Annotated in this window: 49 protein-coding genes and 9 pseudogenes (1 of these 58 cut by a window edge); 38 read left to right on the top strand and 20 right to left on the bottom strand. The window is 61.9% G+C overall.

The window, feature by feature from the left end; genetic code table 11:
• The 6 genes from K787_RS0111825 to gapS4b all read left to right on the top strand — a co-directional run.
• Positions 1-485: the end of a DUF6094 domain-containing protein gene (locus K787_RS0111825; RefSeq protein WP_022963017.1), read on the top strand. The gene continues 625 nt to the left of window position 1, outside the view; the window shows 485 of its 1,110 coding nt (coding positions 626-1,110); its start codon lies beyond the left edge, outside the window; the stop codon is at positions 483-485.
• A 220-nt stretch (positions 486-705) separates the two neighbouring features.
• The gene (locus K787_RS0111820; protein ID WP_022963016.1) at positions 706-996 is read left to right on the top strand and encodes a hypothetical protein; all 291 of its coding nucleotides are present in this window, start codon (positions 706-708) and stop codon (positions 994-996) included.
• Between the two features lie 86 nt (positions 997-1,082).
• A complete protein-coding gene (locus K787_RS0111815) occupies positions 1,083-3,356 on the top strand; it encodes a helicase-related protein (protein WP_022963015.1) in 2,274 nt (757 codons plus the stop codon).
• Positions 3,357-3,753: 397 nt separating this feature from the next.
• Positions 3,754-4,449: a hypothetical protein gene (locus K787_RS0111810; RefSeq protein ID WP_022963014.1), complete on the top strand. Its 696-nt coding sequence runs from the start codon at positions 3,754-3,756 to the stop codon at positions 4,447-4,449.
• 285 nt (positions 4,450-4,734) lie between these two features.
• Complete coding sequence (gapS4a, locus tag K787_RS0111805; RefSeq protein WP_022963013.1) at positions 4,735-5,658, top strand: GapS4a family protein; 924 nt, start codon at positions 4,735-4,737, stop codon at positions 5,656-5,658.
• Positions 5,659-5,662: 4 nt separating this feature from the next.
• Positions 5,663-6,799 (top strand): GapS4b family protein, encoded by a 1,137-nt coding sequence (gene gapS4b, locus K787_RS0111800; RefSeq protein WP_022963012.1) that lies wholly within the window; start codon positions 5,663-5,665, stop codon positions 6,797-6,799.
• Positions 6,800-7,137: 338 nt separating this feature from the next.
• Here the strand turns inward: gapS4b and K787_RS0111795 are convergent, their stop codons facing one another.
• Positions 7,138-10,083, bottom strand: coding sequence for a DEAD/DEAH box helicase (locus K787_RS0111795; protein ID WP_235801931.1), 2,946 nt, complete (start codon positions 10,081-10,083; stop codon positions 7,138-7,140).
• Between the two features lie 40 nt (positions 10,084-10,123).
• A complete protein-coding gene (locus tag K787_RS0111790; RefSeq protein ID WP_022963010.1) occupies positions 10,124-10,918 on the bottom strand; it encodes a Hachiman antiphage defense system protein HamA in 795 nt (264 codons plus the stop codon).
• Positions 10,919-11,509: 591 nt separating this feature from the next.
• Here K787_RS0111790 and pilL2 point away from each other — a divergent pair.
• The 7 genes from pilL2 to K787_RS0111755 are packed head-to-tail and all read left to right on the top strand — an operon-like array spanning position 11,510 to position 17,440.
• Positions 11,510-12,037, top strand: a complete 528-nt coding sequence (pilL2, locus tag K787_RS0111785) for a PFGI-1 class ICE element type IV pilus protein PilL2 (RefSeq protein WP_022963009.1) — start codon at positions 11,510-11,512, stop codon at positions 12,035-12,037.
• Positions 12,034-12,687 (top strand): hypothetical protein, encoded by a 654-nt coding sequence (locus K787_RS0111780; protein WP_022963008.1) that lies wholly within the window; start codon positions 12,034-12,036, stop codon positions 12,685-12,687. Before pilL2 ends, K787_RS0111780 begins: the two co-directional genes overlap by 4 nt.
• A 9-nt stretch (positions 12,688-12,696) precedes the next feature.
• Positions 12,697-13,422 carry a TIGR03759 family integrating conjugative element protein gene (locus K787_RS0111775; RefSeq protein ID WP_022963007.1) on the top strand — a complete coding sequence of 242 codons (726 nt, stop codon included), beginning with the start codon at positions 12,697-12,699 and terminating at the stop codon, positions 13,420-13,422.
• On the top strand, positions 13,404-13,985 hold the full coding sequence (locus K787_RS0111770; protein WP_028614877.1) for a lysozyme family protein: 582 nt from the start codon (positions 13,404-13,406) through the stop codon (positions 13,983-13,985). Before K787_RS0111775 ends, K787_RS0111770 begins: the two co-directional genes overlap by 19 nt.
• 47 nt (positions 13,986-14,032) lie before the next feature.
• Positions 14,033-14,509, top strand: coding sequence for an integrating conjugative element protein (locus tag K787_RS0111765; RefSeq protein WP_438827709.1), 477 nt, complete (start codon positions 14,033-14,035; stop codon positions 14,507-14,509).
• 10 nt (positions 14,510-14,519) lie between these two features.
• Positions 14,520-16,694, top strand: coding sequence for a type IV conjugative transfer system coupling protein TraD (gene traD / locus K787_RS0111760; protein WP_022963004.1), 2,175 nt, complete (start codon positions 14,520-14,522; stop codon positions 16,692-16,694).
• Complete coding sequence (locus K787_RS0111755) at positions 16,691-17,440, top strand: TIGR03747 family integrating conjugative element membrane protein (protein ID WP_022963003.1); 750 nt, start codon at positions 16,691-16,693, stop codon at positions 17,438-17,440. The genes traD and K787_RS0111755 overlap by 4 nt, the downstream gene beginning before the upstream one ends.
• Here the strand turns inward: K787_RS0111755 and K787_RS0111750 are convergent.
• The gene (locus tag K787_RS0111750; protein WP_022963002.1) at positions 17,437-18,954 is read right to left on the bottom strand and encodes a Fic family protein; all 1,518 of its coding nucleotides are present in this window, start codon (positions 18,952-18,954) and stop codon (positions 17,437-17,439) included. The two genes, K787_RS0111755 and K787_RS0111750, sit on opposite strands and share 4 nt — an antisense overlap.
• A gap of 302 nt (positions 18,955-19,256) precedes the next feature.
• Between K787_RS0111750 and K787_RS0111745 the strand changes: the two genes are divergently transcribed.
• Genes K787_RS0111745 through K787_RS22955 form a run of 10 tightly spaced genes read left to right on the top strand, consistent with a single transcriptional unit; the run spans position 19,257 to position 27,169 of the window.
• Positions 19,257-19,628, top strand: coding sequence for an integrative conjugative element protein, RAQPRD family (locus K787_RS0111745; protein WP_022963001.1), 372 nt, complete (start codon positions 19,257-19,259; stop codon positions 19,626-19,628).
• Entirely contained in the window at positions 19,625-19,858 is a 234-nt protein-coding gene (locus K787_RS0111740; protein ID WP_022963000.1) for a TIGR03758 family integrating conjugative element protein, read from the top strand. The genes K787_RS0111745 and K787_RS0111740 overlap by 4 nt, the downstream gene beginning before the upstream one ends.
• 12 nt (positions 19,859-19,870) lie before the next feature.
• Positions 19,871-20,233 carry a TIGR03745 family integrating conjugative element membrane protein gene (locus K787_RS0111735; RefSeq protein ID WP_022962999.1) on the top strand — a complete coding sequence of 121 codons (363 nt, stop codon included), beginning with the start codon at positions 19,871-19,873 and terminating at the stop codon, positions 20,231-20,233.
• Positions 20,234-20,249: 16 nt separating this feature from the next.
• Positions 20,250-20,645: a TIGR03750 family conjugal transfer protein gene (locus tag K787_RS0111730; protein ID WP_022962998.1), complete on the top strand. Its 396-nt coding sequence runs from the start codon at positions 20,250-20,252 to the stop codon at positions 20,643-20,645.
• Positions 20,642-21,316 carry a PFL_4703 family integrating conjugative element protein gene (locus K787_RS0111725; RefSeq protein ID WP_022962997.1) on the top strand — a complete coding sequence of 225 codons (675 nt, stop codon included), beginning with the start codon at positions 20,642-20,644 and terminating at the stop codon, positions 21,314-21,316. The genes K787_RS0111730 and K787_RS0111725 overlap by 4 nt, the downstream gene beginning before the upstream one ends.
• Positions 21,313-22,185: a TIGR03749 family integrating conjugative element protein gene (locus K787_RS0111720; protein WP_022962996.1), complete on the top strand. Its 873-nt coding sequence runs from the start codon at positions 21,313-21,315 to the stop codon at positions 22,183-22,185. The genes K787_RS0111725 and K787_RS0111720 overlap by 4 nt, the downstream gene beginning before the upstream one ends.
• Positions 22,175-23,593 carry a TIGR03752 family integrating conjugative element protein gene (locus tag K787_RS0111715; RefSeq protein WP_022962995.1) on the top strand — a complete coding sequence of 473 codons (1,419 nt, stop codon included), beginning with the start codon at positions 22,175-22,177 and terminating at the stop codon, positions 23,591-23,593. The genes K787_RS0111720 and K787_RS0111715 overlap by 11 nt, the downstream gene beginning before the upstream one ends.
• On the top strand, positions 23,574-23,993 hold the full coding sequence (locus K787_RS0111710) for a TIGR03751 family conjugal transfer lipoprotein (protein ID WP_022962994.1): 420 nt from the start codon (positions 23,574-23,576) through the stop codon (positions 23,991-23,993). The genes K787_RS0111715 and K787_RS0111710 overlap by 20 nt, the downstream gene beginning before the upstream one ends.
• Complete coding sequence (locus K787_RS0111705) at positions 23,993-26,860, top strand: conjugative transfer ATPase (protein ID WP_022962993.1); 2,868 nt, start codon at positions 23,993-23,995, stop codon at positions 26,858-26,860. The genes K787_RS0111710 and K787_RS0111705 overlap by 1 nt, the downstream gene beginning before the upstream one ends.
• Positions 26,861-26,872: 12 nt before the next feature.
• A complete protein-coding gene (locus K787_RS22955; protein WP_022962992.1) occupies positions 26,873-27,169 on the top strand; it encodes a hypothetical protein in 297 nt (98 codons plus the stop codon).
• Between the two features lie 98 nt (positions 27,170-27,267).
• Here K787_RS22955 and K787_RS0111695 read toward each other — a convergent pair whose 3' ends face one another.
• Positions 27,268-28,284: a nucleotidyl transferase AbiEii/AbiGii toxin family protein gene (locus tag K787_RS0111695; protein ID WP_022962991.1), complete on the bottom strand. Its 1,017-nt coding sequence runs from the start codon at positions 28,282-28,284 to the stop codon at positions 27,268-27,270.
• Positions 28,277-28,939 carry a DUF6088 family protein gene (locus K787_RS0111690; protein WP_235801930.1) on the bottom strand — a complete coding sequence of 221 codons (663 nt, stop codon included), beginning with the start codon at positions 28,937-28,939 and terminating at the stop codon, positions 28,277-28,279. Before K787_RS0111690 ends, K787_RS0111695 begins: the two co-directional genes overlap by 8 nt.
• A 393-nt stretch (positions 28,940-29,332) precedes the next feature.
• On the opposite strand from K787_RS0111690, the gene radC reads away from it, so the two are divergent.
• From radC to K787_RS0111660, 6 genes are all read left to right on the top strand, one after another.
• Positions 29,333-29,833: a RadC family protein gene (gene radC / locus K787_RS0111685; protein ID WP_022962989.1), complete on the top strand. Its 501-nt coding sequence runs from the start codon at positions 29,333-29,335 to the stop codon at positions 29,831-29,833.
• Positions 29,834-30,001: 168 nt separating this feature from the next.
• The gene (locus K787_RS0111680) at positions 30,002-30,439 is read left to right on the top strand and encodes a TIGR03757 family integrating conjugative element protein (protein ID WP_022962988.1); all 438 of its coding nucleotides are present in this window, start codon (positions 30,002-30,004) and stop codon (positions 30,437-30,439) included.
• Entirely contained in the window at positions 30,436-31,371 is a 936-nt protein-coding gene (locus tag K787_RS0111675; RefSeq protein ID WP_022962987.1) for a TIGR03756 family integrating conjugative element protein, read from the top strand. Before K787_RS0111680 ends, K787_RS0111675 begins: the two co-directional genes overlap by 4 nt.
• Positions 31,372-31,379: 8 nt before the next feature.
• On the top strand, positions 31,380-32,780 hold the full coding sequence (locus K787_RS0111670) for an integrating conjugative element protein (protein WP_022962986.1): 1,401 nt from the start codon (positions 31,380-31,382) through the stop codon (positions 32,778-32,780).
• Positions 32,777-33,106, top strand: a complete 330-nt coding sequence (locus K787_RS0111665) for a hypothetical protein (protein ID WP_022962985.1) — start codon at positions 32,777-32,779, stop codon at positions 33,104-33,106. The genes K787_RS0111670 and K787_RS0111665 overlap by 4 nt, the downstream gene beginning before the upstream one ends.
• A gap of 12 nt (positions 33,107-33,118) precedes the next feature.
• Positions 33,119-34,633 (top strand): conjugal transfer protein TraG N-terminal domain-containing protein, encoded by a 1,515-nt coding sequence (locus tag K787_RS0111660; RefSeq protein ID WP_022962984.1) that lies wholly within the window; start codon positions 33,119-33,121, stop codon positions 34,631-34,633.
• An 8-nt stretch (positions 34,634-34,641) separates the two neighbouring features.
• On the opposite strand, the gene K787_RS0111655 is transcribed toward K787_RS0111660, so the two are convergent.
• From K787_RS0111655 to K787_RS0111645, 3 genes are read right to left on the bottom strand one after another with little or no spacing between them, the layout of a single operon-like run.
• Positions 34,642-35,019, bottom strand: a complete 378-nt coding sequence (locus K787_RS0111655) for a DUF3742 family protein (protein WP_022962983.1) — start codon at positions 35,017-35,019, stop codon at positions 34,642-34,644.
• 29 nt (positions 35,020-35,048) lie between these two features.
• Positions 35,049-35,507 carry a type II toxin-antitoxin system YhaV family toxin gene (locus tag K787_RS0111650; protein WP_028614875.1) on the bottom strand — a complete coding sequence of 153 codons (459 nt, stop codon included), beginning with the start codon at positions 35,505-35,507 and terminating at the stop codon, positions 35,049-35,051.
• Positions 35,507-35,824 (bottom strand): type II toxin-antitoxin system PrlF family antitoxin, encoded by a 318-nt coding sequence (locus tag K787_RS0111645; RefSeq protein WP_022962981.1) that lies wholly within the window; start codon positions 35,822-35,824, stop codon positions 35,507-35,509. Before K787_RS0111645 ends, K787_RS0111650 begins: the two co-directional genes overlap by 1 nt.
• Before the next feature lie 311 nt (positions 35,825-36,135).
• Between K787_RS0111645 and mobH the strand changes: the two genes are divergently transcribed.
• Complete coding sequence (mobH, locus tag K787_RS0111640; RefSeq protein WP_028614874.1) at positions 36,136-37,947, top strand: MobH family relaxase; 1,812 nt, start codon at positions 36,136-36,138, stop codon at positions 37,945-37,947.
• A gap of 427 nt (positions 37,948-38,374) precedes the next feature.
• Here mobH and K787_RS22950 read toward each other — a convergent pair.
• Both K787_RS22950 and K787_RS22945 read right to left on the bottom strand, forming a co-directional pair.
• Positions 38,375-38,845, bottom strand: a pseudogene (locus K787_RS22950) (IS5 family transposase); the annotation flags it as partial.
• A gap of 59 nt (positions 38,846-38,904) precedes the next feature.
• Positions 38,905-39,516: pseudogene (locus K787_RS22945) on the bottom strand (group II intron maturase-specific domain-containing protein); the annotation flags it as partial.
• Here K787_RS22945 and K787_RS22940 point away from each other — a divergent pair.
• Both K787_RS22940 and K787_RS22930 read left to right on the top strand, forming a co-directional pair.
• Positions 39,469-40,526, top strand: a pseudogene (locus K787_RS22940) (tyrosine-type recombinase/integrase). The pseudogenes K787_RS22945 and K787_RS22940 sit on opposite strands and share 48 nt — an antisense overlap.
• Positions 40,523-41,638 carry an IS91 family transposase gene (locus K787_RS22930; protein WP_022962978.1) on the top strand — a complete coding sequence of 372 codons (1,116 nt, stop codon included), beginning with the start codon at positions 40,523-40,525 and terminating at the stop codon, positions 41,636-41,638. The pseudogene K787_RS22940 and the gene K787_RS22930 overlap by 4 nt, the downstream one beginning before the upstream one ends.
• A gap of 282 nt (positions 41,639-41,920) precedes the next feature.
• Here K787_RS22930 and K787_RS22925 read toward each other — a convergent pair.
• Positions 41,921-42,586: pseudogene (locus tag K787_RS22925) on the bottom strand (reverse transcriptase domain-containing protein); the annotation flags it as partial.
• Positions 42,587-43,107: 521 nt separating this feature from the next.
• Positions 43,108-43,620: pseudogene (locus K787_RS22920) on the bottom strand (IS5 family transposase); the annotation flags it as partial.
• 92 nt (positions 43,621-43,712) lie between these two features.
• Here K787_RS22920 and K787_RS22915 point away from each other — a divergent pair.
• The 3 genes from K787_RS22915 to K787_RS0111585 all read left to right on the top strand — a co-directional run bounded on the left by K787_RS22915 (position 43,713) and on the right by K787_RS0111585 (position 46,955).
• Positions 43,713-44,174 (top strand): ferredoxin reductase domain-containing protein, encoded by a 462-nt coding sequence (locus K787_RS22915; RefSeq protein ID WP_052185363.1) that lies wholly within the window; start codon positions 43,713-43,715, stop codon positions 44,172-44,174.
• 31 nt (positions 44,175-44,205) lie between these two features.
• Positions 44,206-45,393 (top strand): alkane 1-monooxygenase, encoded by a 1,188-nt coding sequence (locus K787_RS0111590; RefSeq protein WP_028614872.1) that lies wholly within the window; start codon positions 44,206-44,208, stop codon positions 45,391-45,393.
• Positions 45,394-45,605: 212 nt separating this feature from the next.
• Entirely contained in the window at positions 45,606-46,955 is a 1,350-nt protein-coding gene (locus K787_RS0111585) for a DUF1329 domain-containing protein (protein WP_370736736.1), read from the top strand.
• A 67-nt stretch (positions 46,956-47,022) separates the two neighbouring features.
• Here K787_RS0111585 and K787_RS24730 read toward each other — a convergent pair.
• Together K787_RS24730 and tnpB (K787_RS22910) are read right to left on the bottom strand one after the other, a co-directional pair.
• Positions 47,023-47,409: pseudogene (locus K787_RS24730) on the bottom strand (IS1595 family transposase); the annotation flags it as partial.
• Positions 47,343-47,612, bottom strand: a complete 270-nt coding sequence (tnpB, locus tag K787_RS22910) for an IS66 family insertion sequence element accessory protein TnpB (protein ID WP_500605312.1) — start codon at positions 47,610-47,612, stop codon at positions 47,343-47,345. The gene tnpB (K787_RS22910) and the pseudogene K787_RS24730, both read right to left, overlap by 67 nt.
• Before the next feature lies 1 nt (position 47,613).
• Between tnpB (K787_RS22910) and tnpB (K787_RS0111575) the strand changes: the two genes are divergently transcribed.
• Entirely contained in the window at positions 47,614-47,889 is a 276-nt protein-coding gene (gene tnpB, locus K787_RS0111575) for an IS66 family insertion sequence element accessory protein TnpB (protein ID WP_022962972.1), read from the top strand.
• Between the two features lie 18 nt (positions 47,890-47,907).
• A pseudogene (gene tnpC, locus K787_RS22905) lies at positions 47,908-49,471 on the top strand (IS66 family transposase).
• Positions 49,472-50,160: 689 nt separating this feature from the next.
• Here tnpC and K787_RS0111565 read toward each other — a convergent pair.
• From K787_RS0111565 to istA, 6 genes and pseudogenes are all read right to left on the bottom strand, one after another.
• Positions 50,161-50,415, bottom strand: a pseudogene (locus K787_RS0111565) (ATP-binding protein); the annotation flags it as partial.
• Between the two features lie 109 nt (positions 50,416-50,524).
• Positions 50,525-51,550 (bottom strand): tyrosine-type recombinase/integrase, encoded by a 1,026-nt coding sequence (locus K787_RS0111560; RefSeq protein ID WP_022962970.1) that lies wholly within the window; start codon positions 51,548-51,550, stop codon positions 50,525-50,527.
• The gene (locus K787_RS0111555; RefSeq protein WP_022962969.1) at positions 51,547-52,518 is read right to left on the bottom strand and encodes a tyrosine-type recombinase/integrase; all 972 of its coding nucleotides are present in this window, start codon (positions 52,516-52,518) and stop codon (positions 51,547-51,549) included. The genes K787_RS0111560 and K787_RS0111555 overlap by 4 nt, the downstream gene beginning before the upstream one ends.
• On the bottom strand, positions 52,505-53,737 hold the full coding sequence (locus K787_RS25540) for a site-specific integrase (RefSeq protein ID WP_022962968.1): 1,233 nt from the start codon (positions 53,735-53,737) through the stop codon (positions 52,505-52,507). The genes K787_RS0111555 and K787_RS25540 overlap by 14 nt, the downstream gene beginning before the upstream one ends.
• Positions 53,738-53,870: 133 nt before the next feature.
• A pseudogene (locus K787_RS22900) lies at positions 53,871-54,374 on the bottom strand (ATP-binding protein); the annotation flags it as partial.
• Entirely contained in the window at positions 54,262-55,941 is a 1,680-nt protein-coding gene (gene istA, locus K787_RS22895) for an IS21 family transposase (protein WP_022962966.1), read from the bottom strand. The gene istA and the pseudogene K787_RS22900, both read right to left, overlap by 113 nt.
• A gap of 153 nt (positions 55,942-56,094) precedes the next feature.
• On the opposite strand from istA, the gene K787_RS0111535 reads away from it, so the two are divergent.
• The coding region (locus tag K787_RS0111535; RefSeq protein WP_022962965.1) for a reverse transcriptase domain-containing protein at positions 56,095-56,632 on the top strand (538 nt) is incomplete at its 3' end.

Below are 56,632 nucleotides of genomic sequence, written 5' to 3'. Positions count from 1 at the left end.
GGCTGCTGCAGATCGGGCAAGGTGAAGTCGACGCGCAAGAGCTTCCAGCCGAGTGGCCATTGCTCCCCTACGTCGTCCCCGCGGCTTCAGCCGAGCCCGAGCACTTCTATCGCATCAGCATGGAGCCGGCGCAGTTCGCCGAGGAAGTGCAGCGCCTACAGGGCCTGTGGCCGTCGTTCGAGACGCATCTCGGGGCCGCGCAGCAGTCCTTGCGTGCCCCGGCGCGTGCCTTGTCTCACTGGCACCTGGCGTTGGCCCTTGCGGCCGGCGCGATCTCGGGAGTCGTGCACTCCAAGAGTGGCCGCCTCCTGGCCGTCAAAGGCGACACTCACAAGCAGAAAACCACCAGCACGGAGTACCGCGAGCGCGACGATGGCTCCATCGCCGAGACGCGCATCCTCACCGACAAGTTCGTGCCGGTGATTCGTGCCTGGGATCTGTCCCCCGACTCGGCCACGCTGGGCCGCATCATCACCATCCACTGATCCCATTCGGCGCTTCGGCGTCCCAGTGTTCCATTCCACAGAAGGCGCAACGCCTTCGTTTCGCGTCTGCGCAAGCGGCCTGGCCGCTGGCACAGCCATCGTTCAACTGCCCAGAGCAGCGATCTGATCTGACGGCAGGCAATGGTCTTCATCCACCCCATCGGGACATGGCTCCCGACGGGGTCGTGTCCTGAGCATTCCCCCCAAGGAGCACATGCCCATGGCACACCAACCGCCTCCCTTGCTGTTCACGATAGGCACATTGATCTTTAGTCCCGGCATCGACCGCCTCATGCGGGAAGGCCGCCTCGATCCCCTGCCGTACTTCCAGCGCCACACCCGTGGCGATTGGGGTGACGTCAGCGATGCGCAGTGGCAAGCGAACAACGCCGCCCTGCAATCGGCTGATCGGCTCGAATCGGCCTACATGGTTCACCGTGAGCTGAGCCTCTGCATCGTCACCGAGGCAGACCGCAGTGCAACCCATATCGTGCTGGCGTCCGAGCACTGACTCGGCCATCAGCGTTTTTCTCCTCCCTCTGGGCATGTCACCGCCCCTGGCGCGGGTGCATGCCCCATTTTCTTTGGAGTATCACCATGTCCCTCGATCTTGAAACCCTTCCCGATACCGCCGTGCAGGGCAACCTGCTCGATGCGGCGGACGCCCCTCTTACGCTCAGCCTGCAGGACTTCGTGTCCGAGTTCGGCGACGAGCTGCTCGACTCGCTCAACCGCGCCAACCCGCCGGTCTACGCCGGCCAGGCGCGGCCACATCGGCAAATCGTCGTCGCCGGCCTCAAGCGGCAGCTGTTCACGGCGCAAGCTGATGTGGTCCACGCCGTCGCCGAGCTGTTGATCGACCGCGGCGAACGCACGGCCATCGTCAACGGCGAGATGGGCTGCGGCAAGACGACGGTGGGTATTGCCACAGCCGCCGTGCTCAACGCCGAAGGCTACCGCCGCACCCTGGTGCTCTCCCCGCCACATCTGGTGTACAAGTGGCGGCGAGAGATTCAGGAGACGGTGGCCGGTGCCAAGGTCTGGGTGCTCAACGGCCCGGACACGCTGGTCAAACTGCTGAAGCTGCGCGAGCAGTTGGGCGTCTCGCCCCAAGGTCAGGAGTTCTTCGTCCTGGGCCGCGTGCGGATGAGGATGGGCTTTCACTGGAAGCCGGTCTTCACCCCGCATCGCACCCACCACGGCGACGTAGGCGTCTGCCCTGACTGCGGCCAGGTCATCACCGACCTCGACGGCGAGCCGATCAATCCGATCGAACTCGAAGCCGAGGAATACCGCCGCAAGTGCAGCCAGTGCGCCGCCCCGTTGTGGACGCTGATTCGTCCCAGAAGGCTGTCCGCCAGCGACCAGTCCTCTGCCGTGCTCAAAGCGCTGAAGCGTATTCCCACCATTGGCGAGGTCACCGCACAAAAACTGATGCAGACGTTCGGCGATGCCTTCCTGGCCTCGATGCTCGGGGACAACATCCACGAGTTTATCAACCTGATGGATGGCAACGGCGAGCTGGTCTTCTCGGACCGGCAAGCCCAGCGCATGGAGCGTGCGATGTCGTCGATGGAATTTGGCTTTGGCGAAGGTGGTTACCAGCCATCGGAGTTCATCAAGCGGCAGCTTCCCCAGGGCACGTTCGATCTGCTCATCGCCGACGAGGCGCATGAGTACAAGAACGGCGGCTCCGCACAGGGCCAGGCCATGGGGGTGTTGGCAGCCAAGGCACGCAAGACGCTGCTGCTCACCGGCACGCTGATGGGCGGCTACGGCGACGACATTTTTTACCTGCTGTTCCGCGCCTTGCCTGGGCGGATGATCGAAGACGGCTACCGGCCGACCAAGAGCGGCAGCATGACGTCGGCGGCAATGGCGTTCATGCGCGATCACGGCGTGCTCAAGGACATCTATTCCGAGAGCATGGGCACGGCGCACAAGACGGCCAAGGGCAGCAAGGTCTCGGTGCGCACGGTCAAGGCGCCGGGTTTCGGTCCCAAGGGTGTGTTGCGCTGCGTCCTGCCGTTCACGGTCTTCCTCAAGTTGAAGGACATCGGCGGCAACGTGCTGCCGCCCTACGACGAGGAGTTTCGCGAAGTCGCCATGGATGACGAGCAGGCCAATGCGTACCGCAGCCTGTCTTCACGGCTGAGCCAGGAACTAAAACAGGCCCTGGCGAAACGCGATACGACGCTGTTGGGCGTGGTGCTCAATGTACTGCTGGCCTGGCCGGACTGCTGCTTCCGCTCGGAAACCGTGGTTCATCCGCGCACACGCAACACCTTGGCCTTCGTGCCCGCCCAGTTCAACGAGCTGGAGGTGATGCCCAAGGAACGCGAGCTGATCGACATCTGCAAGCAGGAGAAGGCGAAAGGGCGCAAGACCCTGGTCTATTCGGTCTACACCGGCACACGCGATACGACATCACGGCTCAAGCTGTTGCTCGAGCAGGAAGGCTTCAAGGTAGCGGTACTGCGCGCAAGCGTGGATGCCTCACGCCGCGAGGACTGGATCGCCGAGCAGTTGGACCGAGGCATCGACGTGCTCATCACCAATCCCGAACTGGTGAAAACCGGATTGGATTTGCTGGAGTTCCCGACGATTGTGTTCATGCAGTCCGGCTACAACGTCTATTCGCTTCAGCAAGCCGCGCGCCGCTCCTGGCGTATCGGCCAGAAGCTAGCAGTCAAGGTGATCTACCTGGGTTACGCGGCCACCTCGCAGATGACCTGCCTGGCGCTGATGGCCAGAAAGATTATGGTGTCACAGAGCACGTCGGGAGACGTGCCCGAATCAGGGCTTGATGTCCTGAATCAGGACGGCGACTCGGTGGAGGTTGCCCTGGCACGGCAGCTTGTTGCGAACTGATCGATGTGTCCATGCTGGCAGCCCCTGGGCTGCCAGCCTCTTTAACTCGATTTTTAGGGGCTACGGGAGTGCCCGGCGCGCCGCAGTTTGTGCAGGTGACTGTCGATCTAGAATCCTCGCTCGCACCTCCATGGCAAATCATCGATTCGCCACAGAGTAGCCGCTCGCGACAGGCTACAACCGGCCAGGAGCAGGCCATCTTGTGATGTGTGGAGCCAATCGTAATTAAACGGCTACTCCCTAGTGCAGGCCTTTAGCCATGGCGGGCCCTATCGATTCACAACAGGCATTAAGTACATAATGAGTTTTCATCTTGCACGGTTGAGAGAGTGCCAGCTAGGCGCTTCTGTCTTCCGTATTTTGGCTGAGACTTACCATTGCCCCTCTGGAGACTCGTATGCAAGGACGCCAACCCGAAGCTGATGATTTCCTCGGCTTGATCAAGTTTTTCCGCAACGAAGATTTCTTAGACAAGCTGATCGAAGGCTGCATGCACTGTCAGACACCGGAGACCTACCGACTCAGCAAGCTGGAGGGTGTTTCGGATCGAGCTGAAAGCTGTGTGGAGTCATGGCGTCAGGCCCGTGGTGATGAGTTCGAAGTAGCTATCAATGGCCTGAAAATACCTGCGCAGGATGTTGTGGCTTTAACCATCCATAACGGTGAAGCTCACGAGTCGTGGCTGCACTGCTGGTTCAGCTTGCGTATGCCAGGAGATAAGCAGGCACTCGACTCGCTGGTACGAGATCTTCGGTGGATGAAGGAAAACTTCGGGCAGCACTACGCATTCATCCTCAACAAGGATGTTCGACCATTTCTGGCTCTTTTGCAGGACGTATCGAGTAAACCAACCTGGGCTCAGGAGGTTGAGTACACCCCTGATGTGACTCGCTGGGGAGGGAGCTGCAAATCGCCTGTCTATTCCTACCAACACGAATACCGCTTCGGATTCGGAGCTTGTTCGACCAGCGAGACGGAGCCTTATGTGTTCCATCATCCTGACGGCTTCGGCCACCTGATCCACAAGAGCCCGGAGTTCGTCATGACGGACAACCGGGATGGCAGCGTGTGGCTTGATCTAGGTGCGCTTTGACGAAGCAGCTCTGAGGCTGTGATTGCCTTTGCTCCGCCATTTCCAAGGCGTCATCGACCTCAATACCCAGGTATCGAAAAGTGCTCTCAAGCTTTATATGACCGAACAGCAGTTGACTCGCCCAGCAATAACGGGTGGAAAAATTGAATTCGTAGGACATTAAGATCGAATCGGGACGATTCCACGCCGACTTGGTGCCAAATTGCCACTAGACATGATGCCGCAACCTCCGTAGCGTTCTGCCGGCAGAGGGTTGCAAGACAATCATTATCCAAAGGACGTGTGATGGGCGAATGGTCAAAAAAACTAGGCGAACGCGGTGAACACATCGTTGAAGCTCTGCTCAACCTCATAGGTTGGAAGGCAGCACTCAAGGGGCACGAGTTCGATTGTGTCAAACCTGGCCCCCATAGCACGACCGGGAACCCCAGGCAGACTCATGGAGCCGATTTTGTCTTCAGCTGCCTCTCCCCGTTGGAGGATGGCGTCCTCAAGCACCTCGTCATTTCTTCGAAGTTCACAGCCAATTCTTATCCGACCTCACCTGGGCCAAAATTCAAAGAGCATTTCGTTGACCTCGCAACCACCGTTGAATGTTTCAATCGGTCGCCGTTAAAAAAATCCATCAACTCCGGCTATCCAAGTGCAAGCGGTCAGTCGCTCGCAGGCATCCTCTTCTGGTTCAGCGCCGAATCGGACGCTGAGGCCGATGTGGTCAGCCAGGTCGCGGGTTCGCGGAATCTGGATGGCGCCAACTACGGCACTATCTACGTCGTTGATAACCACCGCGCTAGTTTTCTTTTCAATACAATTACGTATGCCAGAAATCGCTTTGGTGCGGAGAACGTTCGCTTCCTGTATCCCTCTACAGGAAAAAACGTTAGCCCAATACAAAGGGTCACGAACGGGACAATACTGCCTCCAGAATACCTTAACAGTGGACTGGTCTCATTTTTCATCCAGGAGTACGAAAAAAAATCGTTGCTTATTTGCTGCCAAGACTCTTTCAGCATCGAAGCAGTGAAACGCATGATTGGCTTTTCGATGGAGATTGCTATGGAGTTTCCTCACAAGGTGGCCATCGCCTTCCCTGACTACAACTATGTAGAGCATGAGGAAATCGCAGATATTGCAAAGCTGTCTATCGCGAACAAGGAGTTCGCTTCAATCGTCGAATTCGAATCCTACCAAGCAGATTTCAGGGGATGATTTCGTGAGCAATCAAAATATAGATTCTATCCTTCCCCAAGGCGAAGCGCTGCGTACTTATCTTGCTCAGCCCTATATCAGCGCTGGCGATATCAAAACAGTCCTGAAGAGCCGTGGCGTCTTCATCAACAGTTCAGAAAAAGAGCATTCTATCCCTGCTCTGACCCTATCTCTGATCCGGCCCAGCGAGTTTTCTCAGCTCCAGCTTGCCTACACAACCAAGGAAGACAACCCGAAAATCACCACCCAGACCATCAAGTGGCAAGGTCAAGAAACGCTTCTGGACGCGATCCCTGACGCCATGGACGTCAACAAGCTGCTGGATCTTGACTTTGTTAACTTCAAGGTCTTAGGGACGCCCGAATTCTATCCAGTCAACAAAGACCTCGACACAATCCGGATGGACTATCTTTTGGAGCGAATAGACCGCTCCAAGAGCTGGGCTGACTCGCACAAAAATTTCAAGGGCTCCATCGAGATTAAGAAAAACAAAGCTCAAGACGAGCTCATCCTGATTTTCACTCATACTGCGCCGGAAACAAGGACGACAAACAAAGCGATGGCGAGGCATCTGATTTCACACTTCAAGTCGGTCAAACAGATCAATGAGAGTGAACAGGCCACCTCAATTCGCTTTTGTGATTTTACCAACGCAAACAGGTTTAACTACCTCTTAGGGCTCACGCAGCACAGCAGACTGACCGCCTTGTCCTTTGTGGAAGTCGTAGATATTGGCATTTCGCCCGACCCAGATATCCTCCTGCCTACTGCACTGGACTGGATGAAAGAAAAGATTCGGAACCTGGACTTAAAAGGCTTCAGTCTTGAGCACTCTGACTTCCTTTCGGATGTCTCCTACCGCCCCAGCTTGTTCCTGCACCGAATTGATGCCAAGTTTCGTTTCAGTACTTCTGGCCTTGATGGCGATTGCGTAATTTCTCTTGGCTTCCCGGAGTTTTCTGCTGCTCAGAAAAAGGATAGCGAGATTGAATTGCGGATAAAGCAAATCAGCTTCGACAACGCGGGGCGGTCTATCGATAAAAATGATGCGAAGGAAACTATTTTGAAAGAGTTGGAGTCGGAGAAAATAGAAACCTTCAAGACACTCTCGATCCCCGCTGGCAGTACAGCTGCACCATAGCGTTGGCAGTCGGTGCACGGCCGCGCAAGGCTCTGATCTGTGGATGGCGGATCAACGGGTAAATCGCCACTAGCTTCGTAGACGCCTCCAGCCTCAAGGTAGGTCTGCTAAGCCCATGCGGAACCGTCCGCTTTGGCCGATAGCGGACGCCAGCGAGCGCCTGCGATCGGCCGATTCTGTTGAAAAAGTCCCGTCGCCATTTTTGCCCGTGAAAGAGCGTGAGCGACGTTGAAATCTGGTGCGCTCAGAAGACAGAGCTGCCTTGGTTTTTACGTAGCAACGCCGAAATCCGACCGCCATTCATCCATCGCCCTAGGGTTTTATTGTGTGACACCCACTCACCCGACCCTACCGACATCAGTCATAGTGTTGGAGAAAACGAATTCGCCCAATGCACCACGCCATCCTTCTGAGTAATTCTCAAGTGATCGCAGTGCTACTGTCTTAGCACTCGCTGACTGGACTGGAGGGGTAAGGTTTTGCATCGCATTACCCAATTCGACATACGCTTTTCGATGCCGCACTCCCCCATTAGCCAGCAGGATTCCGATACTTGAGGGTGCACCGAACTTGAGATGATCGACGAATGCCGGCACCCCTTCGTTCACCACACTGCCGTGTTCGAGCAACAGTCTAGTAAGAAGAGAGATGCCCTGCTCGACCAACGTTTGCAACGAGTAGGTGATCGCGCGAGCGTGAATTCCCAGGATGTCGTCAACATCCATCTGGGTTGATTGGGCAATCTGTGCGAACGATGCGCCATGCACCCACTGCCGGATGATCTCGAAGAACCTGAACTTAACGCTTTCAGGATCCTGGCCATCGCCCAAGCGAAATGCCACACCCACGTCTGTCTTTAGCTCCCTGTCCTGCCAGGCCCACTCCAAAATCGCTGAGAGGAACTCGTCTGAAACGGGATCGACAGGATTCGTCCAATCCGCCCTGCTTGGCAGCAGAAACTGTTCGACGAACTCCAGAAGACGCACCTTGGCTCCAGTGTCTCGCAGCCAGGCGATCTTGCCCTTGCCCCTCAGCGCTATCAGCCGCTGAGCTCGCAACTCAAACACTGTACGCAGCGTAACGGCGGAGCCGGCAGGAAGCTGGTGGGCCGCGAACGTATGGTCAGACAGGTCGGCAGCCAGCCTTAGAAACTCAGCATCTCCGACTTCTTCCGCAATCAACTCGATAAGAGTGGCATCCACACCATCAATGAGCGGATGAATGACTGCTTGGTACTCCAAGAATTGGTTGTCGAGCGCGAGATTATGGGTTCGCAGGAATGTCTCTAGATTTTCGATCAAGGTACGCAGTGAGCCTCTCACCGACTCACCTGCACCAGCAGTGGCGACGGGATGAACTAGCCACCACTGATCGGGATTTGCGCAGATCACCAAGCCCTTGGTATTGGCGCCGGCACGACCGGCCCGGCCAACCAGGTTCTTGATGTCACGGGCTAGCATGTTCTCGGGCTGTCCGCTGCCAACGCGACGCTGCACCGAATACAGAACAAGAGAGCGAATCGGCAGATTTACCCCCTCCGCGAGGGTACTGGTACAGATGACCAGTTGGATACGCCGATCCCGCAATAGCTCCTCCAAAACCTCGCGCGTCTCTTGGGGGATATCACCGTGGTGCAATACAGCACCATTGCGCAGCGACCTTGCGCCTATCCAACCAGCACCGAATTCAGTCTCGAGGTAGTCGATGCGCGTACGGAGCGCTTCGATATCCGCATAATCCACAGGCTTGGGTAGTGCTAGCGGGTACTCTAGCTGCTTGATGAGCTCTTCCGCTAAGCCGATCGCCCCCTGGTTGCCCCGCTTGTTCGCGGCGAAAATCGCCGTTGTTCCCATCGACAACACCTTTCGGGCAGCGCCAACGGCCAGGGCCTTGGTTGACGTGAAGGTGTAGGTTTTCGTTCGCCGCGTTTGGGGATTCACGTACTGAAAGTTGCTCCGATCCAAGAAGCCATGGATCGAGTACTGCCGCTGCTGAGCATGTGGGTGCATGTCCAGACGTACGGATTTGTTTACCCCGGAGCCGGAGGATCGCAGGACGGAAAATTCCGCGATTGCCGGTCGATAGGTGCTTCTGATGACCGTGTTCTCGCCGCCTCCAAGCCATGCGTTGATTTCTTCAATATTCGGGATGATGGCCGACATGAACACGAAGCGGATCGGATTGCCCTGCCTGGCCTTCATCCGTGCCAGTAGCAGCTCCAGGCCAATTCCCCTGCCGGAGCTGTCGAGCAAATGCCCCTCATCGCAAATGACCAACGATATCCGCTGGGCGAACGCCGGGTCAGCGCTGAGGATTCCGGACAGCGACTCAGGGGTCGCGATGAGCGCGTTGATGTGATCAAGCCCATGCACCTCGTCTCCCGTCGGAATCGTTCCTCCATAGGCACAGCGCGCGGCGATCCCCAGACCGTTCAGCTGACGCACCAAGGAGTGTCGAAGCTCCGAAGCCAGAGATCGATACGGCACGATCATGATCGCGACGTGAGTCGGATTTCGCTTCAGGTGCCAGTAAAGCAGCGTCTCGCAGAGCGTGGTCTTGCCCGCCCCTGTTGGCATCTGTAGCGAATAGCTCTCGGCGTTGCCCAGCAGCCCCCTCTCGATGGCCTGTATCTGAGAAGGGAAGAACTCCCAGGTCGATGGTTTGCGATCAATGAAGGAATTGATCAGCGGCGTCCAAAAAGCAGTCGCCCCCTCCGGCAGCACAGCCCTAATATTCGATGCTTGGAAACGGGCCAGTAGTCGGCTGAGCAAGGCCGCTGCGACCCACGTTTCCGGCCCATCCGCCAACGCGTTTCGTGCCTCAGTGGCGCTCGCCTCTACACTGTCGCTAAGACCTTGCAAGTCGCCGCTGCGCAGGTGCTCCCGCACCTCGATGGCAGTCTCAGATCCCAGGTTGCCCGGACGCGCCAGGAAGTCATAGCACGCAGCCCATGGGCTATGTGGATCAGAGGGTTGATTAGACTGCCGCATCGCCAGGCAGGCGGACGCTGGAAAGTCGCCAAAGTAGAACGCTGCCGCTGCAAACAGCGCTGCTTCATCCTTCGAGATACCCAGCGCTTCAACCTGCTCAGCAGGTGTTTCTTTCGAAAACTGGAGAAAGGCATTTCCCAGCTGCGCCCAGTCGTCGCTGGGAGTATTCGTGGAGTGGATTCCGTCGAACAGCTCTCCTACGAGCGAGATGTAATAGTCGGCGAGACGATTCCCGATCTGAGCAAGCTCAATAGGCAATGCGGCTACGGAAAACTGACCCAAGTGCCGGGCCATATCTGCGTCATTGATCCAAGTCTGGAGGGAAGCTCTCATATCAAAGCACCGACGCCCGCGCGGCTGCGAAGGCAGCATTGTAAGTAGCATGCAAATTCGGCACTGAGATCACGACGAGTGTGTACTCGTCACTGGCCGTGGCTGGCGCATTGTTGAGTTCCGCCGTGACAAAGCTTTCGCAGATGACAGCGACGGCCCTGTATCGCAGAGCAGCAGGTGGATGATCAACCGCGTTGATAAACCGGTTGAGAAGCGGAATGTCGACATCACCAAGCTCCTCAGTCATGGCGCGCTCACGTAGCCACACCAATGTGCTCGCGAGCCGACTGGTGCGATCTTTTGCACAGTCTGTGATAGCAGAGCCGATTGGATCTGAGGAGGCGGAAGTGGACTTGACCTTTACCTCAGCGCAAAGAACTTGGTCAGCGGCACTGGCGGCTGGACGTTGGGGCATGATGAAGTGAATTACATCTGACTTGGGCGCTGGTTTGGTTCTGTCCTGCTTGAGCCGCCACTTCTTGGGGCCTATAGCGTTACCCGGGTACTCCATGGCTGACTGGTAGAAGTAGCCGAGTACCTCACCGAAGTCCCCAGCCATGGTTGCCCCGGCATCCGGAAGCTTGCCAGCCAGAACGTCGGAAAGGGTGAGACCATGGCGATTCGCCGCAGCCTGAAGCACCTCATCGGTGATGTAACAACGGCGCAATGGCTCAGCCATGGCCGCCTCCAAGAGCGCCACGTGCTGGGCAGTCATCCTGACCAGCACGTACGGCTGCTCCTGCTCGTGCGGGAACCACGCAACAGCGTTACCGAAGTCGAAACCGAGATCATCCATGAGTGATGGTCATCCTAGAAAAAGCTCGCGTGCTGGCCCAACAGTCACCCTAGCGCTGAGTTACCGAGCAGTAGTGTATTGCCACTACGGTACGCTAAGAATAAAGGTTGGTGTCAATTGATCGAGCACTAAAACCAATTGTCTTTTAGGTTCAATCATACATTCCGACAGGTACGCCAGAGTCTCTTGGTGGGTATCTTGCGTATCCAGAGAGGATGGGCCGGTTCTTGCCTATCGCGACCGGCGGCTGTGACTCGTTTTCTGCCGAACACCATCTGGCAGCTAGCGCCCTCCTCCAGTCCCTCTGACCTCGCCGATGCCCCCTACTATGCCGAATATCAGTGCTCGGCAGCCAACCGCACAAGCTCGCATCGAGTTATCCACAAAATCTGTGCATAACCCTTTCGATAAGATCCGAAGCGCTCGACGCTTAGGGTGTCGGGTTCATCTGATGATTTTTTAATCACCGTCTGTGGCAAGTGCCTGCTTCGGTCATCCATAAAAATCGGCAACACAGCGATTCCGATTGTTTGCTGATTCGCTCTAGCGTAATGGCGATGGTCTCGGCTCGACCTTGCCGAGAGCCGAGCCATGCACGCCATCCGTTCCTACCGCAGTTGCTTGCTGCTGGCCGCACTGGTGGCCGGCTGCGCAACGCCTCCACCGCCCTCTCCCGTTCCCGATGAAGTAGCGGCTCCAGCACCGAAGCACGTCCCGGTCGTCCGCTACGGCCGCTATACCCTTGTCGAGCTGACCCCGACGGCCGTCCAGCAGGATCTGCTGCTGCAGGTGGTCGACGTGTCCATTCCCCGCACCCTACACGCCAGCGTCGGAGATGCGCTGCGGCATGTATTGCGTCGCTCCGGCTACCAGCTCTGCAGCGGAGGCGACATCGATGTGCTGGGCAGCCTCCCGCTACCAGCGGCGCACTATCACCTCGGCCCGCTGCAACTGCGTGATGCCCTGCTGACCCTGGCGGGGCCAGCGCGAACGCTGCACATCGACCACAGCACGCGCCGCGTCTGCTTCAGCCAGCCTCACGCAACGCCTGCCGAATCGGCACCGGCCATAGCTGATAGCGCTCCCCGGCAAGGTGCAACCGGGGAGCCGCAGCCATGACGACGATGCCAGGCAGTGCCCCCCGCCAGCACGGCACCCTGATGCGCGCCGCCACAGTGACCGGGCTGCTGCTGATCAGCGCCACCGTCGCGATCAACCACGTCGCGCTGTCGGGGCTGGCGACCCAGGTCGAAACCCATGCACCCAGCCGGCAGGTCGCCGTGTTGGAGAAGCGCCTGGCTGAACTGATCCAGCAGGTTGAGCACGCTCAGCAACAACCGGACGCCCTGCCCCAGGCACGCTACGAGGCTGATCGTCTGGCGATGGAGCAGCGTCTCAGTGCGATCGAGACGTCGCTCGGTCGCCAGCCAGCAGCGGACAACCTGCTGCCGCTGCAAGCACGTATCGAACGATTGGAAATGCGGCTCAGCGCGCCTCCGCCTACACCACCGACTCCGCCCCGCCCACGCGCCGCCGCACCAGCCAAACCCAAGGCCATAGAGCCGCCATTCCGGGTGATCGGTGTCGAGCTGCGCGCCGGCGAGCCGTTTCTCTCGATTTTGCCGGCCACCGCGAACGCGCTCGCACAGGTTCGCCTGCTGCGCCCCGGCGAGGACGAAGCCGGCTGGCACCTTGAGGCCATCGAACCCAATGCCGCTGTATTCCGGCGCGGCGACGACAGCCATCGCCTGTCGATTCCGACGCGGTAGGAGGGGCAGATGAGGCATCGCCCTATCGTTCCCACCCTGATCCTCCTGCTGACCAGCAACCTGGCCCAGGGCGCGCAAACCCTCAGCAGCGACAACAGGCTCAGCCGCGAACGACCGATGGCCATCGAGCGCGCTGCCGAGCAGCATGCACGGGATTGGGGCCTGAGCGTCGAGGAATGGACGCGCTACCGCGATCTGATGCAGGGGCCGCTGGGCGTCTATTCGCCGCACATCGACCCGCTGACGGCGCTGGGTATCGAGGCGCGCTCCGACCAGGAGCGGCAGCGCTACGCGGAGCTGCAAGTCGCGGCCGAAGCGCAGCGCGTGGAGAAGTTGCTCGCCTACCAACGGGCTTACGACGACGCCTGGCAGCGGCTCCACGCCGATATGCCACGCGTCATCCTGCCCGACGCCGGCCCGGCGTTCTCGCCGGTGGTGCCGGAGGCGAGCAGACGGCTCGCCCTGTTCGTCGAGGACGCCTGCCCGACCTGCGATCAAACCGTGCTGCGGCTGCAGGCCGCCGGTATGGCGTTCGACATCTACGTCGTCGACAGCGGCGCCGATGACACGCGCATCCGCGCCTGGGCGCAGCGCATAGGCATCGAGCCGGCCAAGGTGCGCAGCGGCCAGGTTACGCTCAATCACGACGCGGGCCGTTGGGTGTCGCTGGGGCTGTCAGGCGATTTGCCGGCGGTCGTGCGTCAGGTCGGCGGCCAATGGCAGCGGCAGCCCTAATGTCGCGCCGCACCGTGCTCGCGCTGCTGGCCTGTGCGTGGGTCGGCAGCGTCCAGGCGCGGGAAATTCCCCCGCCGGCCTATCAGGTCGCCGCGCAGCGCGCCGGCATTCCCTCCACTGTCTTGTACGCCGTGGCGTTACAGGAGAGCGGCACCCGCGTGGGTGGCCGCCTGGTGCCCTGGCCGTGGACGCTCAACGTCGCCGGCACACCGCAGCGCTACGCCACCCGCGCCGAGGCCTGCACCGGGCTGCGCGAGGCACTCAAGCGCGCGCCGGCCACCCGCGTCGACGTGGGGCTCGGCCAGATCAATCTCGGCTACCACCCGCAGCGCTACGCCCAGCCCTGCGACCTGCTCGATCCCTACCGCAACCTGGCCATCGCCGCCGAGATCCTGCGCGAGCAGCACGTCGAAGGCGAGGACTGGCTGCTCGCCATCGGCCGTTACCACCGCCCCGCCGGTGGTGCGCCGGCTGCGCGCTACCGCCACAGCGTCAGCCAGCACCTGGCTCGAGTGCTGGGCACCCCCCGACCGGCCATCCGCTCCCGGAGGAACCTGCCATGAACGCCCTGCCCGTCCTCGTTGCCTGTCGCTCTCTGCTGTGGCTGCCGATGCTCGCCCAGGCCGACACCCTGATCGTCGTCGACGATCGTGGCGGCACCTCGGCCTTGCCGTACTACGAGGCCCTGAACCTGCAGCCGCGCGCCGGGTTGAGCGCGCCACGGATTGAGATGCCGCGTCCGCCCGCTGGGGAGGTCAACGAAGCCAGCATGCTCCCTGTGCGCTCCTCGCGGCTGTCGCCTGGCGTTGTGGCGCGTCGCGTGATCGAGGCACCGGGGCTGCCGGCGTTTTTTCTCGTCGGTGATGACCAACACTCGCGCGCCTGGTTGCAGCAGCGGGCGCTGCGCCTGCGCGAACTCGGCGCGGTGGGCCTGGTCGTCAACGTCAGCTCGGCCGAATCCCTGGCCGCGCTACGTGCGCTGGTGCCGGGATTGCCGCTGTCACCGGTGGCCGGCGACGACCTTGCCGAGCGCCTCGGCTTGCGGCACTACCCGGTGCTGATCACGGCCACCGGCCTCGAACAGTGACGCGCCGGCCATGGCCCAGTCCCACGCGATCGAGGTACTGCTACGGCCAGCCGTGGAGCTGTACACCGTGGCAGTCTGCGCCGCCGCCGCGCTCTTGTCCCTGGTGGCCCCCTGGTCGCTCGCGCTGAACCCAACGATAGGCCTGGGCAGCGCCCTGGCCTTCCTCGCCTTCGGCGCGATTCGCCTGCGCGATGCGCTGGTGATTCTGCGCTACCGACGCAACATTCGCCGTCTGCCGCGCTACGTGATGACCAGCCGCGATGTCCCGGTCAGCCAGCACCGCCTGTTCATCGGCCGCGGATTTCGCTGGGAACAACGCCATACGCACCGCCTGACGCAGACCTTTCGGCCCGAGTTTCGCCGCTACGTCGAACCCACGCCGGCTTACCAGTTGACGCGCCGCCTGGAAGAACGGCTGGAGTTCGCGCCGTTTCCGCTGTCGAAGCTGGCCAAGCTCACCGCCTGGGACATCGCACTCAACCCGCTGCGCCCGTTGCCGCCGGTCGGCGGCCTGCCACGGTTGCATGGCATTGAGCCGCACGAAGTCGATGTCAGCCTGCCGCTCGGCGAACGCGTCGGGCATTCGCTGGTGCTGGGCGCGACCCGGGTCGGCAAAACCCGTTTAGCCGAGCTGTTCGTGACCCAGGATATTCGGCGGCGTAACGCGGCCGGCGAGCATGAGGTAGTGATCGTGTTCGACCCCAAAGGCGATGCCGACTTGCTCAAGCGCATGTACGTGGAAGCCAGGCGCACCGGGCGCGAACGCGAGTTCTATGTCTTCCACCTGGGCTGGCCGGATTTCAGCGCGCGCTACAACGCCGTGGGCCGCTTCGGAAGAATCTCGGAGGTGGCCACACGCATCGCCGGGCAACTCTCTGGTGAGGGCAATAGCGCAGCGTTTCGAGAGTTCGCCTGGCGCTTCGTCAACATCATCGCCCGCGCCCTAGTCGAACTGGGCCAGCGCCCGGACTACCTGTTGATCCAGCGCCATGTGGTCAATATCGACGCGCTGTTCATCGAGTACGCGCAGCATTACTTCGCCCGGCACGAACCGAAGGCCTGGGACATCATCGTGCAGCTCGAAGGACGGCTGAATGACAAGAACATCCCGCGCAACATGATCGGCCGGGAAAAGCGCGTGGTCGCGCTGGAGCAGTACCTGTCACAAGTCCGCGTCTACGACCCGGTGCTCGACGGCCTGCGCAGCGCCGTGCGTTACGACCGCACCTATTTCGACAAGATCGTCGCCAGCCTGTTGCCGCTGCTGGAAAAGCTCACTACTGGCAAAACCGCGCAACTGCTCGCGCCGAACTACGCGGACCTGGCCGATCCGCGGCCGATCTTCGACTGGATGCAGATCGTGCGCAAACGCGCGGTGGTCTATGTCGGCCTCGATGCGCTATCGGATGCCGAGGTCGCCGCCGCCGTCGGCAACTCGATGTTTGCCGATCTGGTGTCGGTTGCCGGGCATATCTACAAGTTCGGTATCGACGATGGACTGCCCGAGGCCCTGGCGGGTGCCCGGGTGCCGATCAACGTCCATGCGGACGAGTTCAACGAGCTGATGGGCGATGAGTTTGTGCCGCTGGTCAACAAAGGCGGCGGTGCCGGGCTGCAGGTCACCGCCTACACCCAGACGCTCAGCGACATCGAGGCGCGTGTCGGCAACCGCGCGAAAGCGGGCCAGGTCATCGGCAACTTCAACAACCTGTTCATGCTGAGGGTGCGCGAAACCGCAACCGCCGAACTGCTCACCCGCCAGTTGCCCAAAGTAGACGTCTACACCACGACACTGGTCAGCGGCGCCACCGACAGCTCCGATGTGCGCGGGCCGACCGACTTCACCTCCAACGCACAGGACCGTATCAGCACCGCCAGCGTGCCGATGATCGAACCCGCCCACGTGGTCGGCCTGCCCAAAGGCCAGGCCTTTGCCCTGCTGCAAGGCGGCCAGCTGTGGAAAATCCGCATGCCGCTTCCGGCCCCCGATCCGGATGAAGCCCTGCCCGAGGACCTCCAGCAGCTCGCCGGCTACATGCGCCAACACTATGCCGAGGCCGGCGACTGGTGGGAAAACCAGAGCCTGCCAGGCCTGCAGGATCAGCCGCTGCCCGACGACCTGCTCGACGGCTTTCGCCACCTGGCCGATCCGGACACGGCCGTCGACGGCGAGGCGCGACCATGAAGGACCCAGCCGCCACCACCCAGCGTGAACAGGCCCGCCAGCAAGGCGTGTTCGCCAGTCTCGTCACCATGCCGCTGCGCATGCTCGGCGTGCTGATCGGCTCGCTGCTGCTGTCGATCCTCATCGAGTGCGCCGGCATGCACCTGTTCTGGCCCGATCAGGGCTGGCGTCACGCCCAGGGCATGCTCGACTACGAACTGAATCACCTCTCTACCCACTTCACCCGCAGCGCGGTGGTGCAGGAGCCTGGGCGAACCGCGCACCAGTTGGTCGAGGGGGCCTACCAATGGCTCTTCGTGAAGACCGGCCTGCTCGACTGGATGAGCCAGGCATCGGCGCGCTCGCGCGCGCCCAGCCATGGCGATACCCGAGACGCCCGCTACTACATCAGCCAGGTCTACGTCTGGAGCGAACGTTACCTGATCGCTGCGGCGTTCACGATATTGACGTTCATGGTGCGGCTGCTGGTCTTGGTGCTGACGCTGCCGCTGTTTCTGCTGGCCGCCTTCGTCGGCCTGATCGATGGCCTGGTGCGGAGAGATATCCGCAAGTTCGGTGCCGGTCGCGAGTCAGGGTTCATCTACCACCGTGCCAAGGCGAGCCTGATGCCGCTGGCCGTCCTGCCGTGGATCCTCTACCTCACCCTGCCTGTCAGCGTGCATCCGTTGCTGGTGCTACTGCCGAGCGCGGCGCTGCTCGGCCTGGCGGTGAACATCACCGCAGCAAGTTTCAAAAAGTATCTCTAACGCAACAAGCGGTCGCTTATTTTTTCTTCGGCCTCGACCCGCTGCGCCGCCAGCACCTGCTGGGCCATCTGCTCGATGAAGTCGAAGACCTCTTCCGCAACCCTGTACTGATACTGCTTGCGCCGGTTGTTGGAGACGATCCCATCATTGGACAAGCACATCATCACCAGATTGGCGAGATCACTCCCACGCAGGTCGTAGCGTTCGTCCACGGCCCGGTAGACCGTGTCGTAGCACGCCAGGAAGGCCGTTTCCTTGTGCAGCTCGACTTCAAGCGCCACCCTGGCCATCTCCAGGGTGAAGGCAACGCAGGGCGTCGCATCCCAGAAGCGATACACCGCGTTGTCCCCGCGGAACTCGAAACCATATTGGCCGAAGTCAATCCACTGCACGTCCCAGAAATCACGAACCGGCCGGGAGAAGGACTGCAGCGTCTCCAGGTACTGACGTTCCTGGCGTTTCATCGCCACCGAAACGGGTAACAGCAAGCCATTTTCCAGCGCGCCGGCGCGGCACAGCGCTTGGTGGATCAGGAACCGAGACAAACGCCCGTTCCCATCCATGAAGGGGTGAATGAGCACGAAGCCAAACGAGATGATGCCGGCGGCCACCAGTGGATCGATCTGGGTCGGGGCCTCATTGGCAAAACCCATCAGGCTCTCCATCAGCTCCCGACAGAGCTCCGGGGGTGGCGGCAGATACGTCACCCCAACGGCCCCCTGGGTACCATCGGAGAGGTGGTTCTGCTCATGCCTGAACGCTGCAGCCATATCGAGGGGGTTGGAGACCGTCGCATTCTGCAGGCTCACCAGGTAGTCCTCAGTCAGCGGCTGGCGCTCATGGGCCTGGCGCAGCAGCTGGATGAAACGCCGGGATTTGTCTTCCGTCGGCGCCTCCCGCTCGATGGCGAAGGAATCCTTGGTCTCGTGCAGGTAGGCCCAGTTAAGCGCCCGATCCATCATGATCGGAGGCAGCGATTCGATGAAGGCTTTGGCCCTGCCGAGGATGTCATGGGCCAGCAGCTCGGTGATGAGCGGGGTCCGCTCAACCGTAGCGCAGTAGGTAAGATCACCCAGGCCGTTAAACTCGATGCGCCATTTCGCACTGCGCTCGCCCGGACGCGTGATGTAGCGCTCCGGATCAAATAGCGGGCTGTACGGCACCCGGACCGGGGCATGCTGCGCGATGGGCTCACCGGTAAAGGCTTCCCTGAGGTAACAGGCCTTCCGGATATAGATCCCGTTGGGCGCAGCCTGGTAGGCCTGCTCGAACGCTGTGGCCGGAATTCTCGGCAGCGCCTGGGTGAGTACCGCCAGGTTGATGCCCTCGTGCTTGAGGGCGAACAATACGTGGCCCAGCAGGTCATCCGGCGCGGGTGCGATCCCCGGCGGCACGGCCAAGGTGTGCCCGATCAGCTCTATTCGCGTGACCGGCTGTACAATGGCAGGCAGACGTAGCGGTACCGCCGAGAGTCCCAGCTGCTGGATGAGAAGCGAGTAACCCGCGGCGTTCATCACAAAATCCTTTCTTCGGTTCAGGTAGCCAGGATTTTCCTCACTCCAAATGGAAAATCCTTATTTCCGTCCAGTATGCCAATTTTTTCCTCACTTTCCATCGCCTGAATGGCAGGCGCGGAATGGGCGCCTGTCGCGAATGCGAGAAGCTGGCCGTCGGAAACCTCGCACGTCGACGTGTTTCAGCCTCCCCGCGCCAGGGTCGCCAACAAGCCGATCACGACCAATCCCGCATTGATTGCAGCATCGCCCGCGATTGCTGAGGAGCATCTCGCCATTGCTCGCCAATCGTGGATTGCCCCATGTCCAAGCGACTGCTCCCTCCAGCCAGCAGGCATCACGCACCCAGTCTGCCCCTGGCGCTGCTGCTCGGTCTGTATTTTTCCGGTCACGCCAGCGCCGACGATGCCACGCCCGAACAGGCACGCCTCGCGGCCGCGCTGCGCCAACTCGACAGTATCGAGCGCCTCGTCGCGCAACAGGCCGCGCAGGCGCAAGACGAACGTGCCCGCTACCACTTCGACTACGGCCGGCTCGCCGCCGACCTTGAGCGTGTACGCGGCGGTATTCGCGACTACCTGACGCCGACCCGCGCACAACCGCGCGACCCCGCCGAGCTGCTCGGCGATTACCGCCAGACAGCCGCCGCTCTCGAAACGCAGGCCGAGCCATGAACACCGCGCAGATCGCCGCGTTCCAGGCCAACAGCGGCCTCACCCCGACCGAGATGGCAACCGTGCTGCTCGGTGCGGTGTTCGCCGTGCTGCTCCTGTGGGGCGTCTGGGCGATACGCAGCGCCTACGTCGGCTGGGCCGAAGAACAGCTTTCCCACCGTCAGTTCTTGGTCGTCGTGGTGCGCTTCGTCGTGCTGTACCTGGTGCTGACCTTTTTTCTGCTCTCGTAAGAGGTCGTCCTGATGAAGCCGCTCGCCCGCACCTTCCTCCCACGCACCTTCACTGTTCTGGCGGCGCTGCCGCTGTTCGGCACGCTGTCGCCATCGGCCCAGGCCGCCTTGCCCACCCTGGAGAACCCGTCGCGCGGGGTCGGCACGGGGATCCTGCAAACGCTGCAGAACTACGGCTACGACATCGTGATGCTGATCGCCTTGTTGGTGGTCGCCTCGATGTTCGTCGGCGTCTGCTACCACGCCTACACCCGCTACGCGGAGATCCATATTGGCCGCTCAACCTGGGGCCAGTTCGGCCTGACCGTGGCGGTCGGTGCGATGTTGCTGGTGGTGGGCATCTGGCTGCTGACCGAAGCCATCGGCGTGCTCTGAACCGAGGCCTGCCGAGATGACTGAAGACATCCGCACGGACGGGACGGTGCTGTTTCTGCCCCACCGTCTCAACCGTCACCCGGTGGTGGTGCGCGGGCTGACGGCGAATGAGCTGTGGGTCTGCGCAGGCTTGTCAGGGCTGATTGGCCTGGCGAGCGGCATGGCGCTGGCCGTCATGTTCGCGACGATCGCCATCGTCCCCACGACCATCCTGCTGGCGGTCAGCGCAGGCATCTGCATCGGTGGCGGCGCACTGCGCCGGCTCAAGCGCGGCCGTCCCGAGACCTGGCTGTACCGGCAGTTGCAGTGGTGGATCGCGCTCCATCTGCCGCCGCTCGCAACCTTTACCGACGGCCAGCGGCTGGTGACCCGCTCCGGTTACTGGAGCACACGCAGGAGCAAGGTGCCGTGAGCCGGTTCAAGAACGAAGTGCTACGGCTCGACGCCCACATCAGGACCCTGCGCATCGGTGCCAGTCTGCTGGTCATGCTGGCACTGGTCATGAGCATCGGCTGGTGGAACGCGCCGCGCGATTTGACCATCCATGTGCCGCCAGACCTGCGTTCAGGCAGCACGCGCCGCTGGTGGGACGTACCGCCCGAGAGCGTGTACGCCTTCACCTTCTACGTCTGGCAGCAGCTGCAGCGCTGGCCCACCAATGGCGACGACGACTACCCGCGCAACCTGCACGCGCTGTCGCCCTACCTCACGCCCGCCTGCCAGGCGTTCCTCCAGCAAGACTACGAGTACCGCCGCAACAGCGGCGAGCTGCGCCGGCGCGTGCGCGGCATCTACGAGATTCCCGGTCGCGGTTACGGTGACAACCCCACGCTGCGCGTGCGCACCGTCTCCACCCGTGAATGGGTGGTGAACCTGGATGTCACGGCCGACGAGTACTACGCCTCGGAGCAGGTCAAACGCGCCCTGGTGCGCTACCCGCTGAAGGTCCTGCGCAGCGACGTCGACCCGCAGCGCAACCCGTTCGGCCTGGTCATCGACTGCTACGAAGGCGCGCCGCAGCGCATTGCCAGCCCTGTCGATCCGGCGGCCACGCCCGCCCCCGTCCCGGAAAGCACGCCATGAACCGCCTCTTGCCCCTGGCCCTCGCGGCGTTCGCGCTGGCCCCGTTCAGCATCGCCCAGGCCACCGAAATTCTACGCTGGGAGCGCCTGCCCATGGCCCTGCCGCTGCGGGTCGATCAGGAACGCGTCGTCTTCGTCGAGCGTAATATCCGCGTCGGCGTGCCAGCCTCGCTCGGCCATCGCCTGCGTGTGCAGAGCGCCGCTGGTGCGATCTACCTGCTGGCCAGCGAGCCGATCGAACCGACTCGGTTGCAGCTGCAGGATGCCGACACCGGCACGGTGATGCTGCTCGACATCGCCGCCGAACCCGCCCAGGAGGGCCAGCCGCCTCTGGAGCCGGTGCGCATCATCGAGGCCGCGTCAGCCGCATCTCTCGCGGCTGCCTCCGCTGCCGATGACGGCAGTGCCGCGGCAGCCCCACCCGTGCGAGCCACACCGCAGCCGGTGATCCTGACCCGCTTCGCCGCCCAGAACCTCTACGCCCCGCTGCGCACTGTCGAACCGGTGCCGGGCGTTGTGCGCGTCACCCTGCGCCGCGACCTGCCGCTCGACACCCTGCTGCCCACCGTGCCGGTCCAGGCGCAGGCACTGGCGGCCTGGCGGCTGGACAACCTGTGGGTCAGCGCCGTGCGCCTGCGCAACAACAGCGCGCACTGGCTGGAACTAGACCCGCGCGCGCTGCAGGGGCACTTCCTCACGGCGACCTTCCAGCATTCGACGCTGGGACCGAGCGGCACGCCGGAGGACACCACCGTCGCCTACCTCGTCACCCGTGGACATGGCCTGGCGCAAGCCCTGCTGCCGGCCATTGCCCCCATCGACGCGGCCCTCAACCTGCCCGAACCCTTAGGAGGCCGCGATGCACAGTAATGGCCTGCTCAAGTGGTTGATGATCCCCTTGGCGCTGTTGCTGGTGTTCGTCGCCGTCAAGCTGTTCTCCGCCGGTAGCGACGCGCCCGGCACAGCGGAAGAGGCCAGCCGCCTTACGCCCGATGAAGCCAAAGCGCTCGGCATCGAGGGCGACACCCCGCGCGACACCGTGGCGACGCTGGTCGCCCAGGTCCGCCAGTTGCGCACCGAGTTGCAGACCGCACTGAGCGACAACAAGGTGCAGCGCGACGAGAACCAACGCTTGCGCCAACGCGAAGGGGCCATCGACCAGCGCATCCAGAGTGCGCTCGACAGCGAGCGCAACCAGCTGCACCAGGATCGCCAGCAGCTCAGCAACGAACGCCAGCAAACCCAGGGCATGCTGCAGCAACTGCAGCAGCGGTTCGATGCCATCGGCACGGAGGGCCACGCCGATCTTCCGGTCGGCCTGGGTCTCGAGCCGAGCGACGGCCTGCCGGGCGATACCCCGCGCTGGATCGAGCCGGAGGATCGGCGCGACGACGGCCAGTCGCGCACCACTGGCACGGTCGGCAGCTTCAGTTTTCCGACAAGCTTCGGGCCGGCGCAGAAGACGCTGGAAAGCACCGCCAGCTCCGCCGTCGACGCCGGCCGCCGCGCCGCGGGGGTGCAGGAGACCACAGCGGTTTATACCGTGCCGACCAACTCTACCCTGATGGGCTCGATCGCCATGACGGCGCTGATCGGCCGCGTCCCAATCGATGGCACCGTCAACGACCCCTACCCCTTCAAAGTCCTGATCGGGCGGGACAACCTCACCGCGAACGGTATCGACATTCCGGATGTGGCCGGTGCCGTGGTCAGTGGCACGGCATCGGGCGACTGGACCCTATCCTGCGTGCGCGGGCAGATCCGTTCGGTCACCTTCGTCTTCGAGGACGGCACCATCCGCACCCTGCCCAAAGACGACGAGCGCGGCAGCAACCGCCAGAACAGCAGCACTGACACCCAGGACGGTCTGGGCTGGATCAGCGACCCGTATGGCATCCCCTGCGTCTCCGGCGAGCGGCGCAGCAACGCCCAGCAGTATCTCGGCACCCAGGCCCTGATCACCGCAGCCGGTGCCGGCGTCGCCTCGCTGATCGACGCCGACAGCGGCCAGGTTTCCTACATGAGCAGCAACGGCTCGGTCGGCACCGTGGGCATCGGCGCCAACGAAGCCATGGGCCGCATCCTCGCCAGCGGCGTGCAGGACATGTCGGCCTGGGTCAACAAGCTCTACGGCCAGGCGTTCGCGGCGGTCTACGTCAAGCCCGGCGCCCGCGTCGCCGTGCACCTCGAACAACCCCTGACCCTCGACTACGACCCCGCCGGTCGCCGCGTCGATCACCGCCTTGGAGGGCTGCCCCATGCGCAAGACCTGGACTGACGGCCTGGCCCTACTGGCCATGGCGCTGCTGCTCGGTGGCTGCGCCACCAGCAAGGAAGAACTGCTGCCACACGACAATCGCAGCATGCTCGATATCTGGAACGTCGAGACCGGCGGCGGCAGCGCCCGGCAACTGCTCGATGCGCGCCAGGCCCTGCGCCGGCCGCTGAGCGAGGCCGATGTCCAGGCCGCACCGGCCGTGCAGGCCCGCTACACGCGCACGGCGCAGAACGAGATCTACCGGCAGTACCACCGCCTGCCCAATCCCGATCTGCTGATGTACGTGTTCCCCCACCTGGCCGGCAGCGACCCGGTGCCGGTGCCCGGCTACACCACCCTATTTCCCCTGTACCAGCGGGTGCAGTACGCCCTGCCCGGCGAACGGCTGGAGGACTACTGATGGCCTGGACGCGATTCAAGCGCAGGCCGCAGGCTGAACAACTCACGCCCCCTGCAGACGCCTGGGCACGCCACGTCGCCGAGCTGCACGCCCACGGCATTGCCGAGCCCGGCGCTGCACAGAGCGCGCAGCGGCCGGCTACCCAGGCCGATGAGCAGGCGCTCTACAACGTGGCGCCCTCGTTTGCCGACCTGCTGCCGTGGGCCGAGTACCTGCCGCAGTCGCAGTGCATGCTGCTGGATGACGGCGCCTCGGTCGCCGCCTTCTACGAGTTGCTCCCGGTCGGAACCGAGGGGCGTGAGCCGGCCTGGCTGCTGCAGGTCCGCGACACTCTGGAAAACGTGCTGCAGGATGCCTTCGACGAGCTGGAAGACAACCCCTGGGTCGTGCAGTTCTACGCTCAGGACGACCCCTGCTGGGAGCGCTACCTCGACGCGCTGCGCGCCTACATCCAGCCGCGCGCCCAAGACAGCGCCTTCACCGAGTTCTACCTGCGCTTCTTCGCCTACCACCTGCAGGCCATCGCCAAGCCGGGCGGGCTGTTCGAGGACCACACCGTCACCCGCCTGCCCTGGCGCGGGCAGACTCGGCGCACCCGGCTGGTCGTTTACCGCCGGGTCGGCCAGGTCCCGCAGCGCCGCGGGCAGACACCCGAGCAGGCGCTCAACCGGGTCTGCGAGCGCCTCATCGGCGGCCTGGCCCACGCCGGTGTGTGCACCCGCCGGCTGGGCGCGGCGGACATCCACGCCTGGCTGTTGCGCTGGTTCAACCCGAATCCGACCCAGCTCGGCAATACCGCCGCAGACCGCGAACGCTTCTATGCCCTGACCCGCTACCCGGACGAGCAGGAGCCCGGCGAGGTCGAACTGGCCAGCGGCACGGACTTCAGCCAGCGCCTGTTCTTCAGCCAGCCGCGCTCGAACGTTGAGCCGGGCCTGTGGTACTTCGATGGCATGCCGCACCGCGCCATTGCCGTCGACCGCCTGCGCACCCCACCCAGCACAGGCCATGTCACCGGCGAAACCCGCAAGGGCGAGGCGATCAACGCGCTGTTCGATCAACTGCCGGAAGACACCATTCAGTGCCTGACGCTGGTCATCACCCCGCAGGACGTGCTCGAAGCGCAGCTCAACCACCTGGGCCGCAAGGCCGTGGGCGACACCCTCGCCTCGGAACAGGCCCGCGCCGATGTACAACAGGCCCGCAGCCTGATCGGCAGCGCCCACAAGCTGTACCGGAGCGCACTGACCTTTTACCTGCGCGGCAGCGACCAGGCGGAACTGGACGCCCGCGGCCTGCAACTGGGCAACGTGCTGCTCGGCGCCGGCCTGCAGCCGGTGCGCGAAGAAGACGAGGTGGCCCCGCTCAACACCTACCTGCGCGGCTTGCCCTGCGTCTACGACCCGGCAAAAGACCGGCAGCAATGGTACACCCAGCTGATGTTCGCCCAGCACGCGGTGAACCTGGCGCCGCTGTGGGGGCGCAGCCAGGGCACCGGCCACCCTGGCATCACCCTGTTCAACCGCGGCGGCGGGCCGATCACCTTCGACCCGCTCAATCGTCTCGACCGGCAAATGAACGCCCACCTGTTTCTCGCCGGCCCGACCGGCTCCGGCAAGTCGGCCACGCTGAACAACCTGCTCAACCAGGTGACGGCCATCTACCGGCCGCGGCTGTTCATCGTCGAGGCGGGCAACTCCTTCGGCCTGTATGGCGACTTCGCCGCACGCCTGGGCCTTAGCGTGCACCGGGTCAAGCTCGCGCCGGGTGCCGGGGTCAGCCTGGCGCCCTTTGCCGACGCCCAGCGCCTGGTGGAAACACCCAGCCAGGTACAGACGCTCGATGCCGATGCCCTGGACGAAGACCACGCGGCGACCGAGGGCGACGAGCAGCGCGACGTGCTCGGCGAGCTGGAGATCACCGCGCGGCTGATGATCACCGGTGGAGAAGACAAGGAAGAAGCGCGCATGACGCGCGCGGATCGCAGCCTTATCCGTCAATGCATTCTCGATGCCGCTCGGCTGTGCGTCGACGCGCAGCGCACGGTGCTCACCCGCGATGTACGCGATGCGCTGCGCGAGCGCAGCCGCGACACCGGCCTGCCCGAGCTGCGCCGGGCCCGGTTGCTGGAGATGGCCGATGCCATGGACATGTTCACCCAGGGCAGCGATGGCGAGATGTTCGACCGCCCCGGCACGCCCTGGCCCGAGGCCGACATCACCATCGTCGACCTGGCCACCTATGCCCGCGAGGGCTACAACGCGCAGCTCTCCATCGCTTACATCTCGCTGATCAACACGGTCAACAACCTCGCCGAGCGCGACCAGTTCCTCGGCCGACCCATCATCAACGTCACTGACGAGGGCCACATCATCACCAAAAACCCGCTGCTCGCGCCTTACATCGTCAAGATCACCAAGATGTGGCGCAAGCTGGGCGCCTGGTTCTGGCTGGCGACGCAGAACCTGGACGACCTGCCCAAAGCCGCCGAGCCGATGCTCAACATGATGGAGTGGTGGTTGTGTCTGGGCATGCCGCCAGACGAGGTGGAAAAAATCGCCAGGTTCCGCGAACTCACCCCGGCGCAGAAAGCCCTGATGCTCTCGGCGCGCAAAGAGGCCGGCAAGTTCTCGGAGGGGGTGATTCTGTCGCGCAGCATGGAACTGCTGTTTCGCGCGGTGCCGCCCAGCCTCTACCTGGCGCTCGCGCAAACCGAACCGGAAGAAAAAGCCGAGCGTTACCAGCTCATGCAGCAGCATGGCATCAGCGAACTCGACGCCGCGCTCAAGATCGCCGAGCACATCGACCGGGCGCGTGGCATCACCTCACTGCCGCAGGACTGGAGCCGTCCGCGGCCGCCCCACTGAGGAATCGGCAGCATGAACAAACAGCCCATCTCTGGCAGAATCGGGTACTTCTCCGGAACCCGTCCCCTCGATATGCCGCTGCCCTACGACATCCTGCGTCTGTTTACCTCGCCGCAGGGCTATCTCGTCGAGATCCAACACCGGGCCGGCCAGGCCGTTGCGGCACAAGCCGCGCGGGAATGGCTGTGGGTCACGGATCGCTCCGTCACCAGCCTGCGTGTCCTGAATACGGAAAGCGATACGCCGCAGGTGCGCCATTTTCGCGAGGTGCTGTTGCAACTCGACGGCATGTGCGCGCAGCTGGTGTAGCCCAACGGTGACCGCCAGGCGCTCATGGCCTGCTCGATGCCGGCGCTGCCTGCCGCACAGCACCAGCTCATCCACAATCATCTGAGTTGAGGCGCGCCTCAGCGCCCTTGGTTGATCTGCTGCTCCAGCGCAGCCAGGCGCTCGATGATGCGTTCGAAGGGCAGCGTCTCGCCGTAGAACATCTGCGCGGCCAGCATCGCCTGATAGTCATCGCGCAGCGCGCCGAGCAGCGTCGCCTCCGGCACGAGCCGCAGCCCACCGGCCGCGCACCGGTCGTAGTGGCTGTGGCCACTGCGGTAGAAGGTCTCCTTGATGTTCAGCACATCGCGCAGCAGCTCGGTGTCGGGCACGGCCTGACGACCGACGTCATGATCCGCCAGGCGCGCCAGGTCGTACCAGTGCCGCGACAGCCGCTCGGCACCTGCGCGCATCTGCGGGCGGTGGCACTCGACATGGATCAGCGTCGTCTTCTCCCAGAACGTACGCATGGGCGACAGCACGACAACCTCCGCACTAGGAAATGCCAGCTCCGGCACATGCGTGGCCACGTCCGGCACGATGGTCAGCCTGTCCTGCGGCAGGGTCGCATTGCGGCCGCCAAACTCGATCAGCACGCTGGGGCGCAGGTAGGCATCCGTGTTGTCCACCGCGCTCGGGTAGTAGAGCCAGAGCTTTTCCGCATCCTCACTGACCTCAATACTGATCTCCCTCCCTGGCAGCGCCTGAGCCAGGGACTCGCGCAGCGCCGGCACCAGTTCCCCGGTCACATGCTGCGCCAACGCGGCCTTGAGCTGGTCGGACAAGCGCCGGCGCTGGTTGCTGCCGAGGGTCGCCAGTTCCGGCACGTCATCCACCAGGCTGCGGTAATCGACGGTGACATCGATATCCTCGGAGAAACGCTCGACGGCCTGATAGACCTTGGACAGCGACGTGCCGCCCTTGAACGCCATCGGCTTGCGGCACGGCAGGCTGAACAGAACCCCCAACACCTGGCACAACCAGATGTCCTTCTCCAGGATTTCAGCCCGACGCCCCAGCACCGGGGCCAAGCCGTGCAACAGCTCGGCCTGCTCCGCCAGGGAAAGATCGAAATAGCGCTCGCTACCCTCAGCCATGCGCGACCTCGCCCCGCTCATAGCTGCTCAGCGCCGCCACCATCCAGGCCGGCATCACCGCCTTCGCCTGGCGCAGCGCCTCGAACTCGCTGCCCGATAGCCTCTCGGCGATACGCTGGAAGGTCGCGGGGGTCACCTGATGCCGCCCCAGGTACCACAGCGCGGACAGCGCCTGCCCGGCAGCGCGCCCAGCCAGCACCAGCTTGCGCGGAGCCACGTGCTGCAGGCGCACAACCATCTTGCCCAAGCGCACCGTGCGCGACGAACCCGTGGTGTAGAACACCGGCTGCGCCGGTACCTGTGTCGAAAGTCCAAAGCGCCGCGCAGCCTCGGCGCCATGCACCTCGATGGTCGCCCCCTCACTCGCGGCAAGCGCTTGCGCCACCTTCTCCGGAGCCGGCATGGCTTTGATGCCGAAGCGCCCCACCTTGGGCACGCTATACAGGCCATGGCCGATACGCTCGATATGGCCAACCTTGGTTAGGCGCATCAGTGTCTGGTCGACGGCCGCGCGCGAGCCCACCCCTGCGAACAGGGCTGGGGTAAAGGGCTCACCGGCAGGCTGTGCCGCGATGCGTTCTCGAATGGCCTGGGCTGTACTCATATCAACCTCCGGTTTGTTAGATATTCTTGCTAAAAATCTAACAATATGCAAGTTAACCGCTCCCTATCGGTCGGCGGCTGCCCTGATATTGAGAGGCGAGCACAGGCTTCGCTGAAACGCTGTCGCCTGATGGAACCTCACTGCTCATGATGCTGATCGCCGTTGCCGGCGACCCAGGAAAAATCGGACACGCCGGTTTCCGATTCTTTGTCGTGCGCCTCGCCGCACTGCGTTCGACTGATGCGGCAAGTCGGTAGCCAGGGTCTGCAAGGCTACGGCGCCGCATTGCCGCGCTGACCCGCCCCGTTCGCCTCGCATCCCCGTGCGAACAGCCACCGCCAACACGGTGGTGGATGCCCAGCTCATCTCAACACCATCCCTATCGTCCTCGGAGCAAAGCCCTCCACGGGCGTACCTCCGAACTCTCCCACGGAGGTCTATGCCATGCTCACATCCCTAGCCCGTCTCGACGCCCCAGCAGAACCCTGCTCTGCATCGGCCCTCGCGTACGAGAACCGCATCATCGCGCAAGCCATTGCCATACTGGAGCGCCGACTATTCGTCGATGGACCGCAGATGTCGGACCCACAGGTCACCAGCGACTATCTGCGCCTGAAACTGATGCCGGAATCCAGCGAAGTGTTCGCCGCTGTCTTTCTGACGTCCAAACATCAGGTCATCGCCTGTGAAACGCTGTTCAGAGGCACCATCGATGCCGCTCAAGTCCATCCCCGCGTAGTCGTTCAGCGGGCACTTGCCCACAACGCTGCGGCCCTGGTCATCGCTCACCAACACCCCTCGGGTTGCTCAGAACCCTCATCCTCGGATGAGCGCCTGACCCAGCGCCTGAAAAGTGCACTGGAGTGCGTGGACGTTCGCTTGCTGGATCACTTCATCATCGGCAAAGGTCAGCCGTTCTCGTTCGCAGAGCATGCCCTACTTTAGTCCTTCGTTGCCGTGCAACGCCCCCTCCCTCACCCGCCCAGAGCCGGCCGTCCACGTGGACGCGCCGGCTCGCGATTAAATCGGCGCGCCGCGATTCCCGTTTGTTTGTCGTAGCAATCCCGGCCAGCGAGTCAACTGTCCGCACAGTCCACCTCAGGGTCCTTCGACATGCCAGCCAAACGTCCCTGCCTGCTTCCATTGCGCCAGTGCCCACATACCGCAGCGCTGTGCGCCGCGTTGCTCGGCACCCTGGCGCAGGCCGCTGACATCCTGGTCGTCACCGATAGCCGGCACCCGGTGCAAGCCGCCAGCGGCACTCGGCTGATCGAGCTGGACCACCCCGCACGCCTCCAGGCCGAGCTGGGGGCGCATTTACCTGCCGATCCCTCGCGCGGCGCCGCCCTGGTGCAACAGCGGCTGAAAAGCGGAGGGCTCGAACTGCAACAACGCTTAGGCGAGGCCTATCAGGGGGTAGTCGATGCCTGGAGCCTCGGCGTGACAACGATTCCGGCGGTGATCGTCGATCACCGTTATGTGGTTTATGGCGAGCCGGACGTCGCCAAGGCGGTTGCGCTGATCGAAGCGCACCGAAGGGCGCAGCCATGATGCGTTCTTCCCGCCTGCGCGCCGGCATCGCCACCATCTTGCTGACGACGGCAGTACCGTCGTTCGCGCTCACCACCGCGACCATTGCCGCCTCAACGCTCTCATCGGACTGCCTGGAATACCGCGTGGTCGGCATCTGCTTCTGGCTGCGCTGCACCAGTTTCGGCTGCTCAGTGGAGACCTCGGTCAAGGTGCGCCACTTCGTGCCGGACGCGGTGGTGTCCAGCTATGCCAACACCGGCGCCAATCCCTGGCAGGAGGTGCGCCCAATGAGCCCGCCTAACGCCACGGCGCAGGCCGGCGGCGACGGCACGGCCAACCACGACCACGAAAACAACCTGGCCAAGTTCAAGAACGCCGACGTGATCGGTCATCCCGGTGGCTATGTGTTCAGCCAGTTCGCCTCCCGCTTTAGCTATAGCTGCGAAGGAGCTGGCACCGCCTTCATGCCTTACCTGTTGAGCACCCTCGACACCCTCGCGTGGCGCTACAACATCCCCGAGATGCTCTACCCGGAGGCGCTAACGCCCGGTGAGCGCGAGATCGGCACCCGCACCGCCCGCAACCTCTGGGGCAACGTCTATCCTCGCGGCGGTTTTCTGCACCAGAGCGACGACTACCTAGCGGGGGCCGTAGTGGCCCAGCGCGCCGGCGATATCGTCACCCGCCGCGGCCAGCTCCACGTCTACCAGCCGCTGCTCGCTAACGCCAAGGACGGCTACTGGCCAGCCGGCGCGTTGCGCGAAAGCGCCCCGCAGACGGGCAAATGGCAGGAGCTGACGCCGACGCTCTCCCGCACCTGCGCGGTCTTCCCGCACAGCGACGCCCGCGTACAGGCACAGCAGGGCGACTACGCCTGGGCGCTGTGGCGGCCCTACAGCTGCTGCAAACGCGAAGGCCAGGTGTTTTTGGGCAGCGTCGATTTCGACTGAGGCCGGCCATGACGACCCGTCCCGCGTCCTCGCCCTGCTCCCGCCTGCGCCCCTTCCTGCTGGCCGCCTTGGTACTGGCCTGCGCCTACGCATCCGCCCAGACCAGCGTCAATCAGTATGGCGCGCAACACCAAGGCTCCGTGATCGGTGACGACGTGCTGTATTCGATCGGCGGCGGTCGCGCCGTGTCGATGACGCCTGCATCCAACATGCGCTCCATCGGCGTCGGCGCTGGCTGGAACAGCAACCTGATGTGCGGCGATATGTCGATCTCCACCACCATCCAGAATCAGTTGAACGGCCTGACCAACGGCTTTCAGACCATCATGTCGTCGGTGATCCAGAACGCCACCGCCGCGGTCGCTTCATTGCCGGCGCTGATCATCCAGCGGGCCGATCCCGGGCTGTACAACCTGCTCACCAACGGCGTGCTGCAGGCGCGCCTGGACTTCGACCGCTCCAAGCTGACCTGTCGCGCCATGGCCGAGAAGATGGCCGACGTGGCGGGCGGCCAGGTGGGCTGGAGCCAGCTTGCCGACGGTATGGTGCTCACCCAAGCCGTCACCAGTAGCGACGCCGTATCCGCCATCGAGCAGACCGAAACCAGCCGCGGCAACGACGGCGTGACCTGGGTCGGTGGACGCAATGCCGGCGGCTCGGGACAGGACCCGATTCGTGTCATCAGCGACGTGACCCGCGCCGGCTACAACCTGGTCAACGGGCGCGATGTCGAGGATGCCAGTTCGATCGATCCTGTCCAGTGTGGCGGCAACCTGACCTGCCAGGCCTGGAGCTCGCCGGCGGATGCCGCGGCCTGGGCCGTGCGGGTGCTGGGCGAGCAGGAGCAGCGCACCTGCGAAACCTGCAGCAAAACCATGACCACGCCGGGCGTGGGTCTCACCCCGTTGATCCAGGAGGAATACGAAAGCAAGCTCGAAGCGCTGCAGGCGCTGATCAGCGGCAGCCGTCCCCTGAGCCTCGACAACCTGCAGGCGGCCGGCAGTGCCTATCTGCCCATCACCCGCGGCGTGATCGAGGCACTGCGCGACGAGCCCGATCAAGACATTCTGGCGCGACGCCTGGCCTCGGAAATCGCGCTGTCCAGCGTGCTCGAAAAAGCCCTGCTGCTGCAGCGCACGCTGCTGACCGGGCGCAAGGAGCCGAACGTCGCGGCCAATGACCTGGCGCAGAAAGCGGTGTCCCAGGAAAGCGACCTGCTCGACCGCGAGATCCACAACCTGAAAACCGAGCTGGAGCTGCGCCGCGAGCTGGCCAGCAATTCGCCCAGCGCCATCATCCAGCGGCACAGCGCACGCTCCGCCGGCTCTCGTGCCATCTACGAGGGCGACCCGATTCCCGACCGGCTCGATCAGTTGCAGCGCCCAGCCCAGACCGGAGGCACCCCATGAATGGGCTGCGGCTGCGTCGCGCAGGCCTGGTGCTGCTGGGCGCCCTCCTCGTCCTGCTGGCCGCCGTCGCCGCCAATGTCATCGGCATCCGCCTGGCCGGCGGCATCGACGGTTGGCAAGCCTGGCTGACGGCGCACAGCACGCATTTCCTGGCCTGGCGCCTGCTGCTCTATGCCGGCACCGCCTATGGCTGGCTCTGGATGCGACGCCGGGTACTGGCACGCGAGCCGGACGCCGGCACTCAGAGGCGCCTGCTGCGGGCCGAACTGGCCGCCGTCGTCGCGGTGGCTGCGCTGGAACTCAGTTCTTATCTGCAGGCGGGATGACCGGAGGCTGCGATGACGCTCTACACCACCGATTACCTGGAGTACTACCTGACCCTGGTGAGCTGGGTCGTTCACAACGGCATCTGGGCCGTGCTGATCGCCAGCGGCGCCTTCGCCATCCCGTTCCTCGCTATCGTGCTTCAGGAGTGGCTCAAGGCCCGCGCCGAAGGGGCCGACGAAGGCAACAAAGGCGCGCTGTCGGCCGTGCGCATCGAGAACCGCATCTTCGTCGCCATCGTGGTCATCCTGTTCGCGGGCATGCCGTTTATCGACGTCAGCTTCAACACCCTGCAGTTCGATCGCACCCGCTCGGTGCAATGCCAGGTCAACGTGCCACTGCCATCGGCCACCGGCTGGTCGCAGTCCTTCAGCACCCTCAACAACCAGTCGGCCAAGGTGCCGGTGTGGTGGGCCTTCATGCACACCGCCTCGCGCGCGCTCACCGGTGCGGCGGTGGCAGCGATTCCTTGCGGCACCGACTTGCGGCAGATGCGCATGACGGTCGACGCCACGCGCATCGCCGACCCGCTGCTGGCCCAGGAGGTGAGCGATTTCACCCATGACTGCTACGGACCGGCGCGGGCCAGGCTCTTCATGAATCGCCCGGCGCTGGATGAGGAGCAGATGCACGACGTGACGTGGATCGGTTCGCGCTTCTTCCTCGACACGGCGGGCTACTACGACACCTACCGCGCCAAGACTCCGCGCGAGGGCTGGCCTTACGACAGCAACCGCGATGCGGGCCTGGCGCAGGTACCCAGCGGCGCGGGTTATCCGACCTGCCGGCAATGGTGGTCTGACAGCCACGGCTTGCGCGTCCGCCTGTTGCAACAGGTAGATCCCAGCCTGCTGAGCCGCATCGGCGGCTGGGCCAGCTTCCTGTCGCAGGAGCAGGTCGACGACTCGGTGATTCGCGCCATCGCATCGCCCAGGCAACAGAAGCTGAATCAAGGTGCGGTCTACAGTGACTACGGCGGCCAGATCGAGATGAGCGTCCCTAATGTCGCCACCCGCGCAGTCAGTGACGTCGGCCTGACCATCGGCTCCATGGCGTTCTTCCCGGCCATGGATGCCATGCGCCAGGCCCTGCCGATGGTGCTGGCCCTGCTCAAGATGGCACTGGTGATCTGTATCCCGCTGGTGCTGCTGATCGGCACCTACGACCTCAAGACTGTGGTCACGATCAGCATCGTGCAGTTCGCGCTGTTTTTCGTCGATTTCTGGTTCCAGCTCGCGCGCTGGATCGACTCGACGATCCTGGATGCCCTTTACGGGTGGGGCTGGGGATCGAATCGCCCGCATGCGAACTTCGATCCGCTGATCGGGCTCAACAACACCTTCGGGGATATGATCGTCAATTTTGTGATGGCGACAATGTTCTTGGCACTGCCAGCATTCTGGATAGGCGCCCTTGGTTGGGTCGGCGTGCATGCCGGCATCATGGCGAACAATCTGTCAGATGGAGCAAAGGGCGCGGCAAATGCGGGAGGGAAAGGACCTGGGGCGGTGTCGGGCAAACTCAGATAATCGAACGATCAGTCGTCTTTGTCATCCGGGTAGTCGGGGTGCGCAACGTCGTTGTAGAGCACCGGATCGTATCCTGGCGTTTTCCTGAGTTCATCCAGGTCCGTGAACGGCCATTCGAACTCTTCATCCAGAGCACCACGTTGCGCAGCCCAGGCGGCAATTATGGTGATTACCAACAACAGAGCCAGCCAGAACATGGCGTACAGCAGCACGACCAGAACAGCCAGCTTCACGCCCCACAGCAGCGCCGTCGCCGCACCTGCGGACAGGCCGCGCGCCACCAGCCAGCCGGCGACCTGACGTTCACGACAAACGAAGCCCCGCCACATCCCGCCGATCCGACGGCCGAAGCGTTCTGCGTTGCTGATGCGGGCTTTCGTGTCCATCGTCATCACCTGCTACATGTGTTGGCTGGTTACTCCAGTTTGCTCCAATCCTGATGGCTCGCAGTCACCAATGCGTTCCAGTCATCGGGCGGATTGCCTCGCCCCAGCATCTTCTCGAACACCGCATAGGGATCGGATTTGCTGCCTGCCGAGCGCAGGGTCTGCTCGTCGTTGACCCAGGCGAACACGATCACCTTCGTCCTGGAGTCGTAGCGGAAAAACAGACGGAATCGCCGTCCGATCTTCGCGCGCCGCCAGTGGCGGTACGCCGGCCCCAGGGTATTGCCCTGGCGGAACTCGTCGCGCGAGGGATCGCTCGGCACGACGTCCATAATCAACTGGCTCAGCGCCCGGAACAACTTCACGTTGGCATTGGCTTCGAACCCTTGCGGGTCGCTCCGCTCGGCCCGTTCCGCGGCCGCCTGCAGCTTGCGCAACTGCTCGATCACACCCTCGTGAAACAGCAACGTCCAGCCATGCCGCTGGATCACAGCGCCACGTCGCCTTCGATGTCCTCATCCAGATTCACCGCCCGGCCCGCGCTCGCCAGCATAGCCCGCGCAAGATCCTCAGGTAGCGCCTGGACATGCCGGCCGGCCCGGATGTCCGCTTCCAGCAGGCCCAGAAAGGCTCCGATCGCAGGGTCTTCATGCTCAGCGTCCGCTCGGGACACAATGACTTCGCCTGCGCGCAGATCGAAAGCCACCTTTGCGCCAGTCTCCACACCCAGCACCTGCCGGATGGGCTTGGGCAGCGTAATCTGGCCCTTGGAGGTCAGCGTGGCGATTTCATGGATCTCAGGCATCGTAGCTCTCCCGGTAGCAATGCCTACAAAGTAAGGTTTTATCCTTACCTCGTCAACCTGACTGAGCATGGCACCTCCTTCGCTCGAAAAGGAAAGCGCCATCGTAGATTCGCCACAGGTCGCCTTCCCACCTCAATCCGACTTGAGCCAAACCGCATTGGTTGTGGTTCTCCAGCAGCTGCCGCCCTATACCGAAAGGCTTCCGTAAAGGCCAAAGGGCTGGAAAGGGGCAAGGGAATGGGGCCAAGGGGAAAGGCCCTACCCGAAAAGGCCAAAAGGCTCTCCCGCCCCCCCCATCACAGGGACTCGCCATGCTCTCGCTGTTCCAGCACAAAAGGGGCTCACCAACCACCGGAGCGCCGTCTACTCCAGCCAGCGAACCTGCCCCAGGTCTGACGCAGCCACAGTCGGCGTCCTCACTGCTGGCCACACACCGCCGGCAACGCCTGCTGGAACACATCTGGCAGCGCACCTCGCTCTCACACAAGCAGTTCACCGCGCTGTACCTCGCCCCCTTGGAGCGCTACGCGGAGCTGGTCCAACAGTTCCCCGCCTCCGAGAGCCACCACCACGCCTACCCTGGCGGCATGCTGGACCACGGCCTGGAAATCGTCGCCTATGCGCTCAAGCTGCGGCAGTCCTATCTGCTGCCTACCGGCACCACCCCCGAAGATCAGGTCGTGCAGGCAGAAGCCTGGACCGCCGCCATCGCCTACGCCGCACTGCTGCATGACATCGGCAAGGTAGCTGTCGACCTTCATGTCGAGTATGCCGACGGCACCCATTGGCACCCTTGGCACGGCCCGCTGACCCAGCCTTACCGATTCCGCTATCACCAGGAGCGCGAGTACCGGCTGCACAGCGCCGCAACAGGCCTGCTCTACCGGCAGGTGCTCGATCGCGGGACTCTCGACTGGCTCAGCAGCTATCCCCCACTTTGGTCTGCCCTGCTGTATGTCCTGGCCGGCCAGTACGAGCATGCCGGCGTCCTCGGCGAGCTGGTGATTCAGGCTGACCGCGCCTCGGTTGCCCAGGCACTCGGCGGCGATCCGGCACGGGCCATGACGGCGCCCAAGCATGCCCTGCAGCGCAAACTACTCGAGGGCCTGCGCTACCTCTTGAAAGAGGAACTGAAACTTAACCAGCCTGGAGCTTCGGACGGTTGGCTGACCGCGGATGCGCTGTGGCTGGTCAGCAAAACGGTCTCGGACAAGCTGCGCGCCCACCTGCTGGCCCAGGGCATCGACGGCATCCCCGCCAACAACACTGCCGTGTTCAACGTGTTGCAGGACCACGGCATGCTGCAACCCACGCCGGATGGCAAAGCGATCTGGAGGGCGACAATCATCAGCGAGGCCGGCTGGTCGCACACATTCACACTGCTGCGGCTGGCCCCGGCCCTGATCTGGGAAGGAGGCGATCGGCCAGAGCCGTTCACCGGTGCCGTCACGATAGAGGTGGAGCCCAGCGATGCACCTGCAGAACCATCCACCGATAGCAGTAACGCCTCACTGGCAGTGAACGCCGCACCTGCTGCTCCTGCTGCCGATAGCGTCGACACCCTGCTGGCATTGCTCGGCACCTCCGATGCCGAACCGACACCGCAAGAACCGAAGGTTGAACCATCGCCGGCAACCTGCGCCGATGAGCTGCCCGCTCCTTCCCAAGAGACCGACTTAACGCCGCCGGAATCCGCTCTTTCGCCCACCAAGAGCAGCGGAAATTCACGGGAACCACCTTCCGGCGAACACTTCATGGCTTGGCTGCGGCAGCGCACCCACAGCCGCAAGCTCATCATCAACGACTCCCAGGCTCTGGTGCATACCGTGGCCAATACGGCATTCCTGGTCAGCCCGGGTGTGTTTCAGCGCTACGCACAAGAGCACCCACAAACTGCTGCACTCGCCAAGCAGGATCAGGGAGCAGACTGGCAGTGGGTACAAAAGCGCTTCGAGAAACTACAACTGCACCGCAAGCAAGACAATGGTCTGAACATCTGGACGTGTGAGGTGAGGGGCCCGCGCAAGTCGCGGAGGCTGCATGGCTATTTGCTGACTACCCCGAGACACCTGTTCGACGTTTCGCCACCAAACAACCCCTATCTGGTTCTGTTGAAGCTATAGAAAAACCTGCCGCCACCCGATTCGTAGGCTGATAATCTCCGACTCATTCAATCGCCGGGAGGCGCGGGGCGATGCCTCCTCATCCCATAACCCGCTTCGGCGTTAAAACCCAAGGCAGGAGCCGTATGCGGTAATTCCGCACGTACGGTTCTGTGCGGGGGCGGCAGGTAACTGCCGTCCCTACCGCGACCGATCCATCTGTACCCAGAAGGAGATCGGCTCTTGATCGGGCTTACAACGGCTTGAGCCGTGTGCGGTGAAAGTCGCACGTACGGTTCTTAGGGGGCCTAGGGATCCTCTGAAGTAGCCATGCATTTCTGGCTGACTTCAGCTTCCGCTGATTTTGAAAGCGGAAAAACGATCAGATCACCCGCTTATTTTTGTATTTTTAGCCGCCGCACGCACCTCGCGGCAGCTATTGCCCATATTACGGGCGTACCTCTCCTGCATTGGTCAGTAAATGTTTGCGCGCCATCCACAGGTTCGAAAGGGCGAACAGCGTCACCAACTGCGCCGTGTTCTTTGCCAGACCACGGAACCGCGTCTTCACATGACCAAACTGCCGCTTGATTACCCGAAACGGGTGCTCGACCTTAGCGCGAACCTGGGCTTTGGACTTCTCGATCTTGCGTTTGACTTTGTATAGCGTGCTGCGCTTGTCGAGTTTCTTGTAGGTACTGCGGCGTGCCGCCACCTGCCAGATCACTGCGCCGCCCTCATGCTCGGAGCGCTTTTCGACACCGGTATAACCGGCATCGGCGCAGACCACGTTCTCCTCGCCGTGCAGCAGCTTGTCGACTTGAGTGACGTCCGCCACGTTGGCCGCCGTGCCCACCACGCTGTGCACCAATCCAGACTCATCGTCGACACCAATATGCGCTTTCGCGCCGAAGTGGTGAGTCGGCCGCGGGAACTGCCCCCGCAGCCGCTCGCAGAACCGTACGTGACACTCTCGCGTCATACGGCTCCCGTTATCCAACCTTGCTGGCCGGCCACTCGCCAGTGATGGAACAGCCGGGGTGCCACCGTCCGCATCTTGTCCAGCCATTGGCTAATGCGCCGCTTGCGCCTGTGAAGGGCCTTGTACTTTCGTCGACCCCAGCGTTCAAGTGCGCGGTCAATGTGCTGGAAGATGCCAAGCATGGCTGTCCGATAGAACGCGCCATAGTATTGCCACCACCCCTGTATCACCGGATTGTAGAGCCGAGCCACGTCGGCCAGCGTCACGTGGGTTTGGCGATTGAGTCGCCACCTGCGCACCGCTTGCCGCATCCGCTTCAAGGCATCCGCACTGGCTCCCGGAAGGAAGCTCGTGAAGAGCCGGTCTTGTTTGCTGAGTGCCTTCCTCGGCCTAAAGGTGAAGCCGAGGAAGGTAAAGCTCACATGCGGATAGTCTGCGCGACGGTTACTGTCCTTGCAGTACACGACCTTCGATTTCTCTGGGTGCATCGTCAAGCCACAGACAGCCAGCCGTGAAGCGATGGAGCGCATCACGTACTCCGCTTGCTTCTGGCTGCGGCAATGCACCACCGCATCATCGGCGTAGCGGGCATACGGGCAGTTGGACGAAGCCGCTACGCGGAGGAGTCCGCCTCGACGATCCGGGTCCACAATTTGATCTCCTGCCTCGCAAGAGGGGCTTTCCATGACGAACCAGGAGGTCATTGTATGTTGAATGCAGCGAAGGGAAGAGATTTCGAGCACGGCTACAGGTTGCATCTGCAGCAGCTCAAACTCAAGGGTTTGCAGCCGAAGACGATCGACGCGTATGCGCGGGCGATTCGTCGGATCGGCGCGTATTTCGACGGTCGGATCGACAGTCTTTCCGAGCAGCAAGTGACGGACTACTTCGCCGAGCTGGTGGAAACCCACTCGTGGAGCACCGTCAAGCTCGATCTGTACGGCTTGAAGTTCTACTACGCGCACGTTCTGCGCCAGCCCTGGGTGGCGCCGGGGCTGATCAAAGCGCCGAGAAGCCAACGCCTGCCCGACATCGTCAGCGTCGAAGAGACCCAGCGGATCATTGCCGCGACGCGCGTGCTCAGCTACCGGGTGTTCTTCTTCACGCTCTACAGCCTCGGGCTGCGCCTGGGCGAAGGGCTGCGGTTGCAGGTCGGCGATATCGATGCGGCGCGTGGTCGCGTGCATGTCCGCGACGCCAAGGGCAACAAGGATCGTTTCGTGCCCTTGCCGCAGGCCACGCATCGGCACCTGCGCGGTTTCTGGCAAGTGCATCGCAACCCGGTGCTGCTCTTCCCCAGTCGCCATGGCGGCCTCGAGCACGCCGCGCGCGCGGTGAGCCCGCTCGATCGGGCCGGCGTGCAGGGCGCCTTGCGCAAGGTGGTCGCCGCCTGCGGGCTAAAAAAAAGATCACGCCCCACAGCTTGCGGCATGCTTATGCCACCCACCTGATCGAGGCCGGCGTCGATCTGATCGAGGTGCAGAAATTCCTCGGCCACCACTCGATCCTCACCACCGCCCGCTACACCCACCTGACCGACCAGACCCAGCATCATGCCCTGGAGCGAATCAACGGCCTGATGGATGGCTTCTCCCTCGCGTGGGGGACGGTCAAATGATCCGTCTCGCCCAGCTCATCGACACCTTCGAGGAGGATTTCCTGGCGCACTACCGCGACCGACTCAGGCCGGAGCAGCTACGGGCGCTCGCCGCGATCCGCCAGTGCCGCACCCAGGCCGCGGCCAAGATGCAGCTGCAGTGCACGCAATGCGCACACCAAAGCCTGGTGCCTCATTCCTGCGGCCACCGCCACTGCCCGCATTGCCAGCATCACGAGAGCCAGCAATGGCTGGACCGGCAGTTGCAGCGCCAGGTGCCGGCCAGCTACTTCCTGCTGACCTTCACCTTGCCCGCCGAATTCCGCGGACTGGCCAGGGCGCATCCGGAGGTGCTCTACGATCTGTTGATCCGCTGCGCCTGGCAGACCGTGCGGACCTTCAGCGAAAACGACCGGCAACTGCAGGGCACGCCCGGCGCGATCGCCGTACTGCATACCCACACGCGCCGGCTCGACTACCACCCGCACGTCCATCTGGTGATGCCGGCGGCCGCCGTCGATGCGCAGCACCAGCGCTGGCGCACCCGGCGCCGCGGCAAGACCGGCAAAGGCTATCTGTTCAACCACAAGGCCCTGGCGAAGGTCTTCCGGGGCAAGATGCTCGCCGCCATAGAGACGGCCGGGCTGGCGCTGCCGCCGCGTCATCCGGGCGCCTGGGTGGTCGATTGCAAGGCGGTCGGCAGCGGTGAGAAGGCGCTCGTCTATCTCGGCCGCTATCTCTACCGCGGCGTCATCCGCGAGCAGGACATCGTCACCTGCGCCAATGGTCAGGTGAGCTTTCGCTATCGCGACGCAAAGACCGGCAAGCTCGAACGCCGCACGGTTCCCGGCGCGCAGTTCCTATGGCTGGTGTTGCAGCACGTGTTGCCGAAAGGCTTTCGCCGGGCCAGGAACTATGGGTTCCTGCACCCGAACCGGCGGCAGTTGATTGCCTTGCTGCGCGTGCTACTGAAACGCGCCGCACCCCCAGCGGTGCCGCTGCGGCCACGGCCGGCGATGCGCTGCCCGTGCTGCAACGCGGCCATGACGGTCATCAGGACGCGGATTCGGCCACCCGCCGCACCGCCGCCGATTACCACTGCCACCAGCACCGCCGAGGTACCGGCCATGTGAGCGAAAGCCCCCTGCGGCGAGTCACGGGAAGTCGGCGCCCGCAAGCCGAGGAGCCCTTGCACCTTGACCTGGAGCCTTGCCGGGCCGGCGCCGCCATGAACAGGCGAAAACCGCAACGATAACCTGCCCGTGGCGTTCTCCACGGGCGCCGACGCCATGCCGGGCAACCGCCCCGGCCTATTTCCGGAAGAGATATTTTCTATGGGGGCACCCGGCCACCCAGGGACCGGGCTTGTCCAACAAACGGATCAGGTCGCGGCTTCGCGCGACCTATCCTTATTCGTTAGGGCTGGTACGTTGCATCCAGGTGTCGAAGGCATAGTGCATGAACAGGTTCATCAGGAGGGGACTGATCACTCCGCCTTGCGGGGTGCCGCGTTCGCGTGGGACGCGCACGCCGTCCTCCGTTTCGAACGGCGCAACCAGCCACCGCTCGATGTACAGAAGAATCCAGTCCTCCTTGATGTGCGCGCGCACCGCCTTCATCAGCAACCCATGATCGATGTGATCGAAGGCTGCCTTGATATCAAACTCCACCACCCAGTCGTATCGCCAGCAGCGCTCACGCGTGATCGCCACTGCCTGCTTCGCTGATCGTCCCGGCCGGTACCCATAAGAGTCCGAATGGAAGATCGAGTCCAGCTCCGGCTCGATGAGAAGCTTGACCACGGTTTGCGCGACACGGTCTCCGACTGTGGGCACTCCCAGCTTGCGCGTGCCTCCCGATGCCTTGGGAATCTCTACCTGCTTCACCGGAGGTGGGAAGTACGACCCCGACGACATTCGATTCCACAGCTTGTAGAGATTCTTGGACAGGTCCCGCTCGAAATCGGCGATGGTTTCATCGTCGATGCCGGCCGCACCGCGGTTGGCCCTGACTTGTTGGTAGGCTTCCCATACCGTGCGCTTCGCTATGTCATAAGGTTTCGCCGAGCTCACGCCGTTCATCCCCTGCGGTTGGCAGCGCTCGTCGGCAGGATAACGCCGCCCCTTCGCTCCACCTCCATTACAGAGGCTTCATCGCTACTACGGGAGGCTCCGCCCCTTGCTCCAGCATCGGTATTCTTCCTCATGGTGTTGGCCATTTGTCATTTTCCTTCGCATCTGGAACAAGGTTCTCACGTTCCGTACCAAAGCCTGTATGAAGATCATGCCGCCTATACACCGGCTGCCATCGGGTCCGTAAGCAGGTAACGTCCCGACTCGTCCTGAAGCCAGTACTCAACCTCAGTTTCGACAGCACCTTTGGGCATAACGATGCGTCATCGGACGGTTTGCTTTCGCTCATCTTCTCCATACTCACCTGCCATCCTCGGGGGATGACTTTTCCTCGGTCGCTCACCACCACACCTTTTGGATGCAGCAGCACCGGGTGGTTTGAAGCCCGCTCCTGCAAGCCGACTTCGGAAGACCTACTTCCATCTTCGCTACAGCATCACAGGTCATTTGACCTGTGTTCGTGACACACAGTACTGTTTGCCTTTCTTGGTCTGATGCATTTTCCGGATCGCGCTTGCCATCCTTGTTCTTGGTCGAGCTCGGTGCATTGATCAGCGTGGCATCGACGATGGTGCCCTGGCGAAGCGACAGGCCGCGGTCGCCCAGATAGCCATTAATGACAGCAAGGATACCTCCGGCCAGTTCGTGTTTCTCCAGCAGCCGGCGGAAGTTGAGGATGGTGGTTTCATCCGGAATGCGCTCCAGGTTCAGCCCGGCAAACTGGCGCAGGATGGTTGTCTCGTACAGCGCCTCCTCCATTGCAGGATCGCTGTAGCCGAACCAGTTCTGCATCAGATGGACACGCAGCATCGCCATCAACGGATACTCCGGGCGACCACCGTCACCCTTGGGTAGTGCGGCTCGATCAGGGCAATCAAGCCCTTCCACGGCACCACCCGATCCATCTCGATCAGGAACAACTCCTTGCGGGTCTGCTTGCGCTTGCCGGCGTACTCAGCATCGGCAAAGGTCATCTGCTTCATCGGAAATCTCGGCGGGTGGAATCCGGGTATTTTGCCAAAATCAGGAAGCCTTTTTCAGAGTTTCCCTTCAGTCGCTGCTTGGGCAGGGGGCGATGGTTGTGGGGCCAGAGGGCGACTTCTATTTGCGCCCGAGCGCTGCTCCACTGCTCTTGGTGGCAGGAGGTAGTGGGCTGGCACCAATCCTGGCTCTCCTCGAAGAGGCTCTTGCCGCAGGGGCTCAGCGATCTGTCACTTTGCTGTTCGGTGCTCGCGAAGAACGTGACCTTTATGCGCTTGATGAAATTAGTGCTCTAGCAGCCCAGTGGCGTGCTTCGTTCCATTTCGTACCGGTTCTCTCTGGGGCGACAAGTGACTCCAACTGGCAAGGTGCCAGGGGGCTGGTCACTGAACTCATCCCCAAGTTTCTGGAGAATGGTCCTCACGCCTACCTATGTGGCCCCCCAGTAATGATCGATAGCGCGGTTTTGATGTTACGCGGTTCTGCGCTGCCCTGTGATCACATCTACGCCGATCGCTTCACACCCCATCATTACCCACTGGCGGCCACCGCCTGATATTCCTCTAGTAATAACAAGAGAGACGACCATGAACGCGCTGCATTACCTGAAGTACTTTCTATTTCATGTGGTTGGCTTATTGTCTGCTGCAGCTATCTTGGCCGGTGGTGCTTGGATAACTATCGGCTTGATAGCCGTGGTATTCATTTACGTCATTGGCGATGCAATTGCCGGGGATGACACCAGCACCCCTAATTTCAAATACCCCGGCATCCTGACCTTTCAATTGTGGCTGGCTCTGCCGTTATTGACACTTATTGTCTTCTCGGCGGTATGGAGTGTTAGCAGTGGCGACTTCCTGGGCTTCGGTGCGGCTCTAAGTCGTTTAACTGGATACGATCTGATCGCTGCCCGTGACGCCACCTTCGTCGGCCATTACGTGTCTACTTGGGCTCTCACGTGGTTGATGATCGGCATGACAGGCACTATTCCTGCGCATGAGCTAACTCATCGCACTTGGGACCCTGTATCTATGCTAGTTGGTCGTTGGTTGCTGGCCTTTAGCTTTGACACGGTATTTTCGATTGAGCATGTCTACGGTCATCACCGCTATGTCTCGACCACCGAGGATCCGGCTACTGCCCCGCGTGGTCGTAATGTTTACTGGCATGTCCTAGTTTCGACTATCAAGGGCAATATTAGCGCTTGGACGATCGAGAGCAAGCGCCTGATGCGTAAAGGGCAGAGTCGCTTCGGTTGGCACAATGCGGTTATTCGTGGTCACTTGATGAGTGTTCTTCTGGTCGCTGTTGCCTATGCCATCGGGGGCGTGGACGCAGCACTATTCTTTATCGCCTGTGCTCTCGTGGGTAAAGCGTTGCTGGAAATTGTCAACTATATGGAGCACTACGGCATGGTGCGCAACCCAGCCACTCCTGTGCAGCCGCGTCACTCCTGGAATACCAATAAACGTATCAGCTCTTGGGCTATGTTTAATTTGACCCGCCATTCGCACCACCATGCTCAGGGCGAGGTTCCCTATCAAGACCTCAAGCCGTTCCCAGATGCGCCGATGATGGTCGGTGGTTATCTAACTACCATCATAGCTACCATGATTCCGCCGCTGTGGAACAAGCTGATGGTTCCGAAGGTGCTGGCTTGGGATCGTGACTATGCAAGTGCTGAAGAGCGTGTGCTGGCTCGCGAGGCGAATGCACGTAGCGGTGTTCAAGAGCTAATGGCAGCAAATAAAAGTAGCGCCATATATCCAGTTTAGTTGAACGGGATGGATGAGCCTCAAAGCCCTTGGGGCTATCTCATTATATTCTCCAGTCTGAGCTAGAGGCTAAATAGGGTTGATGGTTTCTAGTCTTGCTCGGGAGGCTCATCTAATCCTGACGGTTTCTCGAAAAAACATACAGCTTATTATCCATTCCAAAACAAAAATAAATGGAGGTTAACGTGCTTGTTGGTAATGTTTCATTTGGTTTGCTTGCTGTATTTCTCGGATTTTCCTTTGCCAATATTTCCGTGGCAAAGGTTTCTGTAGATGAGGCTAATAAGTTGGGCACCAACTTGACCCCGATAGGCGCAGAGAAGACCGGGAACACCGACGGCACTATTCCCGAATGGATCGGAGGCCTGCCGACCAACGCTGGTGCGGTAGACGCCAAAGGCTTCCTCTCCGATCCCTTCGCCAGCGAGCAGCCGCTGTTCACCATCACTGCAGCCAACGCCGAACAGTACAAGGACAAGCTGTCCGCCGGGCAGTTAGCGATGTTCAAACGCTACCCGGAGACCTACAAGATTCCGGTGTACCCGACCCACCGTAGCGCGGCGCTGCCGGACGAAATATACGCGGCGGCCAAGACTAGCGCTCTCAATACCGAAGGTATCGACGGTGGCAACGGCCTCAAGGGTTTTGGTGACAGCCGCTTCTACGCCTTCCCGATCCCAAAAAACGGTGTTGAGGTGGTGTGGAACCATACCACCCGTTATCGCGGTGGGAATATAAAACGTCAAATAACGAGAATGCAGCCTCTGGAAAATGGCGCATTTAATGTTGTGTCGTTTGATGATGAAATTTCTTATCCTGTGTACCTCCCTGATCTCGGTAAGGGGAGAGGTGAAAACATACTCTATTATTTCATCCAGAAGGTGAAGTCGCCATCGCGGTTATCCGGTGATGTACTGCTGGTGCACGAGACCATTGATCAGGTAAAAGAGCCACGCATGGCCTGGCTTTACAATGCGGGGCAGCGTCGCGTTCGTCGTGCCCCGCAGGTTGCTTATGATGCTCCGGCACCAGCCGCTGATGGTCTGGCTACAATGGATAATTACGACATGTTTAACGGAGCACCGAATCGCTATACCTGGGCACTAATCGGCAAGAAGGAGATGTACATCCCCTACAACAGCCACAAGCTGGATTCGCCGAACCTGGAGTACAAAGACATTCTCCGGGCCGGACATATCAACCAAGATCTGACCCGTTATGAGCTGCATCGGGTCTGGGAAGTGGTAGCCAAAGTTAAACCGGGCGAACGTCATATTTACGCCACTCGCCACATGTACTTCGATGAAGACAGCTGGCAGCTGGCGTTAGTGGATCACTATGACAATCGTGGCCAGTTATGGCGTGTAGGTGAAGGGCATATGCAGCAGTACTATTCCAAACAGGCTCCTGGATATACTGCAGAGGTATTGTACGATATTTCTTCTGGTCGCTATTCAGTTATGGGTCTTAAGAATGAAGAGGAGCAGAGTATCGTCTTCGGTGCTCAGGCTGCTGCAGCGCGATATACCCCTGCGGCGCTCCGGCGGGTGGGAGTTCGGTAGAGATTGAAATGGTAATATGGTTCTAGCTGGAATCAATGTCATCCATTTTTGTGGTGTTATTTATTGGCTATGTCCCAATCACGTGTTGCATGGTGCGCCCAACCGCCTCCTGGATACAGTGAGCCGGCTGAATACGCAGCTGATAGCGCTCAAGCATGCGACGCAAGCCCAGATAGTTCGGGAGGTAGCGGGGGGCGACTCCGTGAAAGCGAGTCATCCAACTCTTCAGGCGGCTGTGGTAGGCATTAACGTTTTGAATGTGGAAAGCGCCCTGTCGTACCCGTGCACCAGGACGCGAGTGAACGACATGGTGAGTAATGCCCTGAGTGCGGGCAAAGTTGGCGTAACCCGCAGCGCCATCACTGCACAGTACGGCCTCTCGGTCGATCAGCGGCAGTAAGGCTGCTCGCACATGCTCTGCATCGAGCTTCTCCAGCTTGAAGTCTGCGGTATGAGCCACAGGCAGAAGCCGTTGCGCTCCCAATACAAAATCTTCACCCGGTTGCGCGCGCGGTTGAGGAAGACGAACAGCACCGGGTCAAACACCGCCACCTTGATATCCAGCTCGACCAGGGCGGCCAGGCCGTCGATGGACTTTCGGAAATCCACCGGCTTGGGGTAGAGGTAGACTTTTTCGACTTTGGCGTCGGGGCACATCATGGCGGCTGGCTCCAGAAAGAAATCGGAGCACAGCATTGGCTGGCCTTCGGATCATTTGAAGATGGGGTTTATGGAGCGCTTTCTCCTCTACTGGGAGCGCAATGGCTTCTGCCTGTGGCTCAAGCGTCTGGAAGCCGAGCGTTTCAAGACCAAGCCCGATGCCGGCGACGAGGCCATCGAACTGACGGTCGACGAGCTGAACTGGCTGCTCGACGGCATCGACCTGTGGCGCAACCGTCCGCACCAGGTTCTGACGCCACGGTTCGTGGCCTGAGCCGGTATAATCCACGGCATGATTTCCATGCCCGAAACCCTTCCTGACGACCCCGCCGCGCTCAAGCGATTGCTCGCTGAGGTGTTGTCGTCGGCGCAGGAATTGGCCAAGGACAAGGACAGGCAGATCGAGCGCCTGCGTGAACAAAACGCGCTTCTGATCCAGCGCCTGTTCGGCCGTAAATCCGAGCAGAGCAGCGATCCGGATTCACCGCAGCTGGTCATGTTCAACGAAGCGGAAAGCCTGGCCGAAGCAGCGCCTGAAGCACCTGCCGATGAGGTTGAGGAAGAAGCCGTCGCGCCGACCAAGCGCCGCGGCAAGCGCAAGCCGCTACCGGCCGAGTTGCCACGCGTCGAGGTCATCCACGAACTGCCCGAACACGAACTGACCTGCGAATGCGGTTGCCGCAAGCAGGCCATTGGCGAAGAGACCAGCGAGCAGCTGGAAATCATCCCGATGCAGGTTCAGGTAATCCGTCACATCCGCAAGACCTACGCCTGCAAGGCCTGCGAAAGCGCCCCGGTTACCGCCGACAAGCCTGCGCAACTGATCGAGAAAAGCCTGGCCAGCCCGAGCGTGCTGGCGATGCTGTTGACCACCAAGTACGCCGACGGCATCCCGCTGTATCGCTTCGAAAAGATGCTCAGCCGCCATGGCATCGACATCCCCCGGCAAACCCTGGCGCGTTGGGTGATCCAGTGCGGCGAACAGCTGCAACCACTGCTCAACCTGATGCGCGACCGACTGCTGGATAGTCCGGTGATCCACTGCGATGAAACCCGCGTACAGGTGCTCAAGGAGCCGGACCGAGACCCCAGCAGTCAATCCTGGATGTGGGTGCAGACCGGCGGCCCGCCAGACAGACCAGTGATCCTTTTTGATTACTCCACCAGCCGTGCGCAGGAAATACCGTTGCGCCTGCTCGACGGTTATCGCGGCTATCTGATGACCGATGACTACGCCGGCTACAACGCCGTGGCCGCGCAAGCGGGCGTCGAACGCTTGGCCTGCTGGGCGCATGCCCGGCGCAAATTCGTCGAAGCGCAAAAGGTGCAACCGAAGGGCAAAACCGGACGCGCCGACATCGCGCTGGGGATGATCAACAAGCTCTACGGCATCGAGCGCGGACTCAAGGATGCCAGCGATGAACAGCGCCACCACGGCCGTCAGCAGCACAGCCTGCCGTTGCTTGCCCAACTCAAGGCCTGGCTGAACAAAACCCAGCCGCAGGTCACGGCGCAGAATGCCCTGGGCAAAGCGGTGAACTACCTGGCGAGCAACTGGAGCCGGCTTGTGCGCTACGTCGAAGGTGGACAGCTGCCGATCGACAACAACCGCGCCGAGAACGCCATCCGGCCCTTCGTCATCGGCCGCAACGAACTGGCTGTTCAGCGACACGCCCAAGGGTGCCGCGGCCAGTGCGCAGATCTACAGCCTGATCGAAACCGCCAAGGCCAACGGGCAGGAGCCTTATGCCTGGCTGCGTTACATCCTCGAACGTTTGCCAACGGCACGGAATGTCGAAGACTACGAAGCGCTGCTGCCGTGGAACTGCTCGCCAGCTTCTGCCCCTGACTCCTGAAAACAAACCCCGTCCTGGCGGACGGGGTTTATGGAGCGCTTAGTGCGCCAGTTAAAGCTGGCGGAGGATAGTCGATGAAAGTTCGATACTGGCCCCCGGTGTCAGGCTAGTTGTCGGTGTGCCATGAAGGCAGAGCATCTGGAGGATGCCTGCCATGCTGTATCTGTGATGAGGGCGGGCCCCTCGGATTCGCCGATCAGGCGGTGATTCCAAACCACCCTGGGCTGCATACGTAAAGAGCGTGTGTGGTGAGCGCCACGGGAAAAGGCTGACCAAGAGTCAGTCAGGTATGAGTGATTGAGACGAACGTAAGTGAACCATCGAAGAAGTGTCGATAATTGCAGACGATATCGAAACCAGAGACTCGACAACGCTCTGGGACAAGTCAGACGGGCGCCTGGGTTCTGGTCTGGCGGTATCCGGCATAGAGGTGGCGTGACGATCATTCAGGCACAGGTACGGAACATGGGAATCTGTCATTGCGATGCCAAGGGAGCGATTCAACCAGAGACCCTGCGGAGAATTTGAGTACCAATGCGCAATACAGAGGCGGAGTCATGCGTAGTAGTGATGAAGGGACTGTAATGGTTCTGGAGTGCGGATTTCGGTGAATGTGACCGCTCATTTCGCTAACAACGTGACCGGTGCCTCCACCCGATTGCGCGGGGTTTAAATTCTAACCGCATCGGTCACGATGCGGCTTCTTCCTCCGTGTTTTTCCGCCGCAGTGACTCGCCTTTCATCACGATCCGGTAGGCGTTGTGGACCAGACGATCGAGCAAGGCGTCGGCCAGCGTGGGGTCGTTGATCCAGCCGTGCCAGTGATCGACGGGAAGCTGACTGGTCAGGATGGTGGAGCGGCTGCCAGCGCGGTCGTCGATCACTTCCAGCAGATCATGCCGGGCATTTTCTTCCAGCGGAGCCAGGCCCCAGTCGTCCAGTAATGTTGAGCTCAACATTACTGGACTTATGTTGCGCACCCAGTTATGTGGAGTTGAGCAGCAAACATGGCGCGCTGCGCCGATTCCAACTGCCCGAACTCCACATAACCACTTACAGCCGTTTCAGCCAATCGACCACATCGACCGCAGCCGGCGACAGATGGCCGGCACGTGGCGGCGCCAACACTTCGGGGAACACCTGGGCAAGCGCTTGGCGTTTGATGTCCAAATCAACCCGGGCATAGACCATGGTCGTATTCAGCGTCGCATGGCCCAGCCACTGGCTAATTGTGGCGAAGTCAACGCCAGCCTTGAGCAAATGAACCGCTGTGGCGTGTCGAAGCGAATGCGGATGAAGTCGCTTCTCTCGCATGGTGTTGGCCACCGGTGTGCCCGCTGCCACATATTTCTTGAGCAGGTAGCGAACACCGAACCGCGTGAGCTTGGCACCGTGGCGGTTGGTGAACAGAAATGCCTCCGGCGCTATGGTCTGTGCCGACTGCTGAGCCAGTTCCCGCAGCAGCACCGCGGTATGTGGCCAGATGGGGCATAAACGAATCTTCCCTCCCTTGCCGCGCAGACGCACTTGGTGCGGCGGCTCGGTTCTCACGTCGCGTACCTGCAGATCGAGCACCTCCTGCACGCGAGCACCGGTATTGAACATCAGCGCTAACAACGCATAGTCGCGCCGCCCCGAGTCGGTAGTGCGATCAATGCTATTGAGCACCGCGTCGACTTCGTCAGGCTCGAAATACGCCATTGGTGCGCTGCGGGCGCCGCGCTTGAACGGCAGCCCAAGCACCCGCTGCAACTCGGCTAGATGCTCCGGGTGTTCGCTGGCCAGGAATCGGGCAAAGGTGTGGATAGCAGCCAGCCGCGCATTGCGCGTCGCTACACCATTGTGACGCTCCTGTTCCAGATGCGTCAGGAATTGGCTGACCTGCTCTGCCGTAAAATCGTCGAGTTCCAAATCCTCGACGCCCCGTTTGCTGCGAGCCGAGGCAAATCGCAAGAACAGCACGACGGCATCCCGATAGCTGCGAATCGTGTGCAGGCTCATGCCACGGAGCTCGGGCAGATACTCCCGGAAGAAGTGCGTGATGCAATTGCCAAGCGAGTTGGGCCGAGCGGGTTTCATGGCGCACCTCCAGCAATCAAATGGCCGAAGTGGGCCTGGAAGCGATCACTGGCCGCTGCCGCAATATCTGGCATCCAACGCAGGTAATAAGCGGTAGAGACGATCGACACGTGCCCCATATACAGCGCTAGTTTCGGCAAGTTGGATTGCACATCGGCGCCTTGCCGATACCAACGCAGCAGTGCCTGGACGGCAAAGCTATGCCGAAAGTCATGAATCCGCGGCCGTCGGCCATCGCTACTGTGAACATCTGCAGCTTGGAATAGCGTTTGTATGCCACCGCTTATTCCTGTCCCCGTATAGCCGCGCAAGCCTCTGGCGCAGTTGCACAGCAAGGGGGAATTCGGGGTGATGCTGAAGGGCGGCGCCAGCCGCTGCTTGAGATAGGCGCGCAGCTCACGATGGGCGTCCTGCGATAGTGGAACGAATCGGGATTTGTGGAACTTCGATTCGCGGATATGCAATACGCCTTGCGCCGAATCGGCGTCGGCCAGGGTCAGCCGTAGCAGTTCGCCGCGACGTAGTCCTGCGGTATAGAGGAGCACGACGGCCAGCCGCAGGACCGCTGGCCGCAGAGGCGAGGTGGGCACCGGACCCAATTGCTCGGCAGCCGCGAGCATACTCATGACCTCGCTCGAACCGAAGATGACGGGGGTGGCAGCGGGACAGGGGCGTGGGAAGTGGTTGGGGTCGGGCACAAAGCACTCTGGTTCAGTGCGCTGTCGATATAGACAAAAGTTGCGCACGATGCGCTGCCGGTTGCGTCGCACCGTGGCGTTAAGCCCGGCGAGCGTGTTGCACCACCCAAGGAAGTGATCGTAGTCCAGATCCGTACATGTCGCCGCCATCAGGAAATGTCGGACCGACGCGAGGACACGCTCTTCATTTGCATAAGCTCGACCAAGCGATCGCCGAAGTTGCAGATAGCGCGCAATGGTCGAGTCGAGTTCGGTCTCAGAGGGGAACATGATGGTCTCCCTTCTGCGCAGCATGCCGGCATGGAAGGGGTAGTGCCACGTCACGTAACGACTCGGTTTGCAGCCGAAGGTAAACGTAGGTGCTTTCCAGCGAGCGATGCCCAAGCAAATCGCCGATCGCCTTGACGCCCACACCGCGCTCAAGCAGTCGCATGGCGAAGGCGTGGCGGAGGCAATAGGAAGAGCTGCCATCGAGCGGCAGGCCGCTTTGCCGCGCGCGCTTCTCGTAGAGTTCGCAGACCGCGTAATGCTGCATCGGAGCCAGCGGTGTTCTTACACGCAGGAACAGTTCCGGCCGAGTGCTGCCAGGCCGACCGCAATGCAAATACCGCTTGAGCAGGCGCAGCGTTTGATCGGATAGCGGCAGGATCAAGTTCGAGCTGGTCTTGCGCTGATCGACACGCAACGTCCGGGCTGTCCAATCTATCGATACCACGGTGAGTGCCACGATCTCCGATGGCCGCAATCCGTAGTAAGCCATCAAGTGCAGGATGGCGTAGTCGCGCCAACCGGCTTTGCTGTTGCGATCGACTGACTGCAATAGTTGCTGCACCAAACGCCAGGCAAGGGCACGCGGCGGGGCTTCGCCGCGATAGGTGCGCGGCGTGTCGATCGTATAGAGGCGCTCCCGGATATGGCCGTGGTCGAAGCAGTAGCGGAGAAAGGCACGCAATCTGGCGATGGAATGCTGCAGGCTCTGACGCTTGATCAGTTGGCCCTTGGTAATGACGAACTGTTCTACGGCCGGCGCCGACAGATCCAGAAGCACCGCCTCCTGTGGCACGGACTGAGTCAGAAAGTCGGCAATGGTCGAGATATGCTGGCTGACTGTCGGCGGTGCCAAGCCGCGAACCTCAATGAGGTGATGGCGGTATACCTTGAGTAGCAGGGCAAACCGATCGACATCGGGTTCTACGGTCAGAAGCCCGCGAGTAGCCAGGAAGCGTTCAAAGGCACGCCGGGTTGCGCGGTATCGAGGTCGCGTTCGGACCGAAGTGAATATCGTATCGAGCTGGTGTACCGAGAAATTGGCATCCGGTGCGATCGATTCGACGCGCTCAAGCACCAGTTTAAGTCTGCGAACATGGTGGCAAGTGGGACTGCGTGCGTAGCCGACGGACACTAGCCAGTCCGCAAAGCCTTCGAGCCAGCAGCCAACGGGCGACTCGACATAGCGCCGATGTGTCTTGGGGAAGATTCGAGTGAGCATGATGTCCTCCATTGCGTTCGATGGAGAAATCCACGCTACCCCTGGGACTAGTTATGTTGAGTACAGACGCTCCAAAGTCAGACCAATGGCGGGCTGAAAGTCGCTACTCCACATAACTGGGTGCGCAACATAAGTCCAAAAGCAAGACATCGACCTTGGCCAGCTGTTGCAGGGTGCGCCCGAAGCTACCGTCGCCATGGGCGATGCGCAGTTGCTCCAGTAGGCGCGGGGTACGCAGGTACAGCGTGCTGTAGCCTTGGCGGCAGGCCTGATGGCCCAGTGCGCAGGAGAGCCAGGTCTTGCCGACGCCGGTCGGGCCGGTCAGTAGCAGATTGTGCCGTTGGCGGAGCCAGTCACCACTGGCCAGGGTCGCGATCAGGCGTTCGTCCAGCGCGCGGCCACGGCGGCGATCGAGGTCTTCCAGGCAGGCGCCGGCGTACTTGAGCTTGGCCTGTTTGCGCAGCCGCTCCAGGCGCTTGTCGTCACGCCAGGCCAGTTCACGGTCGAGCAGCAGGCCCAGGCGTTCATCGAAGCTCAAGCTGTGGCTGGCCGGCAGCGTCCACTGCTCTTCCAGCGCTCGGGCCATGCCGTTGAGCCGCAGGTGGTGCAACTGGCTCAGGGTGTGTTGGGTCATCATCGAACAGCTCCTCTTGGGTGTAGTAATCGGCGCCACGGACGTTCTCGTGGCTGCTGGGTTGCGCTGCCGGCTTCGCGGGCTTGGGCAGTGGTTGTTGGTCGAGCCCTTGCTTGAGCAGATTGCGCACGGTGCGGCCGTTGAGGGCCCGCAGTTGTACGGCGCGGCTCGCCGCCGCTTCCAGGCGCGCATTACCGTACTGGCGCGCCAGCGAGAGCAGGCCCAGGCAGGCTCGGTAACCCATTTCCGGGTGCGGTTTGTGAGTCAGTTGGTACTCGACGATCTGCCGGGCGTGCGGGCCGATTCGCTCGCCCCAGTCGAGCAGGCGCTGCGGCGTCCACTCGCGATGCGCCTTGTGCGAGGCTGGCATGTGTTCGCTCTGGGTGCTGTAGGCGCCGCGCCGCTGAAGTCGCAGGTGGCTGGCGACCCGCCGGTTGCCGTGCAGGACTTCCACGGTATGCGCGCTCAGCCGCACATCGACGCTCTGCCGGGCCAGGGCCGAGGGCACGCTGTAGAAGCCGCCGTTCACTTCGATGTGGTAGTCGATGTTGACCTTGCAGCGCTTGAACGTCACCACCTCGTAGGGATGCAGTGGCAGCGGCCGCAGCACCGGTTGATCGAGCCGCTCGAACCACTCCCGGCGGCAGCCGTCGAGCTTCTTGAACGGGCGCTGGTTCAAGTCCTCGAGCAGCTCGGCAATCGCCTGGTTGAGCGCGTGCAGGCTGAAGAACTGCTGGTGGCGCAGCCGCGCCATGATCCAGCGCTCGACGATCTGCACCGCCACCTCGGCCTTGGCTTTGTCCTGGGGCTTACGCGGCCGCGCCGGCAGCATCACCGTGTCGTAATGCCGGGCACACTCCAGTGCGGCGCGGTTCAAACCCGGCTCGTAGCGATCGGGGTGGGCGATCAGCGCGCGCGGATTGTCGGGCACCACCATCTCGCTGACGCCGCCAAAGTAGCTGAACGCCTGACCCAGCGCGGTCAGCCAGTCCACCTGGGTTTCCCCAGGCGTGGCGCAGGCATAGGTGTAGTTCGAGGCTCCCAGCGCCGCGACGAAGATATGCGCCCGGCTGATCTCGCCGGTGGCCGGATCGATCACCGGCAGGGTCGGGCCGGCGTAGTCGATGAACAGCTTCTCGCCGGCCCGGTGCTGTTGACGCATCGAGCGCTTGAGAGTGCTGGCGTAGCGGCGGTAGTGCTCGACGAACTGGGTGTAGCGATAGGTCGGCTGCTCGGGATGGGCGGCGATGTACTCCTCCCACAGCAGTTGCAGGGTGACGCCCTTGCGCCGCAATTCGCGGTGGAGCGTGATCAGATCCGGCAGCACTCGCTCGCCGCGTGTGTGGCGCACCTTGGCGGCGGGTAACAGCGCCGCCGCCAACGCCACCTCATCCAGCACGGCCAGCGCCGACCACTCCAGGCCTGTCTCGTTGGCCGCCGTGACGTACTTGCTGACGACGCCCTTGGACAACTGCAACGCCCGGGCGATCTTCTCGAGAGAGAGGCCAACCTCGAACTTGAGGCGCAAACATTCTTTGATATTACGCATGGCTACTCGCTGCGCCGACATCCCTCTACTTCCCTAAAAACGGGCGAGGGTGACGGTCGCGTCAGGTCATGCGCAACGGGGTGAAAGTATCTCGCTAAGCCGTGACCGCTCATTTCGGTAAGTCGTGACCGCCTGTTTCGGAACAGGCTGGAAATCGGTCACGTTGATAGCGAAATGAGCGGTCACGCGTTAGCGAAATGGCCGGTCACGATCTACCGAAACAGCCGGTCACGGTGGGCCGAAATACGCAATGGCCAGTTACGGCCTCTGGGTATCCCCACCGTTGGTGACCGAGTGGCGCAAATGGCAGTCAAGCTGATTCTGGAGCCGAGGTTAGAGCGGGTATTCCATTCCTCATCCTTTGGGTACCGTCCGTACCGGGGAGCCCACCAAGCGGTGGAACAAGCTCGTCGGAATTGCTGGCGTTACGATTGGGTGCTGGATATGGATATGAAAGCCTTTTTCGATACCATCGACCATGATTTGATGATGCGAGCCATTGAAAAGCACGTCCCCGAGAAGTGGGTGCGTCTATACATCCGACGCTGGTTGGAGGCCTCGGTGGTCCTGACTGACGGTACATGCCAAGTCAGGGATCGGGGAACCCCACAGGGAGGCGTTATCTCTCCCTTGCTGGCTAACCTCTATCTGCATTATGCGTTCGATACTTGGATGGCTAGACACTTCCCCCTCGTAAGCATCCGGTCAGCAC

It is taken from the genome of Halopseudomonas pelagia CL-AP6 (genome assembly GCF_000410875.1).
Lineage (GTDB): Bacteria > Pseudomonadota > Gammaproteobacteria > Pseudomonadales > Pseudomonadaceae > Halopseudomonas > Halopseudomonas pelagia.
The sequence above is the reverse complement of the archived record's forward strand: the minus strand, read 5'-3'. Positions and strand labels throughout refer to the sequence as shown.

What these genes read in the sequence shown, in the direction of transcription:
- K787_RS0111765 (WP_438827709.1), top strand. Translation starts at nt 14,033, where the DNA reads ATGCTCGCCCAGGCCGACACCCTGATCGTCGTCGACGATCGTGGCGGC.
- radC (WP_022962989.1), top strand. Translation starts at nt 29,333, where the DNA reads ATGCTCACATCCCTAGCCCGTCTCGACGCCCCAGCAGAACCCTGCTCT.
- K787_RS0111795 (WP_235801931.1), bottom strand. Translation starts at nt 10,083, where the DNA reads ATGGCCCGGCACTTGGGTCAGTTTTCCGTAGCCGCATTGCCTATTGAG.
- istA (WP_022962966.1), bottom strand. Translation starts at nt 55,941, where the DNA reads ATGTCGGCGCAGCGAGTAGCCATGCGTAATATCAAAGAATGTTTGCGC.
- K787_RS25540 (WP_022962968.1), bottom strand. Translation starts at nt 53,737, where the DNA reads ATGCTCACTCGAATCTTCCCCAAGACACATCGGCGCTATGTCGAGTCG.
- K787_RS22930 (WP_022962978.1), top strand. Translation starts at nt 40,523, where the DNA reads ATGATCCGTCTCGCCCAGCTCATCGACACCTTCGAGGAGGATTTCCTG.
- K787_RS0111695 (WP_022962991.1), bottom strand. Translation starts at nt 28,284, where the DNA reads ATGGCTGAGGGTAGCGAGCGCTATTTCGATCTTTCCCTGGCGGAGCAG.
- K787_RS0111655 (WP_022962983.1), bottom strand. Translation starts at nt 35,019, where the DNA reads ATGGACACGAAAGCCCGCATCAGCAACGCAGAACGCTTCGGCCGTCGG.
- K787_RS0111670 (WP_022962986.1), top strand. Translation starts at nt 31,380, where the DNA reads ATGACGACCCGTCCCGCGTCCTCGCCCTGCTCCCGCCTGCGCCCCTTC.
- K787_RS0111720 (WP_022962996.1), top strand. Translation starts at nt 21,313, where the DNA reads ATGAACCGCCTCTTGCCCCTGGCCCTCGCGGCGTTCGCGCTGGCCCCG.
- pilL2 (WP_022963009.1), top strand. Translation starts at nt 11,510, where the DNA reads ATGCACGCCATCCGTTCCTACCGCAGTTGCTTGCTGCTGGCCGCACTG.
- K787_RS0111745 (WP_022963001.1), top strand. Translation starts at nt 19,257, where the DNA reads ATGTCCAAGCGACTGCTCCCTCCAGCCAGCAGGCATCACGCACCCAGT.
- K787_RS0111755 (WP_022963003.1), top strand. Translation starts at nt 16,691, where the DNA reads ATGAAGGACCCAGCCGCCACCACCCAGCGTGAACAGGCCCGCCAGCAA.
- mobH (WP_028614874.1), top strand. Translation starts at nt 36,136, where the DNA reads ATGCTCTCGCTGTTCCAGCACAAAAGGGGCTCACCAACCACCGGAGCG.
- K787_RS0111815 (WP_022963015.1), top strand. Translation starts at nt 1,083, where the DNA reads ATGTCCCTCGATCTTGAAACCCTTCCCGATACCGCCGTGCAGGGCAAC.
- K787_RS0111560 (WP_022962970.1), bottom strand. Translation starts at nt 51,550, where the DNA reads ATGAAACCCGCTCGGCCCAACTCGCTTGGCAATTGCATCACGCACTTC.
- K787_RS0111820 (WP_022963016.1), top strand. Translation starts at nt 706, where the DNA reads ATGGCACACCAACCGCCTCCCTTGCTGTTCACGATAGGCACATTGATC.
- K787_RS0111590 (WP_028614872.1), top strand. Translation starts at nt 44,206, where the DNA reads ATGAACGCGCTGCATTACCTGAAGTACTTTCTATTTCATGTGGTTGGC.
- K787_RS0111810 (WP_022963014.1), top strand. Translation starts at nt 3,754, where the DNA reads ATGCAAGGACGCCAACCCGAAGCTGATGATTTCCTCGGCTTGATCAAG.
- K787_RS22915 (WP_052185363.1), top strand. Translation starts at nt 43,713, where the DNA reads ATGGTTGTGGGGCCAGAGGGCGACTTCTATTTGCGCCCGAGCGCTGCT.
- K787_RS0111555 (WP_022962969.1), bottom strand. Translation starts at nt 52,518, where the DNA reads ATGTTCCCCTCTGAGACCGAACTCGACTCGACCATTGCGCGCTATCTG.
- K787_RS0111645 (WP_022962981.1), bottom strand. Translation starts at nt 35,824, where the DNA reads ATGCCTGAGATCCATGAAATCGCCACGCTGACCTCCAAGGGCCAGATT.
- K787_RS0111665 (WP_022962985.1), top strand. Translation starts at nt 32,777, where the DNA reads ATGAATGGGCTGCGGCTGCGTCGCGCAGGCCTGGTGCTGCTGGGCGCC.
- K787_RS0111790 (WP_022963010.1), bottom strand. Translation starts at nt 10,918, where the DNA reads ATGGATGATCTCGGTTTCGACTTCGGTAACGCTGTTGCGTGGTTCCCG.
- tnpB (WP_500605312.1), bottom strand. Translation starts at nt 47,612, where the DNA reads ATGTGCCCCGACGCCAAAGTCGAAAAAGTCTACCTCTACCCCAAGCCG.
- K787_RS0111730 (WP_022962998.1), top strand. Translation starts at nt 20,250, where the DNA reads ATGACTGAAGACATCCGCACGGACGGGACGGTGCTGTTTCTGCCCCAC.
- K787_RS0111750 (WP_022963002.1), bottom strand. Translation starts at nt 18,954, where the DNA reads ATGAACGCCGCGGGTTACTCGCTTCTCATCCAGCAGCTGGGACTCTCG.
- K787_RS0111780 (WP_022963008.1), top strand. Translation starts at nt 12,034, where the DNA reads ATGACGACGATGCCAGGCAGTGCCCCCCGCCAGCACGGCACCCTGATG.
- gapS4a (WP_022963013.1), top strand. Translation starts at nt 4,735, where the DNA reads ATGGGCGAATGGTCAAAAAAACTAGGCGAACGCGGTGAACACATCGTT.
- K787_RS0111710 (WP_022962994.1), top strand. Translation starts at nt 23,574, where the DNA reads ATGCGCAAGACCTGGACTGACGGCCTGGCCCTACTGGCCATGGCGCTG.
- K787_RS22955 (WP_022962992.1), top strand. Translation starts at nt 26,873, where the DNA reads ATGAACAAACAGCCCATCTCTGGCAGAATCGGGTACTTCTCCGGAACC.
- K787_RS0111660 (WP_022962984.1), top strand. Translation starts at nt 33,119, where the DNA reads ATGACGCTCTACACCACCGATTACCTGGAGTACTACCTGACCCTGGTG.
- K787_RS0111735 (WP_022962999.1), top strand. Translation starts at nt 19,871, where the DNA reads ATGAAGCCGCTCGCCCGCACCTTCCTCCCACGCACCTTCACTGTTCTG.
- tnpB (WP_022962972.1), top strand. Translation starts at nt 47,614, where the DNA reads ATGGCGGCTGGCTCCAGAAAGAAATCGGAGCACAGCATTGGCTGGCCT.
- K787_RS0111675 (WP_022962987.1), top strand. Translation starts at nt 30,436, where the DNA reads ATGATGCGTTCTTCCCGCCTGCGCGCCGGCATCGCCACCATCTTGCTG.
- K787_RS0111770 (WP_028614877.1), top strand. Translation starts at nt 13,404, where the DNA reads ATGGCAGCGGCAGCCCTAATGTCGCGCCGCACCGTGCTCGCGCTGCTG.
- traD (WP_022963004.1), top strand. Translation starts at nt 14,520, where the DNA reads ATGGCCCAGTCCCACGCGATCGAGGTACTGCTACGGCCAGCCGTGGAG.
- K787_RS0111705 (WP_022962993.1), top strand. Translation starts at nt 23,993, where the DNA reads ATGGCCTGGACGCGATTCAAGCGCAGGCCGCAGGCTGAACAACTCACG.
- K787_RS0111740 (WP_022963000.1), top strand. Translation starts at nt 19,625, where the DNA reads ATGAACACCGCGCAGATCGCCGCGTTCCAGGCCAACAGCGGCCTCACC.
- K787_RS0111680 (WP_022962988.1), top strand. Translation starts at nt 30,002, where the DNA reads ATGCCAGCCAAACGTCCCTGCCTGCTTCCATTGCGCCAGTGCCCACAT.
- K787_RS0111715 (WP_022962995.1), top strand. Translation starts at nt 22,175, where the DNA reads ATGCACAGTAATGGCCTGCTCAAGTGGTTGATGATCCCCTTGGCGCTG.
- K787_RS0111775 (WP_022963007.1), top strand. Translation starts at nt 12,697, where the DNA reads ATGAGGCATCGCCCTATCGTTCCCACCCTGATCCTCCTGCTGACCAGC.